This window comes from Gordonia sp. YC-XJ4 (genome assembly GCF_059511865.1).
Map to the genome: position 1 here is coordinate 4196969 of NZ_CM183447.1, position 56169 is coordinate 4253137.

Consider the following 56169-nt stretch of genomic DNA (forward strand, 5'->3'; position numbering starts at 1 on the left):
CATCCGGGCGACCGAGTCGGGACGGTAACCCAACTCCTCGGCGACGGCGAGCACGCGCAGCTGCGTCTCCTCCCCCGCACCAGGCTTGCCGGCCAGGATGAACGAGACCAAAGTGCGCGACACGCCGGCGCGTTCGGCCACGTCGGCCATGGTCGGTCGCCGACGCCGGGACCCTGCAGTGGTCGTCATGACTAACCCCGTTTCCGAGTGACGCTTGACACAATCGCTTTGTCAGGACATAGTACTACTCACACGCGTTAGTAACGCGCGTTAGTTCCCCAGGAAATCGAGGTTTCCATGTCTACGACGACATCAGCCGCTTCCAACAGGCGGTTTCTCACCAAGCTCACCGTCATCGCCACTCTCGGCGGACTGCTCTTCGGCTACGACACCGGAGTGATCTCCGGTGCGCTGCTCTACATGAAAGACGATCTCCACCTCTCGGCCTTCGGCGAAGCCACCGTCGTCAGCGCCCTACTCTTCCCCGGCGCCGCCTTCGGCGCACTGTTCGGCGGCCGCGTGGCCGACCGGCTCGGGCGCAAGCGCACGCTGCTGCTGTGCGGCCTGGTCTTCCTGGTCGGCGCCGTCGGCTGCGCCCTCGCCCCGAATGTGGCGATCATGGTCATCGCCCGCATCATCCTCGGCCTCGGCGTCGGCGCCGCGGCGGTCACCGGCCCCTCTATCTGGCCGAGATGGCGCCCGCCGAGCGTCGTGGCCGGATGGTCACCATCAACGAGCTGATGATCGTCACCGGTCAGATGTTGGCCTTCGCCATGAACGCGCTGCTCGACCACATCGTCACCGACCCGCACGTGTGGCGCGTCATGCTCGCCGTCGCCGCGGTGCCCGCGGTCGCACTGTTGCTGGGCATGCTCGCCCTGCCCGACTCGCCGCGCTGGTACGCCCTCAAAGGACGCCTCGATGAGTCACGAAACGTCCTGGGCCGCAGCCGTACACCCGACGAGGCCGACGCCGAGTACGCGACCATCGTCGATCACATCACGCACATGCGCGGTGGCCGCACCCCGCTGTCGGTGGTGCGCGACGTGCCGTGGATTCGACGGATCGTGCTGATCGGTTGCGGGCTGGCCATCATCCAGCAGGCAACCGGCATCAACACCGTGAACTACTACGCACCGACGATCCTCGAGCAGAGCGGACTGGGCGTCAGCGCCGCACTCATCGCGACCATCGCGGTCGGCGTCACCTCGGTGGTCACCACCATCATCGGCATCATCCTGCTGGGCTACATCGGCCGCCGCACCATGCTGCTGATCGGCTTCTCGGGCGTCGCGATCACCCAGGCCGCCCTCGCCCTGGCATTCCTGCTGCCGCAGACGACCTCACGCAGCTACATCATCCTCGCGTGCATGGTGGCCTTCGTCGCCTTCGTGCAGATGTTCATCGGCACCTGCGTGTGGCTGCTGCTCTCGGAGATCTTCCCGCTCAGCGTCCGCGGCTTTGCGATGGGCATCGCGGTCTTCGTCCTCTGGTGCACCAACGCGCTGATCTCGTTCCTGTTCCCGGTGCTCAACTCGGCACTCGGCTCGACCGGAACCTTCGGACTGTTCGTCTTGGTCAATCTCGCCTCGCTGGCCTTCGTGTACCGATCGGTGCCGGAGACCAAGGGCATCACCCTCGAAGGCCTCGAGGAGCACCTCGAAGCCCATCACGACAGCCGCAGCCCGGCCGCGGTGACCGCAGCAGCCTGACCGCAGGCACGGCACGACAACCGAACACCGACGAACCCCGTGGGCGAGACCATTCGGTCTCGCCCACGGGGTTCGGTCGTCAGAGATGCAGGGTCGTCAGAGATGCAGGGTCGTCAGAGGTGTACGAGGACCCCTTCGTCGGCGCTGCGTCGTGCGGCGTCGAGCACCTCGAGCACCGCAATTCCCTCCGACGCCGGGACAGGCTGGGGCGCACCGTGATCCACCGCTGCGGCGAATCGCCGATAATACTCGTCGGCACGCCCCTGCGCCGACGGGACCGTCCGGGCGCCAGCGGCGGTGTGCAGCGTCCCGAGCCGGTCGGGACGTTCGAATCCCCACCCCGCCGGATCGTCGACCGGCCGCTTGCCCGCGAGGATCTGCTCGGTCTGCGCGTCGGTGCCGTCGCTGAGGTATGCGCCGAGCGAACCGTAAAGCCGCCACTGTCGCGACACGACGTGGTTGAGCTTGCTCGAGGTCACCGTGAAGAAGACGCCGCTGCGGTGGGTCATCGCCACGCTGAATCCACAGTCGGTCCGACCGGCCGGCAGATCCACCCGGTCGAGGTGGGCGTACACCGACTCGACCGGTCCCAGCAGGGTGAGCATCTGATCGACGAGGTGTGCGCCGATGTCGCGCAACAGTCCACCCGTGGGGCCTGCGTCGAGTCCGGCGGCCTCGTCGAGGTCGTAGCGCGACTCGACCCGCCAGAGGTCACCGAGTTCGGGCAGCACACCGGTGACGGTCGCGAAATCGGCGTCGAAGCGGCGATTGTGGAACACACTCAGCAGCACACCGGCTCTCGCCGCCGCCCGCTCCAGTTCCCGACCGCCGTCGACGTCCGGCGCGAAGGGCTTGTCGGCCACCACGTGCACGCCCCGCGACACCGCCTCGAGCACCAGGTCACGGCGCGTCTGCGGCGGCGTGGTGATGGTCACCGCGTCCACGCCGGCATCGAGCAGATCGCCGAGTGAGTCGAAGACCGCAACTCCCGGGAGGTCCGTCGCCACCTCGCGACGGCGGTCGGGGTTGCCGGTGACCACCCCGGCCAGCTCGATCTCCGGCACCGCCTGGATATAGGGCGCATGGAAGATCCGTCCACCCGCGCCGTAACCGACCAATCCCAGTCTCACCATCGTCTCCACTTCATTTGTCCGGACATTGGTACAAATGTAGCGTCAGGCGGTCCGCGTCGTCACCTCCCGGACGATGTCGAGGACCGCCCGGGCGGCCGTCGACGGCGAGCGCACCGAGGAGTGCGCGATCGAGACAACCCAGTCGAGATCACGGTCGGTGCAGGGCACCCCCACCGCTCCGGCGTGGTCGTGGGCGACGCTCCAGGGCACCAATGTCACCCCGAAATCGTTGAGCGCCAATCGGATACCGAACTCTTGATCGGCCACCTCGATCACCGATCGGCGATGCGGGAGCCACTTGTCGGTCACCGCGCGGGTGCCCCAGCCGGGCGGGTAGTCGATGGTGCGTTCGGCGGCGAGATCCGCGGCCGCGAAGCCGCCGGCCCGAACCAGCCGGTGGTCGGGGTGGGCCACGAGCACCAGAGGCTCTCGGGCCAGCCGGTACACGGTGATGCCGGGGATCTCCTGATCCGGACCGCCGAGCAGTGCCAGATCCAGCGTTCCGTCGCGCAGCCCGCGGATGTTGCCCTGACTGCCCTGCGGATTCTGCCGCATCGCGATCGCGACACCCGGATGCCGCCGATGCACCGCCCCGAACGCCTCCGCGAGATCGATGGTGACGATGTTGACCAAGGCACCCACCGCGACATCACCGCGGATGTCCCCGCGCAGCGCCGCGAGGGCGTCGACGATCTCGGCGCGCGCCCGGACCGCGGCTCGAGCGGGTTCGACGACGGCGCGCCCGGCCTCGGTGAGCACCAGCGTGGTCGGGGTGCGATCGAAGAGTTGCGCGCCGACCTCGCGCTCGAGTTTGGCCACCGACGTCGACACCGCCGACTGCACGACCTGCATCGACCGTGCCGCAGCGGTGAAGGTGCCATGCTCACAGCACGCGAGGAAGTAGTCGAGTTGCCGCAGTTCCATCGTGATCGCCCTCTCACTCCCCCGCCGACCTGGCCATCATCTTCCATGTAGATGTGGCCATCAGAATCTATCGCTTTTCTTCACGGCGACCGCGCCGCACCATGGACACATGGCTTCGACGACCTCCTCCCCGACCACCCGACTCAGCCGGGTGATCGTGCTGTTGTTCGCGGTGACCGCGGGGTCCTCGGCGGGCTGTCTCTACTACCTGCAGCCCCTGCTGCACGAGGTCGGCGGCGACCTCCACGTCTCGACGACGGCCGCGGGCCTGATCATCTCGGTGACCCAGGTCGGCTATCTGATCGGTCTGGCTCTGGTCGTACCACTGGGCGACTTCCTGGACCGCCGACGGCTCGTCGGCGGGCTGCTGGTCGTGTCGTGCATCGGTTTGGCGATCGCCGCGGCCGCACCCACCTACGCGGTCCTGATGATCATGGTGTTCGCGGTCGGGGTGTCGGCGTCGGCGGCGCAGGTGGTCGTGCCGTGGGCCGCGGCGGTGGCCGGGCCGAGTGAACGCGGCGCCGTCGTCGGCACGGTGATGAGCGGATTGCTCGTCGGCATCCTGTTCTCGCGCGTCCTGTCGGGTCTCATCGCGCAGGCGGGCGGCTGGCGCACCGTGCTCGTCGTCGCCGCGGTCATGCAGGTGATGATGGCCGCGGCCGTGTGGTGGCGGGCGCCGCACACCGCGGTCGAGCGCTCGAACAGCACCTCGTATCCGCGTGTGCTGGCCTCGATCGCGACGCTGATCCGGTCGGAGAACGTCCTGCGACACCGCATGGTGCTCGGCGGGCTGAACATGGCCGCCTTCTCCGCGATGTGGACGGCGATCGCGTTCCTGCTCGCCGGAGCGCACGGCTCGTCGTATCACTTCTCCGACGCCGAGATCGGGCTGTTCGGTCTGGCCGGGGTGGCCGGCGCACTGGCCGCCCCGCGGGTCGGCAGACTCGCCGACCGCGGCTATCTGCGCCACACCCAGTACGGCGTGTGGGTCGTCCAGCTTCTCAGCTGGGGGCTGCTGTGGGCGGGTGCGCATCAGGTGTTGGTGCTGATCCTGGCGCTGCTCGTCTTCGATTTCGGCGTACAGGGCGTGCAGATCGCCAACCAGGCCGCGGTGTACTCGCTCGACGGCGAGGCACGCTCTCGGCTGACGACCGCCTACATGGTGGCCTACTTCGCCGGTGGCGTCGCGGGTTCGGCGTTCGGCGGGTGGGCGTATCAGATCGGCGGCTGGAACCTGGTGTGCGCTGCGGGTGCGGCCACCGCAGTACTCGGCATCGTGCTGTGGGCGGCGTTCGCGATCGGTGAGCGCGAGCACTCGGTGCAAGGAGTCGCCGCGCAGCAACGGCTGCGCGGCGAAGTCCAGGCGGTCTAGGGCGTGTCTCCCGATTCCTCTGCGATGGATTTTGCGAGGTCGATGGTTTCCTGGCAAGGCGGAGGAGGCGCCGTCCTGAGGTGCGAGGCACGAGCCTCGAAGGGGAGCGATAGCGGAGCTGTCGTGACCGACGACAACGCCGCCAGGGGACCATCGAGCCGCAAAGACGCGCAAAGGGAATTGGGAGATATGCCCTAAGCCCGACTCAGCGCGCGCGACGGCGCAACCGCCGCCTGCGCCGGGCCTCGGCGATGGCCGAGCGCAGACCGAGCGCCTTGTCGATGCCCGCGAAGCGCCGTTCCGACGCCGTCTCGGGTGCATCGTCGGCGGTGTCGCGCAGGAACCGGTCCGGCAACGCGAGTTTGTTGATGGTGCGCAGCGTCTTGCCGTATTGCACCCACAGCGAGCCGGTCGTGTAGGGCAGATCGTATTTCTCACACAGTTCACGCACGCGCACCGAGATGTCGGCGAGCCGATTGCTCGGCAGATCGGGATAGAGATGGTGCTCGATCTGGTAGCAGAGGTTCCCCGACATGAACGCCATGGCCGGGCCTGCGTGAAAGTTGGCGCTGCCCAACATCTGTCGCAGATACCACTGACCCTGGGTCTCGTCCTCGAGGGTGTCGACGGTGAACTTCTCCGCGCCGTCCGGGAAATGACCGCAGAAGATGACCACGTACGCCCACAGGTTGCGGATCAGATTCGCCGTCAGATTCGCGGTCAGGGTGTGCCGGAAATTCGGGCCGGTCAGCGCCGGGAACAACACATAGTCCTTGGCGACCTGCTTGCCGATCTTGCGACCGAATTCCTTCATCTGCGGGATCGCGACCTCTTTGGGCTTCTCGCCCTGAATGACCTCTTTGAGCGCGAGGTCGTGCAGGCCGATGCCCCATTCGAAGGTGGCCGCCAGGATGACGTTGAACAGCGGCTGCAGCGCGCGTCGCGGTTCCCAGGGCTCGTCGCGGGTGACCCGCAGGATCTTGTAGCCGACGTCGTGATCCATGCCGACGACGTTGGTGTACTTGTGATGGATGTAGTTGTGGGAGTGCTTCCAGTGCGGCGACGCGCACACCATGTCCCATTCCCACGTCGTCGAGTGGACCTCGGGATCGTTCATCCAATCCCACTGCCCGTGCATCACGTTGTGCCCGAGCTCCATGTTCTCGATGATCTTGGCCACTGCGAGCGCGCCGCTGCCCAGCAGCCACAACGACCGCCGATGGCTGCCGAGCAGCGCGAGACGCCCGGCGACCTCGAGGACCCGGTGTGCGAGGATCGTGCGCCGCAGGTAGGTGACGTCGCGCACCCCGCGGTCGGCCTCGATCTCGCGACGCAGCGCGTCGAGTTCGGCCCCGAGCGCCTCGACGTCGGCGTCGGTCAGGTGTGCGTACTCATTGATGTCGGTGATTGCCATCGGTGTCCATTATGCGCTTGCGGCGCCGAGACGGGGAGCCCGCCTCATGCCGCGCGACGCTCCACCACCTGGGACGATCGTCCCACTCGGGTCCGCCGACGCTCGCGCAGGGACTTGATCGCCGAGCGCAGTCCGCGGCGCCGCCCGGTCAACGGGTCGACGGTCGCATGCAATCTGGTGCCCTCGGGCAGACCTTGCTTGAAACGACGTTCGGACGCGGTCTCGGGTGCGTCGTCGGCGGTGGCCGAGAGGTATTTGTTCGGCAGCGACAGCTTGGCGATGGTGCGCCACGACTTCGCGTACTGCAGCGGGAACGAGCCGGTGGTGTAGGGCAGGTCGTACTTCTCGCACAGCGCGCGCACCCGCACCGCGATCTCGGCGAGCCGATTGCTCGGCAGATCGGGGAAGATGTGGTGCTCGATCTGATAGGAGAGGTTGCCGCTCATGAATGCCAGCACCGGTCCGCACCGGAAGTTGGCGCTGCCCAACATCTGTCGCAGATACCACTCGGCCTGCGTCTCGGAGTCGACGTCCTGCTTGGTGAACTTCTCGGCGCCGTCCGGGAAGTGCCCGCAGAAGATGACGGCGTTGGTCCACAGGTTACGGATGACGTTGGCCATCGCGTCGGCGGTCGCCGCCTTGCGGAAAGCCGTTGCGGCATCCCGCTTGTCGCCACCCAACACCACCGCTGCGGCGGCGACCAGGGTCGGCTGCACGGCATAGTCCTTGGCGAGCTGCCTGCCCACCTTGCGGCCCACGTCGGCCAGATCCCGGCGGAACTGTTCCTTGGCCTCGGGGGTGCGGCGCTTCTTGCCGAGCTCGAGATGTTGTGCGGCAACGCCGTATTCGAACAACAGCGCGAGCAGCGTGTTGTACACCAGGTTGCCCAGGTAGAACGGCCGCCACCGCTGATCGCGCGTCACGCGCAGCAGCCCATAGCCCACGTCGTCATCCATGCCGAGCACGTTGGTGTACTTGTGATGGATGTAGTTGTGGGTGTGCTTCCAATGCGCCGAGGGGTCGGTGTTGTCCCACTCCCACGTGGTCGAGTGCACCTCGGGATCGTTCATCCAATCCCACTGCCCGTGCATCACGTTGTGCCCGAGCTCCATGTTCTCCACGATCTTGGCGACGCCGAGGGTGGCTGCACCCGCCCACCACAGCCCGCGATTGCGCGAGCCGGCGATCATCGTCCGACCGGCGAGCTCGAGTCCGCGTTGGAAGCGGATCGTGTTGCGGATGTAGCGGGCGTCACGCTCTCCGCGTGCCGCCTCGATGTCGGCCCGGATGGCATCGAGTTCGGCGCCGAGGGCCTCGACGTCGGACTCGGACAGGTGGGCGTATTCGGGGATGTCGGTGATCGCCATGGGTTCCTCTCACCTCACGCCGCGGCCGGGACAATCCGCTCCGGCCTACGGCTACGTTTCCGTAACTTACGATAGCGTAGGTTACTGGGCGCGAGCTGTCCAGCCTTGGTGAAACAGACATCGGTGCGACCTCGGTCGGGACCGCTCAGAGTGTGCAGTTCTCCCGCAGGAGCTCGTACCCGACGAGATCCTCGATGTGGCCGTCGGAACTCGCGGCCAGGGGCTGGGTGCCGAACTCGGTGAAACCGGCGTTGCGGGCGAGCGCCCTACTGCCCTCGTTGGAGGCGGCGGCGAACATCGTCAGCCGCCGGATGTCGAGGACATCGAAGATGTGGCGCACCGCCGCCGGGAATGCTTCTCCCAGAACACCTTTGCCGCGCGACGCCGGATGCGTGTAGAAGCCGATCTCGGCGCCGGTGACGTCGTCGATCGCGAAGATCGAGATGTCGCCCATGTATTCGTCGGTCTCCTGATCGGCGACCGCCCAGGTGCAGGTGTTCCCGCAAGCAGCGGTCCACCACTTACGGGTGCGTTCGAGTGCCGCATGTTCGACCGACAGCGGATCGGGGCGCTCGAAGAGGTATTTGCGCGAGATCGGGTCGTCGAGGGTCTCGCGGATCCGCTCGTCATCCTTCTCGGCCAGCGGGCGCAACCGGAATCGTTCGGTGTCGAAGGTGGTGGCATGCCACCGCGATTTCGGTGCGAAGTCGTCGCCGGCATGCCACTTGGCACACCACGCGTCGACAACGCGGCTGTTCATCTCGAGCCAGTCCGGCAGACGCGCGAGCAGGGTGAACCCGGCCGCGTGGGCGACCCGAAGGCTCGCCAGATTGCCCTCGGCGGCGTGGAACCGCACGACCTCCACGTCGCGTTCGGCGGCCGCGTACGTCATCGCGAGCACCACGGCGCGACGCGCGAGGCCCGCTCCCCGGGCGTCGGGGTGCAGGACGAATCCGACCTCGACGATCCGCCCGGCGCCCTGCAGTTCGACGCTGCCGACGAATCGGCCCTCGTGCTCGATCGCCCAGGTCATGGAGTCGCCGTCGTCCCACCCCCGCAGGGCCCCGTCGATGAATCGCTCGGCGTCGGAACGGCCGTAGGGCGAGGGCATGCGCGCCCAGCGCATGGTCAGCGGGTCGGTGGCATAACCGACCACGCGATCGATGTCGTCGCCCCGGTGTGCCCGCAGGGTGACCACCCCGTCGGAGCAGACCGGAACCTCGGTCGTTTCGGACAGTCGGGACACTTCGGCTCGCACGCGGATCTCCTCCGTGGTCGACAGCAGCCGTGTTCGAGCCTAACGGGTCTGCGGCGACGGGGCGATGTTTGCACCCGATCGATCGGGTCCGGGCACGGCGGCGGGGCGTCGCAGCGCGCTGTCAGACGTCGAGGGTGCAGTCCCCCGCCGCCGCGCTGACACAGGTCTGGATGCGTTCACCCTCGACGTGTTCGACGCCCGACCGCAGGTCGCGAACGCATCCGCGGTCGAGCATCACCACACAGCTCTGACAGATACCCATGCGGCACCCGAACGGCATCAGGACACCCGCCGACTCCCCCGCCTCGAGCAGAGTGGTGGCGCCGTCGACGTCCTGCGTGCGCCCGGAACGGCCGAACGTCACCGTCCCGCCCACCGCGCCCACCACGCCACGCTCGAGGGCGAACCGCTCGATGTGCAGTAGATCGGCATGACCGTCGGCGAACACACCGGAGACCATGTCGAGGAAGGCGCCCGGTCCGCACGCCCACGTCTGCCGCTGCGTCCAATCCGGGCACAGTGCGGTCAGCGAGTCCGGGGTCACCTTGCCGTCGGTCCGGGTGTATTGGATGTGCAGATCAATGACGCCGTCGGCGTGCAAGCGGGCCAGTTCGTCGCCGAAGAGCAGATCCGCGGGCGTCGGGGTGGAATGGATGAGCCGGATGTCGGTGCGCTGGTGGCGGTGAGCCATGGTGCGCAGCATCGAGATGATCGGCGTGATGCCACTGCCGGCCGTGACGAACAAGATCTTGTCCGGAAGTGGTTGCGGGAGCACGAATTCACCTTGCGGTGCGGCCAACCGCACGACGGTGCCCGGCGTCAGGCCGTTGACCAGATGCGAGGACAGGAAGCCCTCCGGCATCGCCTTGACGGTGATGGCGATGGTCCCCTCGTCGCGCGTCGTGTCGGGGACGGAGGTCAGCGAGTAGGAGCGCCAGGTCCACCGACCGTCGACGAGCACGCCGATGCCGATGTACTGACCGGGCACGTAGTCGAAGGAGAATCCCCACCCCGGGCGGATCCGAATGGTCGCCGAGTCCTCGGTCTCGGCGGTGACCGACACGATCTTGCCGCGCAGTTCGCGCGCCGACCACAGCGGATTGGCCAGATGCAGATAGTCGTCGGGCAGCAGCGGGGTGGTCACCCGGGCAACAGCAGCCCGAATCCACTGCCCGCCCCTGGTCCGGGCGGCGATCCCCGACACCGGTTCCTCGAATCGCTCCCGGATGTCCCGAATGCTGATTCCCCCAGCCCTGATCTTCATGGCGCCCATCCTCGAACTCGTCGATCCGCTCACCGGACCACCGTAACCTACGGGAGCGTAGGTTAGCGTGTCGGCGACCGGCCGTCAGCAGCTGTCGCCGGGGCGGTGTGGCGTCTCAGAGCAGTTCGAGGAGGAACGGCAGCTCTTGGGTGGCATACCACCCCAGGTCGTGATCCTCGACGTCGCCGACGGCCAGTTCGGCGTCCTCGTCACCGAGGTCGGCGGCGTCGATGACGACCACGGCGTTGCGCACCGCGGCCTCGGCGTCGGCCCCGTCGACGTGCACCGAGGCGACGGCCGAGCGCGGGATCGGTCCGGCGACACGGACCACGGCGTCGTCGAGTTCGGGATGCAGGGTGGGGTTCTCGACGTCGGCGGCCACGACGGCCCGACGCGGTGGCAGCTTCGGGGTGACACCGGGCTTGGTACCCGCCGCATCGGCGGCGAGTTCGGCATCGGCGTGGGCGTCACCGGGTGCGGGGGCTTCACCGGCGAGCAGCCGCAACGACGCCCGCGCGGCCTCACGCATCGCGACCTCGGCGAGTTCCTCGTCGTCGCCGGACAGGAACGATTCGCGCAGGGCCGGGGTCAGCGCGAATCCCGTTCCGCCGACCGGCCGGAACTCACCCGACTCGTCGAGTTCCATCAACATCGTCAACGTCGCCGGAAAGTACACCCTCATCGATGAGTCCTTCGCTTCTGCACGCGCTCACCCTACTGGCCGGCGGCGGTGGGCGTGACCACGCGATCGCTCCCAGTCATTGCGCCCCCAGTAATTCCTCGAACGACTCGGCGACATAACCCGCGAGGGCGGGCAGATCACCGATCACGCCGCGGTCGGCGGTGAACGCGAAGTTCAACCGGTCGAGATACTCCACCACCCCGATCGACAGCGCATGTCCGGCGATCAGGCCCGGCACCGCATGCAGAGCACTCACCTTGCGCCCCAAGACATATCGATCCGACACCGGCGAGCTGGTGATGGACAGGGGGATGTTGTAGCCCCGAGTGCCCAACGACCGGAAGGCCCACGAGCTGAATTCCGGGAACGGCACCATACCGAGTTCGGGAAGCAGCGGACGCGGACCGAGTGTCACCCGGCGCGACGATTGGGCGTACCGATCGGCGAGCGCGGCGACCTGCGAGAGTCGCACCTTCGGATTGTCCTCTCCCACGGGCAGATCCGTCACGAAGCCCGGGGTACCCACATCGATCCACGTGGCATCCCGCTCGGCGTCCGGTGCCACCCCCGGATCCCGGGTCGACAGCGGGATCTCGACGCGGACCGTGTCGGTGATGGGTGCGGCGACGTCGAAGGACAACAGCCATCGGCGCATCACGCCGCTGACGATCGCCAGCACCACATCGTTGACGGTGCAGCGGTGGTGCTCGGCGATCTTGGCGCAGTCACGACGGGGCACCGAGGACACCGCGAACATCTGCGAGGAACTGCCCGGCGAATTCAGCGGACTCTGCGGCGCCGAGTCGGTCACGTCCCCGATCAGATCGCCGATGCGACGCACCGTGGAGTCGACGACCGTGCGGACACCCCCGACGACGCCGTTGCCGGTGACGACCGAGTCGATGAACTCCCCCGGCCGCGACACCGCCTCGGCGAGTGCACCGATCGCCAGCGACGTCGCACCGGGTGGGTGTCCGGGCATCCACAGGTCGGGCTCGTACTGGACGACGTCGGCGGTCTCGTCGGTGATCACCTGACTGATCTCGGGTCCGGCGAAGTCGTCGACCAGACACCGATGGCTCTTGGTGAGCACCGCATATCCGTTGCCCTCGAGCCCCTCGATCAGATACATCTCCCACAGCGGCCGGGACCGATCCAGCGGGCGCGACATCACGCGCGCGATCAGATCGCCGAGCTCGGCCAGGGTGCCCGGGCGGGGCAGCCCGGAGCGGCGGATGTGGAAGTTGATGTCGAAGTCGTGATCGTCGACCCACACCGGCCGCGCCAGACCCATCGTCACCGGCAGGACGATCTGCCGGTAGCGCGGCGCGAGCTGTAACCGGTTCTCCACCAACGACACCAGCGAGGGGTAGTCGAGGACGTGCTGGGCCCCGTCGGGTGCGGCCCCGGCGGGCGGGCCGGCATCGTCGAAGATCAGCAGCGCCCCCAGATGGCTGGTCGCGCCCGCCGGATCCAGGAAGTAGTACATCGCCTCGCGCGGGGACAACCGATTGGCCACATCGACGATCGTAAGGCCTCGGGTGCAACCCCTCGGCAACTGTTGCCCGACCCGGGCGCTCGGTTCTTCACTCGATGCCAGAGTGCCCGGCGAGGAACCGACGACCACGACGGTGCGCCGGCACCGGAGAAGAACGGAGTTGATGATGCGCGCAGCACGCTATTACGACCGCGGGGACATCCGGATCGAGGACATCGACGAGCCCACCGTCGAGCCCGGAACGGTCGCCATCGACGTGGCGTGGTGTGGGATCTGCGGCACCGACCTGCACGAGTACGCCGACGGGCCCATCTTCATCCCGCCGTCGGGGCATCCGCAGCCGATCAGCGGCGAGAGCGCGCCGATCACGCTGGGACACGAGATGTCGGGCGTGGTCTCGGCGGTCGGCGACGGTGTCGAGGATCTCGCGCCGGGCGATCACGTCGTCGTGGAGCCCTACATCATCGCCGACGGCGTCGACACCGGCCCGGACAGCCACAACTATCACCTCTCGGCCGACATGAATTTCATCGGGCTCGGTGGTCGCGGCGGTGGTCTCGGCGAGAAGATCGTCGTCGAGCGACGCTGGGTCCACAAGGTGTCCAAGGACATTCCCCTCGACCAGGCGGCGTTGATCGAACCCCTGTCGGTGGGTTTCCATGCGGTGCAACGCAGTGGCGCCGGTGCCGGGGACGTCGCGTTGATCACCGGAGCCGGCCCGATCGGTCTGCTCACCGCAGCGGTGTGCAAGGCCGAAGGCATCACCACGATCGTCAGCGAACCGAGTCGGTTGCGCCGGGAGAAGGCACGTGACACCGGCGTCGGTGACCACATCGTCGACCCGTCGACGCAGGACGTGGTGCAGGTCGTCCGCGACCTCACCGACGGTCGCGGCGCCGACGTCGGCTTCGAATGCACCTCGGTGCAACCTGCCCTCGACACCCTCTTCGATGCACTCAAGCCGACGGGAGTCCTTGTGGTGGTGTCGATCTGGGGTCACCCCGGAACGCTCGACATGCAGAAGCTGGTGCTCAAGGAGATCGACATGCGCGGCACCATCGCCTATGTCAACAGTCATCCGGCGACCATCCGGCTCGTCGAGGAGGGCAAGGTCGATCTCGCACCCTTCATCACCGGGCGCATCGGACTCGACCAGCTTCTCGACGAGGGCTTCGACACGTTGTTGCACCACAACGAAACCGCGGTGAAGATCCTGGTGTCGCCGTCCGGTGCGGGCGTGCGCTGAGCGCCGGCTCAGCTCATCTCCAACGTCGCCAGCCGCCACCGGTATTCGACCCGAACCGGAAGGCTGGATCGGACCCGGCCGGCCTGGCGCACCCGGACCGGGACGCGTTCGATGCGTCCGGCGAAAGCGCGAACCCGGCGACCCCGCTCGAAACTGCCGAAGATCTCCGCCGTCGACGGATCACACATCTGGATGTGGATTCGTCGGATGCGGGCGCTCACGCCCACGGCGCGGTTCTCGGGCCGGGCGATGTCGGGGCGCAGCAGGGTGACGATGTGTTCGTAGAGCTGCGGGGAGACCGCGGTCTCCAGGTGTACCGCCGGACGCCGCCGATCGAGGACCTCGAGCAGTGCGGTGATGGTCCGCGCGGCAACGCGTCGTGCCTCGACCGTTCCCGCCGGTACCGCCACCGGCTCGGGTCGTCGCACCGGCGGCGTGCCGAGCGGCGCGGTCACCAGCGGCCCGTCGGTCGCCCGGCTCGGCTCCCCGACCGGCTCGTAGGCGGGTGCGGCAACGACGCGCAGATGATCGACGGGGGCATCGGCCACCGCGTGAACGGGAGCATGAGCCCCTGCGCGAGCGGGAGCGTCGGCGGGAACGGTGGCGGTGAGGGTTGTGGTCATGGAAATCGGACGCACCGCAGGGCGCTCCGGTTCCACTTTGTCCGAAGTTTTTTTCGGCGACCGCGCTACCGACGCTTCTTCTTGGCCTTCGGTGGTCGGGAGGTCTTGGTCTGCGCACGGGCCGCGGCGCGGCGTTCACGCCGGGACGCCGACACGACCGCCGGATCCTCTAGCTCCTCGGCCTCACTGTGGCTGACCTCGCCACCACCCTCGTCTGGTCCGGAGAACGTCATCGCCGAGACATCGGGGCCACCGTCGTCGGGCGCGCCGTCACCGACCGCCCGCAGTGCAGGCGGCGCCTGGCTCGACGCACCGGTCGCGGCACCGGCCAGCGCGGGTGCCGGCTGTCGCAGTGAGGCCGCGGCGGGCGCGGGAACGGGCGGGGCCTCGGTCTGGACCTGCACGTTGAACAGGAACTGCAGGGTCTCTTCCTTCAGGCCCTCGAGCATGCCGCTGAACATGTCGAAACCCTCGCGCTGATACTCCACGACCGGGTCACGCTGGGCCATCGACCGCAGGTGGATGCCCTCACGCAGGTAGTCCATCTCGTAGAGGTGGTCGCGCCACTTGCGGTCGAGCACCGACAGCAGGATCGTCCGCTCGAGCTGACGCATCGCGCCCTCGCCGGCGACCTCGGTGATCTGCGCCTCCCGCTTCTCGTAGGCGGCCTGCGCGTCGGCGATGAGGATCTCCTTGAGCTCCTCGGCGGAGATGTCGTCACGCTCGCCGTACTCGTTCTCGCCGACGACCTCCTTGGGATCGAGCTCGATCGGGTAGAGCGCACGGCACGCCGACCACAGTTCGTCGAGATCCCAGTCCTCGGCATAGCCCTCGGCAGTCGCTCCGTCGACATACGCGCCGACGACCTCGGCAACCATCTCCAGGATCTGCTCCCGGTGGTCGGAGCCCTCGAGGATGGTGCGGCGCTCGGCGTAGATGACCTTGCGCTGCTCGTTCATCACCTCGTCGTACTTGAGGACGTTCTTGCGGACCTCGAAGTTCTGCTGCTCGACCTGGGTCTGCGCGCTGCGGATGGCCTTGGTGACCATCTTCGCCTCGATGGGCACGTCGTCGGGCAGGTTCACCCGGTTCATGATCGACTCGAGGGCCGCGCCGTTGAATCGGCGCATCAGCTCGTCGCCGAGCGAGAGGTAGAACCGGGACTCCCCCGGATCGCCCTGACGACCGGAACGGCCGCGCAACTGGTTGTCGATGCGACGCGACTCATGGCGTTCGGTACCGAGCACGTACAGACCGCCGGCCGCACGGACCTGCTCGGCCTCCTCGGCCGCGGCCGCCCGCGCGGTCTCGATCGCCTCTTCCCACGCGGCCTCGTACTCGTCGGGAGTCGACACCGGGTCGAGGCCCGCCTTGCGCAGCCGCGTGTCGGCGATGATGTCGGGGTTGCCGCCGAGCACGACGTCGGTACCGCGACCGGCCATGTTCGTGGCGACGGTGACCGCACCGATACGACCGGCCTCGGCGACGATCTGGGCTTCCTGCTCGTGGAACTTCGCGTTCAGCACGGTGTGCGGGATGTCGCGTTTGGTGAGCTGGCGCGACAAATACTCCGAGCGCTCGACGCTGGTGGTACCGATCAACACCGGCTGGCCGATCTCGTGGCGTTCGGTGATGTCGTCGACCACCGCGGAGAACTTGGCCTCCTCGGTCTTGTAGATCAGGTCGCCCTGGTCCTTGCGGATCATCGGCTTGTTGGTCGGGATCGGCAGTACGCCCAGCTTGTAGATCTGGTCGAACTCGGCGGCCTCGGTCTCGGCGGTACCCGTCATGCCGGCGAGCTTGTCGTACATGCGGAAGTAGTTCTGCAGCGTGATCGTGGCCAGCGTCTGGTTCTCGGCCTTGATCTCGACGCCTTCCTTGGCCTCGATCGCCTGGTGCAGCCCCTCGTTGAACCGGCGTCCGTCGAGCACACGACCGGTGAACTCGTCGACGATGAGGACCTCACCATTGCGGACGATGTAGTCCTTGTCGCGGTGGAACAGCTCCTTGACCTTGATGGCGTTGTTGAGATAACTCACCAGCGGTGAGTTGGCCGCCTCGTAGAGGTTGTCGATGCCCAACTGGTCCTCGACGAACTCCACGCCGGCCTCGTGCACGCCGATGGTCTTCTTCTTGATGTCGACCTCGTAGTGCTCGTCACGCTCGAGAAGCGGTGCGATGCGGGCGAATTCGACGTACCACTTACTCGATCCCTCGGTCGGCCCGGAGATGATCAGCGGGGTGCGCGCCTCGTCGATGAGGATCGAGTCGACCTCGTCGACGATCGCGAAGTTGTGGCCGCGCTGCACCAACTCCTCGAGGGAGTGCGCCATGTTGTCGCGCAGATAGTCGAAGCCGAATTCGTTGTTGGTGCCGTAAGTGATGTCGGCGGCGTAGGCCTCGCGGCGCTGATCCGGCGACATCCCGGTCAGGATGACCGCGGTCTCGAGGCCGAGGAACCGGTGCACCCGGCCCATCCACTCGGCGTCGCGCTTGGCGAGATAGTCGTTGACGGTGACGACGTGGACGCCGTCACCGGAGATCGCATTGAGGTAGGCCGGCAGCACACAGGTGAGGGTCTTGCCCTCACCGGTCTTCATCTCGGCGATGTTGCCGTAGTGCAGCGCCGCGCCGCCCATGATCTGGACGTGGAAGTGTTTCTGGTCGAGAACGCGCCAGGCGGCCTCGCGGGCCACCGCGAACGCCTCGGGCAACAGTTCCTCGAGCGTCTCGCCCTCGGCGTAGCGCTCCTTGAACTCGTCGGTCTTGGCCCGCAGATCGTCGTCGCCGAGCGCCTCGACCTCGTCGGACAATGTCTCGACGTGCGATGCGATGGCATCGAGTCGCTTGACCATCCGGCCTTCGCCGATGCGCAGCAGCTTGTTCAGCACCGTTGATCGAGTCCCTTACTCATGTCGACGTCCAACCACGGCCCGTGCAGCGCACAGGCCGCCGTCCATCGTACCGAGGCCGCCTGAAGAAGATCTGATCGGCCGCATCGGGGGTCGGGGATCGATGCGCCTACCGACGCACGGCAGGGCGGTCCGGACGATATGTCCGCACCGCCCCGCCGACGTGCTCGACAGGTTCGCCGGTCAGGCGAGCCGGATCAGCCCGTAGTCGAAGGCGTGGCGTCGGTAGACCACCGACGGCTTGTCGGTCTCCTTGTCGTGGAACAGGAAGAAGTCGTGCCCGACGAGTTCCATCTCGTAGAGCGCGTCGTCGACGGTCATCGGCACCGCGGGATGCTCCTTGACACGGACCACCTGACCGGGCGTGCGTTCGGCGACACCGTCATCCCACTGCTGTTCGGCCGACTGTTCGGCACCCTCGGGCGAGGGGCCCGCATCGACCGACAGCTGGTTGTCACGCAGGCGGGGCGCCCCGACCTCGGTGGCCTCGGCCACCGACAGCGGTCGGCGGTTGCCGTAGTGCACCTTGCGGCGGTCCTTGACCCGACGCAGTCGCGACTCGATCTTGTCCAGTGCCGACTCGAGTGCCGAGTAGAAATTCTCGCCACACGCCTGTGCGCGTACCACCGGGCCCTTGCCCATCGCGGTGAGTTCCACCTGCTGACAGACCTTGGACTGGCGGCGGTTGCGTTCGTGGTTCAGCTCGACGTCGAAGCGGAAAATGGTCGGATCGTAGCGTTCGAGTCGGGCGAGCTTGTCGCCGACGAAGATCCGGTAATGCTCGGGTATTTCGACGTTGCGGCCGCTGAACGCCACCTTGGCGTTGGGCTCGGCGGGTTCGTCGGACTCCACCGTTCCCGGTGGGATGACGAACGCGGACTGGTTGTCGATGTCGTCGACCGCGGCGACCTTGGATTCGCGCTGGCCCTTGCGGTGGATGACAGATGACATGGAACTACCTCCTGGAAAGTGCTATTCGACCTCGAGGTGCCGAGCACGGGGTCCACCAATCACATGCGCCCAAGAGGACTGTCAAAGAAGTTGGCGCTCAATGATTTCGGATGGATCCTTCAATGTCGACTCAAGAATCGCAGAGCAGGAACCGAGTCAGTACCGACCGACGGTCGGCACCCATGTGCACTGGCCTCACCTCCCGGCGCGGAGCGGTGTGTGCTCCTCCGCGATGACCAATCAACCTCTTGTACCTCTGACCGTAGTCGGATGTTCGCAGCGCGGCCACGTTTCTGATCAGTGCGTCACGTCGTGGTCACCGAAGTCGGGACCAACGGCCCACCATCCGAGCGCAACGACCGGCGATACACAGACCCGGACCGGTCCACGGCGGTGACGCCCTCACGCCTGCGCAGCCGGATATCGCTGGCGTCTGATGCCACGCTCGTCGGGTGACTTCGTCCCCGCCCCGCTCCTTTGGCTCTTTCATGTCGGTCCTCGCCGTGGGGATGGGCCGAGTCGGCGTCGAGGGCGCCGACCTCGTCCTGCCCCGCACGTGCGGTGGATGCGGCCGCCCCGGGTGCGACTGGTGTCCCGACTGTGCGGCGAGGATCGCCGACGCGCCCCTCGAACTGCATCCCCGGGTGGCGATCGACATCCCGGTGTGGTCGGTGGGACGTTATCGGGGACCGCTGCGCGCCTCGATCATCGCGATGAAGGAGCACGGAAGACGTGACCTCGTCACACCTCTCGGACGGGCGCTGGCCGACACGCTGATCACGCTGGCCCGCTGGGGCGAGCTGCCCGACGCCGCGCGGCTGCATCTGATCCCGGCGCCGACCCGCCCGCTTGCGGCCCGGCGTCGTGGCGGTGACCCGGTGACGGCAATCGCCGGCGTCGCGGCCGGACGACTGGGTCCACGGGCCCGGGTGCGGCCGCTGTTGACCACGGCGATGACCACCCGCGACTCGTCGGGTCTCGACGCGCGCGAGCGGCGCGCGAACCTGCGTGGCAGCGTCCGTATCCGCGCCGGCGCACGCTGTCCTCCGGGTGCGGCGATCCTCGTCGACGACGTGCTCACCACCGGCGCGACGGCTGCCGAATCGGTGCGGGTGTGCCGCGCACACGGCATCGGGATCGGTGCGGTCGTCGTCCTCGCCGGGGCCTGAATTGCCCGGCGCCACAACCGAGTTGTCGTCAGGGGATGACCGGGATGGTCCCCGGTGTCATCGCCGGTTCGACCTCGGTCCAGTATTCGTCGGCCTGACCGTTGGTGCTGCCGAGACGCAACACACCACGCTGGTCGGCGATGTAGACGGTCGTCGGGTTGGCAACGACCGCGGTGACCGGCGGCGAGACGTTGCCACTGAGCAGGCCGACGGCCGGGGTGCCGCTGATCGACACCTGCACCACGGGCGAGTCGGTGGCGTCACGGGCGACCATCACGGTGGTCGGCGACGCCCAGTCCAGCGACACCGCGCGATTGCCGATGTTGTAGGCGGCGATCATCGGCTGCGCGAGGGTGAGTTGCCCGTCGGCGTTGGTCGCGAGCACCGCGAACACCACCTGGCCGGACACGATCATCGCGACCCGCACCCCGTCGGGGGCGACCTGCATCTCGGTGATCGGACCGCGCACCAGCGCGGCGACCTGCCCGGCGTCGATCTCGGCGACGCGGGCACCGCCGGGGTCGTTGCCGATCCACTCGACGGGCCGGCCGTCGACGACGGCCCAGACCAGGTCGTTCTCGGGACCGAAGGAGGGCCGGGTGATCGACGTGCCGGAGGCGATCGTCGTCGGCGCCCCACCGTAGTCGCCGACCGCCAGATTCAGCCGGGGGTCGGGGCCGTCGGCGGCGAGGACGGCGGCCACATGCGATCCGTCCGGAGAGATCGACGCCGACCGTACCGAGGTCCCGGCGCCGAGCGGACCCGGCACCAGCACGGTGCCGTCGTCGATGACCTTGGACATCGCTCCGTTGCGAATGATGTTGAGCCCCACCGCCGATGTCGGCGGCACGTTCGGGTCGAAGGCCCGCACGTCGGTCGTCTGCCATCCCGCGGCCCGGTCGCCGACGAGTGGTGCACCGTCGGCGTTGATGACGTACGGACCGCCGATGTCGGCTCCGCTGAGGGTCCAGATGATCTGTGCGGCGAGCAGCGTGCGATCCCGGGTGGACGGACTGCCGATACCGGTCAGGTCGACGCGCACCCCGCCGCCGGCCACCGGAGTGACCGGACCCCGCATCGCGGCCCCACTCGGAAACGCGGAATCGACCGCGGTGGCCAGATCGTCGGCCGGCCCGTCGATCAACGTGTTCACCAGCGTCGTCGGGTCCGAATCGGTACCGCCGTAGAGCCACCTCGGGTCCGGCACGAGGTGCGATCGCGTCCGGTCGGTGTAGTACACCGAGACCGAGCGGTAGCTGACCTCGAACTGGTTGCGGTCGATCATCGTGCGGTCGGGCAGGGTGCCGTCGATGCGCCACTGATTGCCCACCCGCGCCAGCGTCAGGGTGGTCTCCACCTGTCCGGTCGCCGGCAGCAGTTGACCGTCGGGTTTGAGGACGCCCACGTTGTCGCCGACGAGGCGCATCCGAACGGCGGTCGGGCTGCGCTGATCGACGTAGGTGTTGATGTCATCGAGGATGATCGCGTCACCGCGCTCGTCCCATTGCGCCGCGGTCACCGGGGCGAGGAACTTGCGGGCCGCGGCGTGCGCGTCGGTGGGTGCCGCGGTGGCCTTGAGGTATGCGCGGACCAGCGCCTCGGGGTCCATGTCCGGCTGGGGCGCCGGCACCGCGTTGGTCGGGCCCTCGCGGGCGAAGGAGCTGATGGGTTGCGGCAGCGAATCGTCGGGGATACCGCCGCAGGCCGCGACCAGCGCCGCGACGACACACAGCAGCGGTACCAGCAGGCGCCATCTCGCCCCGACCGACCTCGTCGCGGCCGACCGATGTTCACTCGCCACCGACGGCTCCCTCGACGCGGGCGGGTTTGGCGACGCTCTTGACCTTGCTCGCGCCGACCGGCTTCAGCGGCAGCGGAGAGCCGAGCACCTTGTGTCCGCGTACCAGGGGCAGGGTCAGTCGGAAGCAGGCACCTTGACCGGGTTCGCCCCAAGCTTCCAGCCGGCCCTGATGCAGCCGGGCGTCCTCGATGCTGATCGCCAGGCCCAGCCCGGTGCCGCCGGATCGGCGGAACCTCGACGGATCGGAGCGCCAGAAGCGGTTGAACACCAACTTCTCCTCACCCGGACGAAGACCGATGCCCTGATCGCGGACGGTGATCGCCACGGCGTCGCCGTCGGAACGCATCGACAACGTCACGGGTTTGCGCTCCCCGTGGTCGATCGCGTTGGCCAGCAAATTGCGCAGGATTCGCTCGACCCGGCGCGGGTCGATCTCGGCGAGGACCGGCTCGGCCGGGAGATCGAGGATCAATTCGGTACCGGTCTCCTCGGCCAGGCGCGACACCGTCGAGAGCGCAGCGTCGATCGGGATCGCCATGTCCATCCGTTCGGCGGCCAGCTCGGCCATACCCGCATCGTGTCGGGAGATCTCCAGCAGTTCGTTGAGCAGCGTCTCGAACCGGTCGAGTTCCTTGTCCAACAATTCCACGGATCGGCGGCGCACCGGGTCGAGTTCGTCGCGGCCCTCATAGAGCACGTCGCTGGCCATCCGGACGGTGGTCAGCGGCGTCCGCAACTCGTGACTGACGTCGGAGGTGAACTGCCGTTGCAGCCCACCGAACTCCTCGAGGTGGGTGATCTGCTTGGACAGGCTCTCGGCCATGTCGTTGAACGACATGGCCAGCCGTGCCATGTCGTCCTCGCCGCGGACCGGCATGCGTTCCTTGAGTCGGCCGTCGGCGAATCGGACGGCGATCCTCGACGCCGAGCGCACCGGGATGACCACCTGTCTCGACACCAGCCAGGCGATTGCCGCCAGGAGACCGAGCAACACCACACCACCGGTCAGCAACGTGCCCCGGACCAGGTCGACGGTGCTGTTCTCGGTGGTCAACGGGAAGACGAGGTACAACTCCAGCCCGGGCACCGAGGCGTTGGTGGGTGAGCCGATGATGAGTGCGGGTTCCTGGCCGCCGGTCGAGTTGGCCACCGACGAATACTGGTAGGCGATCTGACCGCCCTGCACCATGTCGCGCAGGTTCCGGGGGATCTCCGACACCGGTCCGACGCCGGTCGCACTGCCGTCGGCGCCGGTACCGGGCACCAGCAGCACCGTGTCGAACGTGCCGACGTTGCCCGACGACTGTCCGCTGTCGATGTCCCGGTCGGTGAGCAGCGACCGTGTCTGGCGCAGCCGGTTCTGCACCGACATGTTGCCGTCACCGCTGGCGAGATCGCGTTCCACCGACACCCGGGCGCGCTCGACCTCCTCGGTCGCCGCAGTGAGTTTGACGTCGAGCAGCCGGTCGGTGATCTGACTCATCAGGACGAACCCGAGGATCAGCAGCACGACGAAAGACAGCACCAACGTCGAGACCACAACCCGCAACTGCAGTGAGCGTCGCCAGATCCGGCCGAAGACCGAGGCGATCGCGCTCGCCGTGCGGGTGAGCCGTCCGAAGGTGCTGTTGACGCGTCGTCTGTTGCGACCGATCACGGCGGGCCGGCCTTGTAGCCGACCCCCCTCACCGTCAGAACGACCTCAGGGTTCTCCGGGTCGGTCTCGACCTTCGCGCGTAACCGCTGAACATGCACGTTGACGAGTCTAGTGTCGGCCGGATGCCGATAACCCCACACCTGCTCGAGCAGGACGTCGCGGGTGAACACCTGTCGGGGTTTGCGGGCCAACGCCACGAGCAGGTCGAATTCGAGCGGCGTCAAGGAGATCGGGACGCCGTCGCGGGTCACCTTGTGTGCGGGAACGTCGATCTCCACCGGCCCGATCGACAGCAGTTCCGCGGGCTCCTCGTCGGTGCGGCGCAGCCGCGCGCGCACGCGGGCGACGAGTTCCTTGGGTTTGAACGGTTTGACCATGTAGTCGTCGGCGCCCGACTCCAGGCCGAGCACCACATCGACGGTGTCGGACTTGGCGGTCAGCATCACGATCGGCACCCCGGAGTCGGCGCGCAGCACCCGGCAGACGTCGATGCCGTTCATTCCCGGCAACATCAGGTCGAGCAACACCAGATCGGGGCGGATCTCGCGAACAGCGGTCAGCGCCTGGGTCCCATCACCCACCACGAACGGCTCGAACCCCTCGCCGCGCAACACGATCGTGAGCATCTCGGCGAGCGCGGCATCATCATCGACGACGAGGATCCGTGGCTTCATGCTGACAATGGTGACACTGTTGTGACCATCCGGCCGTGATCGACGCGCCGCGCGTTCGTGACGCCCGGACGCCGGTGGCCGCCGCCGTCCGGGCAGAGTGGTCACGCGGACACAACCGCACAGGCAACCGGTCAATCACACAGGAGCACAAGGTGGGTCGACTCATCGCCGTCGAGGGACTCGACGGCGCCGGTAAGAACACGCTGGTCACCGGCCTGGTTCGGCGATGGCGGGAGCGGGGTGTCGCCGTGGCCACGGTCACCTTCCCGCGGTATCACCAGTCGCTGTTCGCCGACGTCGCGGCCGAGGCGCTCCACGGCGAGCACGGGGACCTACGCGAGAGCGTGTACGCGATGGCCCTGTTGTTCGCGCTCGACCGATCGGCGGCGGCCCCGGAGATCCGGGCCGCGCTCGAGAGCAATGACGTCGTCGTCGCCGACCGCTATGTCGCGTCGAACGCCGCCTACAGTGCCGCGCGTCTCGCCCAATCCGCCGACGGTGAGGTCGTGCGATGGGTGCACGACCTGGAATTCGGGCGGCTGGATCTCCCCCGACCCGACCACACCCTGTTCCTCGCCGTGTCGGCGGACGTCGCGATGAGTCGAGCGCAGGCACGATCCGCCGGCGACCCGACGCGACCCCGCGATCACTATGAGCGCGACGCGGATCTGCAACGCCGTGTCGATGCGACGTATCGCGAGCTGGCCCGGTCCGGGTGGGCCTCGCCGTGGACGGAGGTGGCCGACGCGGCACCGGAGACACTGATCGACCTACTCGGCGCCGGGGTCGACGACCCGAATGACGCGCGCTGACGCCGCCGCACGCGGTCCGATAGCCTGGCTGGACCCACGTCGCGAGGAAGACTTATGACCTATCCGCCGCCCCATGGTGGCGATGCACCGCGGGAGCCCGCACAGTCGGCACCCACGCCCGAGGAGGTCGCCGACCCGGTGACCCCCGGTGCGGGACCGACCCCGACGCCCGCGCAGATGCCGACCCGCACGATGACGACCTGGACTGCCGAGGGACAGGCTCCGCCACCGCAGGCGCCTTCGCCGCAGGGTCCCGCGCCCGGCCTGGCCGCCTTCCCGCCACCGACACCGGTGTCGCAACCCGTTGCCGCCCAACCCTTTTCATCACCGGTGCCGCCGTCGTACCAGCAGCCGCCCCTGTACCAGCAGCCGCCGTCTCAGCCGGCGCCCGGGTCGTTCGGTCTGCCGGCGACTCCTGGATTCCCGGCGGGCGGCGTGCCGGGAGGTGGCTTCGGGCCCGGCGGCCCGACCGGTCCCGGCATGCCCGGGGGCGGGCAACGTCCGCCGGGCGGCCCGCGTAACACCGGCGCGCTCGTTGCCATCGGCGCGGGCGTGCTCACGGTCGTCGTGATCGTGGCACTCGCGGTGACGTTGATCGTGGTCAACACCGGCAGCAGCACCGACACCACGGTCGCGACCGGTGCGCCGTCGACCGCTCCGTCCACACCCGGCGGTGGTGGCGCGAGCACCGCACCCGACACCGACACCCCGACCCAGTCCGCCCCGGACACCGACGGTACGTCCGCGGTGGACCCGGCGACCACATACGCCATCGCCGACGCGATGCAGCGCTACATCGCCGCGGCCAATGCCCGCGACGTCGCCCGGATGCAGGCCACGGTCTGTAGCGCGGCGCGATCGTCGGTGCAGGCGCCAACACAGCAGGGCAACCTGGTGCTCGAACAACTGCGGGTGAACTCCATCAACGGCGACACCGCACAGTCGACGATCCAGACCCACCTGGAGCTGGGATCGCAACGCAGCAGCAGCCAGGAGGACACGGTGAGTTTCGAACGCGAGAACTCGTCCTGGTACTACTGCCCGGGCGCCGAGCCCGCCATCACCGCCTGAGGACACCGAGAACCCGGTACTGACGAATAGCGAAAAACGCTGCCCCGCTCGAGGTGTCGAGCGGGGCAGCGTTTTCGAGATGGGTGCGCCTCAGTAACGGTAGTGCTCGGGCTTGTAGGGTCCCTCGACGTCGACGTTGATGTACTCGGCCTGCTCCTTGGTGAGCTTGGTCAGCGTGCCGCCGAGCGCCTCGACGTGGATCTTGGCGACCTTCTCATCGAGATGCTTGGGCAGCCGGTAGACCTCGTTGTCGTACTCGTCGTTCTTGGTCCACAGTTCGATCTGTGCGATGACCTGGTTGGAGAAGCTGTTGCTCATCACGAACGACGGATGACCGGTCGCGTTGCCGAGATTGAGCAGCCGGCCCTCGCTCAGCACGATGATCGAGTGGCCGTCGTCGAAGATCCACTGATCGACCTGCGGCTTGACGTTGATCCGCTTGGCGCCGGAACGCTCGAGACCCGCCATGTCGATCTCGTTGTCGAAGTGCCCGATGTTGCCCAGGATCGCCTGGTTCTTCATCTGCTTCATGTGCTCGAGCAGGATGATGTCCTTGTTACCGGTCGAGGTGATGACGATGTCGGCCCCGGAGATCGCATCCTCGACGGTGACCACGTCGAATCCGTCCATCAGTGCCTGCAGGGCGTTGATCGGGTCGATCTCGGTGACCTGGACGCGTGCGCCCTGACCGGCCAGCGATTCCGCACAGCCCTTGCCGACGTCGCCGTACCCGCAGATCAGGACCTTCTTGCCGCCGATGAGGACGTCGGTGCCGCGGTTGATGCCGTCGATGAGCGAGTGGCGGGTGCCGTATTTGTTGTCGAACTTGGACTTGGTGACCGAGTCGTTGACGTTGATGGCCGGGAACGCCAGGTCGCCGGCAGCGGCGAACTGATAGAGCCGCAGCACACCGGTGGTCGTCTCCTCGGTGACGCCCTTGACCGACTCGGCGACCTTCGACCACTTGGTCTTGTCGGCCTCGAAGCTCGACCGCAGCAGATCCAGGAAGACCTTGTACTCGGCGGAGTCGTTCTCATCGGCGGGCGGAACGACACCGGCCTTCTCGAACTCGGCGCCGCGCAGCACCAGCATGGTGGCATCGCCGCCGTCGTCGAGGATCATGTTGGCGGGCTCGTCGGGGTTGGGCCAGGTGAGCATCTGCTCGGCGGCCCACCAGTACTCCTCGAGCGTTTCGCCCTTCCACGCGAACACCGGGACGCCCTTGGGCTCGTCGGGCGTGCCGTGCGGGCCGACGACGACTGCGGCGGCGGCGTGGTCCTGGGTGGAGAAGATGTTGCACGAGGCCCACCGGACCTGCGCACCGAGCGACACGAGCGTCTCGATGAGCACCGCGGTCTGGATGGTCATGTGCAGCGACCCCGAGATCCGTGCGCCCTTGAGCGGGGCGACCTCGGCGTATTCGCGCCGCAGCGACATCAGGCCGGGCATCTCGTGTTCGGCGAGTTCGATCTCCTTGCGGCCGAAGTCGGCCAGCGAGAGATCGGCAACCTTGAAGTCGATGCCGTTGATGGAGTCTGCCTGCGGTGCGTCGTTCTGCACCATGGTCATCTGGTCCCCTTCGGAGTCGGTGTGGCTCCTCGCGTGACACCGGTGAGCGCAGGGTGCGCCCACCGGGGACACGACGAAGAGATCTGAGGACCAGGCTATCCGACGCCGTCAGCGGGCCGCGGGGCGTGGGGCGTGGGCGCCGAGCGGGACGCCACCGGGCGCGCCGCTCCAGGGCGGATCACTCCTTGGACAGGTCGGGGCCTCCGGACGCGGCGGCACCCGCGCTGACGGTGTCGACGCCCTCGACCTCGCCGCGCTCACGCTTGCCGACCATCGAGTGGCGCATGCCGTACAGGAAGTAGACGGCCACACCGATCACCATCCAGATGACGAAGCGAATCCAGGTCAGCGCCGACAGATTGAGCATCAGCCAGATGCAGGCCAGGATGGCCAGGACCGGGATGATCGGTCCGCCGGGAACGGTGAAGCCGCGGTCGAGATCCGGCCGGGTGCGGCGCAGGATCATCACACCCGCCGCCACGACGATGAACGCGAACAGCGTCCCGACGTTGACCATCTCCTCCAGTTTGTCGATCGGGAAGAAGCCGGCGACGATGAACACCACCAGTCCGATCAGCAGGGTGAGCCGGGCCGGGGTACCGAAACGCGGGTGCGTCTTGGCCAGACCGCGTGGCAGCAATCCGTCGCGGCACATGGCGAACAACACCCGCGACTGGCCGAGCATCAGGACCATCACGACGGTCGTCAGACCGGCGAGGGCACCGATGGCAATGGTTTTCTCCGCCCAGGTGACCCCGTTGAGCGCGAATGCGGTGGCCAGATTCTTGGGTTCGCCGTTGCCTGCGCTGGTGGCCAGCTGTGTGTAGCTGACCATTCCGGTCACCACGATGGTCACCAGGACGTAGAGGACGGTGACGATCGCCAGCGATCCGAGGATTCCGCGGGGGACGTCCCGACGCGGGTTCCGGGTTTCCTCGGCGGTGGTGGCGACCACGTCGAATCCGATGAACGCGAAGAAGACGATCGACGCCGCCGCCAACACGCCGTACCAGCCGTAGGAGCTCTCGCCGCCACCGGTGATCAATGAGAACAGTGACGAGTCGACCGACTTCTCGGCGCCCGCACCGCTTTCGCCGGGCGGGATGAACGGGCTGAAGTTGGCGGCCTTGACGTAGAAGAACCCGACGACGATCACCAGCAGCACCACGGCCACCTTGATGGCCGTGATGACGGCACTGACGCGCGAGGACAGTTTGGTGCCGAGTACCAGCAGCGTGGTCACCACGGCGACGATGATCATCGCCCCCCAGTCGATTGTCACCGACCCCACATCGACTGTGCCGCCGGAGAATCCGAACACACTGCCGAGATAGGACGACCACCCCTTGGACACCACCGAGGCGCCCACGGCGAACTCCAGGATCAGATCCCACCCGAGAATCCACGCGAGGAACTCGCCGAAGGTCGCGTAACCGAAGGTGTACGCCGATCCGGCGACCGGCACGGTCGAGGCGAATTCGGCGTAACACAGCGCCGCCAGGGCACAGGCGATGGCGGCCATGATGAACGACAGCGAGATGGCCGGGCCGGCCTTGTTACCCGCGGTGGTCGCGGTGATGGTGAAAATACCTGCGCCGATGACCACCGACACCCCGAAGACCATCAGATCCCACGAAGTCAGGTTCTTGCGCAGTTGGTGTCCGGGCTCATCGGTGTCGGCCATCGATTGCTCGACGGACTTGACCCGGGTCAGCGGGTTGGCCATTCGCCTCGACCTCTCTTGTTGGTGCAGCCGTGTGCGGTTCGAGCCGATCGGCGAGAACGACCACCACGGTGCCGACTGGTTGCGGTGGGCTAGACGCTAATCGACGCGATCACGACTTACCCGGATTTCGGTGCGGATCGGGCCGACGGATCGCTGCGGTCGATATCGGGTTCGAGGTAGATGATGCGGGCCTGCGGTACCGCCGCACGCACCCTGGTCTCGGCGGCGTCGATGGTATGGGCCACGGTCTGCAGGTCGGCGTTCGGTGGCATCGCGATCTTCGCGGCCACCAGCATCTCCTCCGGGCCGAGGTACTGGGTCTTGATGTGGATGACGCGGTCGACGCCGTCGGCGGCGAGCGCTGTCATGATCGCGGCCTCCTCGGATTCGGTGGCGCCCTCCCCGATCAACAGGCTCTTCATCTCCACGATGAGCACGATCGCGATGACCCCCAGCAACACCCCGATGCAGACCGTCCCGATGCCGTCCCAGATCGCATCGCCGGTCGCCATCGTCAAGCCCACGCCGCCGAGGGCGAGGACGAGACCGATGAGGGCTCCGCTGTCCTCGAGCAGGACGACGGGCAGTTCGGGGTTGCGAGAGTTGCGGATGAACCGCCACCAGCTCGCCGACCCCTTCAACGGCCGCGACTCGCGAAATGCGGTGGCGAAGCTGTAGCTCTCCAGGCAGATCGCGACGAGCAGGATGACGACCGCGACGAGCGGCGACTCAAGCCCGTGGTCGTGGGCGTGAATGATCTTCTCGACTCCCTCGTAGAGCGCGAAAAGCGAACCGAGAGCGAAGATCACGAGTGCGACGATGAACGAGTAGAAATACCGGTCGCGCCCATACCCGAAGGGATGCAGCCGATCGGCCCGGCGGGCCGATCGTTGTTGCCCGAGCAGCAGTAGGCCCTGGTTGGCGGTGTCGGCGACCGAGTGCACGCCCTCGGCGAGCATCGACGACGAGCCGGTGACGGCGAACCCGACGAACTTGGCGATCGCGATACCGGCATTGGCGGTCAGGGCGGCGACGATCGCCTTCTTGGAACCTTCGGCGGACACGAGCTGATCCTCCCATTCGCCGGGAACCCGGCATGACGGCGCAACATCGCGAACTCTAGGGCATCACCGCGCGCCGGGACACCACCATCGGCACCGGCGCGAGCACCGCCACCGAGCCCTCACCGGCGGATCGGGTGACGAGCCGATGCCCACACCTTCGGTGCCGGAGCCCCCGCGGCGCCGAAGGTGTGGGGTGTGGGCCGGGCCCGTTGCGGCGGACCTAGACGAGCCCGCCGAAGCCGCGTGCGATCGAGGTATCGGTCTCGTTCATCACCGTCCGCGCATTGGTGACGCCGCGCTGGATGCCGAGCAACTGCTCGCGGGCCTGCATGAACACGCGGTCCCAGTTCTGCTGGGCGGCGTCGTAGGCCTGCTTCGCGCCGGGCGAGCGCCAATTGCCGTCGAGTGCGGCGACTTGAGATTTCAGCTGCGACGCCAGGTCTTCGAGGCGGCCGAACTGGGCGTTCAGTCCCCCTTCGAGGTCGCCGAGGGCGGCGAAGTCGTACTTGATTCTCCCGGACATGGGAAGTCCTTTCGGTCAGATGTGGTCATGGCCAGAGTTGATCGAGCTCGGTGGTGATTCGAGCTCGGTGGTGGTCGAGCTCGGTGGTGGTCGAGCTCGGTGGTGATTCGAGGTCAGTGGTGAGGTGCGCCAGTCGGGCCGGGGCCCACAGACACGGTGGTCTACAGCGGCAGCGGTCTACAGGCGCAGCGGCCCCTCGGCGCCGAAGCCGCCCGCGGCCTGCGAATCCTGGTCGTCGTAGCCGCTGAAACCAGCGGTCAACTGGTTCCGGATGTCGTCGAGAGCGGCGTTGAGCGCCGTCGCCGACGAGTTCCAGTCGGTGTGGGTGTTGTCGAATGCGTTGGACGCCCGGCCGTTCCAGCTGGACACGCCCGTCGACGCCGCGGTGGCGATCTGCCGGATCACCGCCTGCATGTCGTCGACGATCTGCGAGACCGATTGCGCTGTGGCCAAGCCTGATTCGACGTCGACGTCAACTGCTCCATCGAGATTCATGGTGCTCCTCCTCATAGATGTCGGCACCGTCGTCGCGATGCCCCCGAAGCGCTGTCCGTGCGGACAGGCGCTGATGTCCCCCGGCGAAGATCTCGATGGGGAAATCCCGTCGACTCATGGGAACCACCGTCGTCCGGGCAGGGTGTCGATCAGCCGGTCCACGGCCGCACCGATCCGATGCCCCGTTCCCGGGGTGATGGTGGTCCACAATCTGTCATCGGGAGATCTGCTGAGGCCCATCAGAATTCGACCCGCACGCGAGTCGATGATCCCGATGGCCCCAGAAGTCTGGGTGAAGGCGCCGTCGGCACGCGAGGTGGCCACGATCTCCCACCGCACGTCGCAGGACAGCAACGCGTCGGCCACACGGATCGCATCGGCAGCCGTGGCGCCCCATGCACGCAGTGCCGCAACAACACCGGCGGTGTCGGCACAGTGGCCGAACCTCTCGGTCAGTTCGCGGGTGGGGACGCTGGTCTCGGTGAAGTCCAGTGCGTCGTGCGGGCCGCACGTCGCGCGAACGACGCCGGCCAGGGCGTTGGTGTCACGCACGTCGAGGAGGGCGAGGTCGAGGTGATCGCCTCGCCGCACCGCGAGAACGTGGTCGTGACCGCGCCGGGCCACGCAGGCGCGAACCGTCGAATCGGTGGCGAAACCCCGGATCTCGAGTTCCCGGTCGGGGTGGGCGAGCACCCCGAGCACCAGGTCGGCCCACAGCGTGGGGCCGCTGCTGTCGACGAGTCCCGCCTCCGTGATGGCACGGTCCAGAGTGGCATCGTCGTGATCGGCAGGGCCTCGGGTGTCGGCTCCTGTCTCGCTGTGTGCACCGTCGGCCGCCGGCGTCCAGAGGTCGAGGACCACCGGCCAGGTGGTGACCCCACATCGTTGCCCGAGTCGGCGCAATACCGCGATCTCGAGGCGGCAGGAATCGGTGGAGGTCACGATCACGGCGTCCTCCCCGTGTCCAGGATGAGGGTCTGCTCGACGTATCGGGGGTCGAGCGCCGTGCTCGACTGTGCGGCGACCTCGGCCCAGGTTTCCGGAGGGCGTGGGGACGCTTCGGCCTGCCCGATCTCGGCCTGTGCCTGGGTATCGACGCGGACCACGCGGTCGACCATCGATGCCGTCGAGGTCATCGGTGCCATGGGCGGAGGTAGCGCGGACGACGCTCCGGACGTCGTCGATCCCGCCTGACCCGCGCCGGCGGTGGTGACCGCCGTGGGTGACGCGGCGGGCGCCGAGGCCACCATCGTCGGCGTGTACGCACCCCGAGGAGTCGGCGCGGAGAGCATCATCGGCGCAACGATTCCCGTGCCCGCGCCCGACCCATGACCCGCGGCGGCGGGGACGACCGGCGTCTGCGGCGATCGGCTCGACGTGGTGACCGGCGGGGTGTCGGGCACCAGTTGTGGTGCGGAACAGGGAGCTCGCCAGGGCTGTGCCAGCGGCTCGGCGGCCGTTTCGTAGGCCTCCATCACCCGTGCCGCGCGCATCCGTTGATCGTGGACCGCGCGTTCGGCGTGCGCGGCCGCCCCGGTGGCGATCGGCGCGACCGAGGCGACGACCGCCGCACCATGCGCGAGCGTGTCGGCGAGATCGACCTCCGCGGTGCTCGGCATCGCCAGGCGCGCCACCGACACGGCGAGTGACTGCGCCTCGGTCATCGCCGCAGCTTCGGTGGCCTGCGCTGCCATGTCGGTCAACCATCCGAGGAGATCGTCGAGGCGGTCGAGGGCGTCGGTGGCTGCGCCGGACTCCCAGTCGGCCCGCAGTCGTGCGAGGACGGCTCCGTATTCGGCTGCTGCGCCGGTGAACTCACCGGCGAGTGCGCCCCAGGCGATCGCGGCGTCGGCGAACGCCGACGCTCCGGGTCCCTCGACGAGGTCGCTCGCGAGTCGGCGACTGGTACGGGTGTCCCAGAGGACTCCGGTGAATCCGGTCATGCCCACTCCTCTCGGCTGCTCGGTGGGTTGGTCGGGATGACGGTCTACGGACGGGGTTCAGGTGGTCATGCGGTCGTCGGCGCCTGGGGCCGTCGTCAGGTCCGCAGTCCGGTCGCGGCTTGATCGTCGGCGTCGGCGAGGTCGCCGGCGTGGGACCGCAGCATCGCCGCGATGTTGCGCAGTTGTTCGATGCCGGAGGTCGCGTCCTCGGCGAAGCGATCGGCCACCGCGGTGGCCGAGGCCGCCGTGGTCACCGATACCTCGTCTCGACCGGGCGCGGCGACTGCGGCCTCCGCGGCGAGTCGTCCGAGCGCTTCTTCCAGGGACAGCGCCAGACGTTCGAGATCGGCGCAGGCCCTGGACAACTCATGCGGATCGACGTCCACGTTGCCGGTGGTTGGTGACGGTGTCACGGGCTGACCTTTCTGATGGTGACGAGCACTGGACTCATCGGGGTGAGACCGGCCCGGCCGGACCGAGTCGTAATTCGATGTCGGGCGGGGTCTCCGGGTCGGCGTCGGCGCCGAGCACGGCGGGAGCGACGTCCGCGACGCCGCCGACCATCTGCTTTCCGTTGTCCTCGGTCACCAGATAATCGGGAACCTCGTGGGTGTCGTCGGACGCCCCGGCCCCGCGTGCAGCCCCGGCGGCGGCCATCGGCGCCATCGATGCCGGCATCGGTGTGGCGGTCCCAGAGGCCGCACGCGCCGGCGAGGCCGGGGTGTAGCTCGCCGGTTCGGTGGCACCGACGACGGGCATCCCGGAACGGGCCGCGCCCAGCGGCGCGGTGATCGCCGTACCACCGGCCCCACCACCGCCGCGGCCGGCACCACCGGCGCCCATCGGCATCGCACCCAGACCGGCCGGGCCGCCGCCGGGCCCGGAAGGCCCACCGGCGCCGTCCTTCGGCGCGACATATGCGGCCGGCCGGACCGCCGTATCGTCGGCGGCCAGCACCTGCTGCAGTGGTGCGGTGAGCATCGAGGGGATCTCGGTGGCCGTGGAGACCACCGGGGACACCGCGTCGAGGATCGTGCCGGCGAGGGCAAACGGTGACTGCGCAGCACCGGCTGCGCCGGTGGGCGCGTTGGTGACCGGCACCGGCGCCCCGTTCACGGTCATGTGGGTTGTGGGAGCCAGCAATTGGGCCCGCGTGGCAGCGACGGCGGCGGTCGCCTCGGACAGTCCGAGGCCGGCCAGGCTCACTGCGAGTGGCAGGGCCGCCGGCCCGGTGAACGAGACGGCCGCGGTGATCTTGGCGATGGTGGCGGCCAGGATGGCCTGCAGGGTTGCCACACCGGCGGCGACGATGCCCGCGGCGGCCTGGATGTCGAAGGACATGCCGCTGCCCTGCGCTGCAAGCTGCCCACTGTTGACGCTCGCCTCACCGGTTTTCGCAGCCGCCGACACCGCGCTCTGACCACCCCACACCTCGTCGGCGATCTTCAGGGCGGCCTGCGCCATCGACATCGACGACTCGAGCATCGTGGACAGCCCCTGGAAGATGACCGTCGGATCGAAGTCGGCCGCCGACAGGTCGCCGGTCCCGAAGCTGCCGAGCAGATCGGTGATCGGTTTGACGAGCAGACCGACGTCGATGACCGGTAGTGGCGGCAGCCCTGGAAGCGGTGGCAACGGCGGGAACTCGGGCAGCGGCGGAAGTCCCAACCCCGCCAGCACGTCGCCGACCGGCCGGTCGAGGATCGGTCCGAGCGGTGTCGCCGCGATCATGTCGTTGACCGACATCTCGGTGAGCGCCGGGAACTCGGGCGGCCCGGAGGTGTGCTGCCCGGAGACGGACGGTTGACTCACAGCACCGACCGCAGGGTTGCGGCGGAGGCGGCGTCGACGGCCTCGAATTCGGCGAGGCCGCCGAGTGCGCTCGCCGCAGTCGCCGCGTGGACGGCGGCCAGGTTGCCGACCGCGAACAGGTGATTGGCCTGTGCAGCAATGAATGCCGCGAGGAATTCTTGCCCGATCAGTCCGAACACGGGGATCATGACCGCCGTGTTCGCGGCGGCGTTGACCGACCCGGCCGCAGCCACCGCAGTACCGATCGCGGCGTTGGTCGCCGCGAAGCCCTCGAGGACCTCCGGTGTCACCGTCACATGATTCATGTTCTCCCCCTTGCCATGTCATCTACTGCCATGTCATCTACAGCCATGTCATCTACAGCCACGTCGTCGACTTCAGTCACGCTCGTCGATGTCACCGCGCGGTCGGTCACCGCGACCCGTCCGGCCGCGACTGCACCAACTCCGCGAATGACGCGGTGAAGTCTTCGGTCATCGCGGCTCGTCGGGCGAATGCTCGTTGGGCGGCGAGCATGGCCGTCGCCACGATCCCGGAGCCGAGGCGGGCGCCACCGAGCTCGCCGGCCCCATCGGCGAGCCACAACCCCGTCATCGCCCCGGAACCGTCGACCTCCACGGTGATCAGATCGTCGGGGGAGCTCTCCCGGACCCGAATCCGCGCCAGCTCGTCGGAGAAGTCGTGTAGACGGCCCAGTTGGGTGGTCGCGCGGGATTCGAGTTCGTCCATCGCCGGGTTCATCGCACTCACACCGACCTGAGCCAGGACGCGGGTGCGTCGGCCTCGTCGTCGTCGCGCAGCTCGGCGCCGGCCAGATCGTCGGGCCTGGGCAGACCGAGCGACTCGACCACCTCCGATGGCGTCCCGGACTCGAGCAGCCGAGCACGCAGCCGGATCGCCGAAGCCATCGCCGACTGTTGGCACAATCGAAGAACGTCGTCGGCCACGGCCTGGGGATGTTTGCGCAGCTGGGTGTCGTCGATACGCACCGCCAGCGGCAGGCCCGCCGGCGTCGTGATCACCGAGATCGCCCCATCCCGCGATCGCGCCGAGGATGTCTCCTCGACCCCACCACCGAGATCCTCGCCGGTCATTGGCCCTCCCCCACGTCGATTACTCCCTGTACCGCAGCGGCGTCCGCGCCGCCGCTGATGTGCGATGTCCTGGTTGGACGCAGCGGGAGCGGTCAGGGTTCCCACTCGACCGGAACTTTTTCGACCGTTGCCGATGACCTCCGCTGACGGTGTTGAGATGATGCCACAGATCACATGCGGTGTCCGGTTTGCGCGTGATGTCTGGGGATAACCCCGGAGTCGTCGGAGCCCTCTTGCTGTCACGGGCCTCTTACGACGCCCCGTCGTCACCGCCCCCGACCCGGATCGTTGCTCGGCGTGACGCTCACCATTCACGATCCGACACCCATGGGTACACTCCCCAGCGTGGTGACGTCCGTCCCGCCGAGCGGGCGGACCCATGTCACCGGGAATCACCTTGCAGGGGGAAGCGATGACGCACGAGAACAACGGACATCCATCGGCGATGATGCCCGCAACCCCACCATGGTTGCAGTTCGCACCTCCCGAGGACGCGTCACGAACCGGCGATGCACCGACCGAACCCGCACACGGAACCGAAGCACCGGGCGAGGCCGTTGCCGGCTTCGGCGTCGACCGACAACCGTTTCCCCCGTCCCCAACGGAATCCCCGGCCCCTGGCACACCGACCGACGAAGCACCCGCCAGCGCAGCACCCGCCGGTCCGGTCCCCGCCGATGCAGCACCGGAGCACCCGGCACCGGCGAGCTCTTCCACTCCTGCGGCGCCGGCACAGCCGCCGCAGTCGCACCACGCACCGTTCCCCCCGGCCAACGGATACCAGGCACCTCACGAGGCACCCCAGCACCCTCAGCACAACCAGCCCGCACCGGGATACCCGTACGCGCCCAACGGGTTCGACCCCTCGGCGCAGGGGTACACGCCCGGCCCCATGCCCACCGGACCCACCCCGCCCGGACCCGTGCCCTCGGGTCCGGCCCCCGGCGCACCGACGCCCCCGCACATGCCGCCCGCGCCGGCCGGCTACGCACCGCCGCCGGACATCGGCTACGCCCAGCCGATGGGATTCGGGTCGCCGATGCCGCAACAGGGACCGGCTCTCGACGAGGTCGCCCTGCTGCGCAAGGCTCGCCGAGCCCCCGCCCGCGGCTGGCGGCGGGCGGTGCACACGATCTCGGCCGGCACCATCAATCCCGGCGACTCCGCCACCGAGATCCGGTACCAGCAACTACTCGAGCGGCTGCGTCGACCGGTTCGCGGTGATTACCGCATCGCGGTGCTCTCCCTGAAGGGTGGTGTCGGAAAGACCACCACGACAGTCGGTTTGGGCTCGACCTTCGCCTCCCTGCGCGGCGACCGGGTGATCGCCGTCGACGCCAACCCCGACCTGGGAACACTGGCTCAGCGGGTCCCGCAGCAGACGGCGTCGACCGTGCGTAATCTGCTCTCCGACGACAACGTCTACCGCTACAGCGATGTGCGCGCCCACACCTCACAGGCACCGTCGCGTCTGGAAGTACTTGCCTCCGAACGGGACCCGGCCATGGCCGAAGCATTCAGCGAGGACGAGTACCGCGGCGTGGTCACCATCCTCCAACGCTTCTACAACATCATCATCACCGACTGCGGAACCGGCCTGAGCCACTCGGCGATGAACGGCGTGCTCGACCTGGCGAACGCCATCATCCTGGTCTCGTCGCCGGCGCTGGACGGCGCCCGTAGCGCCTCGGCCACACTCGATTGGCTCGAGGCCCACGGATACGGTCACCTGGTGTCGCGCGCGGTCGTCGTACTCAGCTCGTCGCGCCCGGGGTCATCGACCATCGACACCGACCAATTGGGTCAGCACTTTCTGACACGATGCCGTGCGGTACAGACGATTCCGTTCGACGATCATCTCGCCGAGGGCGCCGACGTCGATCTCGAGCTCGTCGGCAAGCCCACCCGTTTGGCGTTCGTCGAGCTCGCCGCGACCATCGCCGACGAGTTCGCGCCGACGGTTCGCCGCGAGGAACCGTTCTACGGCTGAACCGGGCCGGACACGCCCCGGGCGCCAGGAAGGCGACGATCAGTCGGTGTCGGGGTCGACGGCGGCAAGCGTCTCTGCTCGCTCGCGGCGGTGCGCCAGCCAGCGTCGGGTGATCCCGACGGCCATCGGGATCACGACGGTGAGCATCGAGGCGATGATGAACACCTCGAGGTGGTCGCGGATCAACGGCACCTGCCCGAGGAAGTAGCCGAGCAGGATCAGTCCGGACGCCCACACCACGCTGCCGAGCAACGAGAACAGCGTGAACACCCGATGCGGCATGCCGCTGAATCCGGCGACCAACGGAGTCAGCGTCCGAACCACTCCGATGAATCGGCCGAAGAACACCGTCAGCGGGCCGTAGCGCTGGAAATAGCGATGGGTGCGCTCGACGTACTCGGGTCCCACCGCGCGCATCATCCGGCCCTCGATCACCGACCGGCCCAGACGCCGACCGAGGAAATAGCCACATTGATCACCGGCCGCCGCCGCCAGCGGCACCACGAGACATAGCCACCACAGCTTCGCGAACGGATTCGGCTGCGCAGCAAGCACTCCCGCGGTGAACAATACCGAATCGCCCGGGAAGAGGAACCCGATCAGGATGCCGGTTTCGACGAACATGAGGACGCACAGGCCGATCACGCCGCCGGTGGCGAGGAACGAGTCGACATCGAAGGGGTTCATCATGGTCCACCCTAGGTGCTGCGAGCACCACCGGCCCCGGCCCGCCGGGGTGTCGATGCCCACGTTAACTCGATGCAACATGCTGGGCAGAGCGTGCCCATGTGGGGTTTACTCGGTCGTAAACATGCGGCGCGAATCCACCGCGCACGACCCCAGCCCGCCGACTCTCACGACGACGTGACCTCAAGGAGCCGACCGTGTCCACCACCCAGCCTCCCCCGACCTCCGGCCGGACGAAGACGGCGGGTTCGTCCACGCCGAATCTGCGGCCCGTCTCCGACACCGAGGTTCGGATCGAATACCACACGATCCACGGCTATCGCCGCGCGTACCGCATCGCCGGAAGCGGACCGGCACTCCTGCTGATCCACGGCATCGGGGACAACTCCTCGACCTGGGACGAGGTCATCCCGATGCTCGCCCAGCACTACACCGTCATCGCGCCCGACCTCCTCGGCCACGGCCGCTCGGACAAACCCCGCGCGGACTACTCGGTACCGGCATTCGCCAACGGGATGCGTGATCTGCTCGTCGTCCTCGGTGTCACGAAGGTGACCGTCGTCGGCCATTCCCTCGGCGGCGGCGTCGCGATGCAGTTCTGCTACCAGTTCCCGCGATTCGTCGAGCGGTTGGTGTTGGTGGCCGCCGGCGGTGTGACCCGCGAGGTCAATCCGGCATTGCGGCTGGTGACACTTCCGGTGGTCAACGAGGTCCTGACGCTGCTGCGGATACCCGGGGTGATGCCCGCGCTGCAGGGCGCGGCCAAGGCCCTGGTCAGCCTGCCCCACCTTCCCGGTGTACCGCAGGAGATCTCACCGCGCCGGACGCTCAACGACCACGAGGATCTCTTGCGCGTACTCGGCGATCTCGCCGATCCGCACGCGCAGGCGGCGTTCCTGCGCACCCTGCGCGCGGTGGTCGACTGGCGTGGTCAGGCGGTGACGATGCTCGACCGCTGCTACCTGACCGAACGCCTTCCGGTGCTGTTCGTCTGGGGCGAACTCGACACCGTCATCCCGTACGAGCATGCGCTGATCGGGCATTCTGCGATCCCGCATTCGGAATTGGCGACGTTCCCCGGCGCCGGTCACTTCCCTTTCCACGACGATCCCGAGCGTTTCGTGCAGGTGATCACCAGCTTCCTCGAGCGCACGCAACCGGTGGACTTCGATCCGCAGAACTGGCGGCATCTGATGTCCACCGGCGGTGCCCGGCCGGAGGAGTTCGTCGGCGACGAGGACACCGTCGAGGCGGTGCTCGATGCGATCGAGGACGAGCGCAGCGCAACCTGACCTGCGGGCGGGGGACGAGGTGTCGATCGGGTGGCCTACGCTCGACTCCCCTGCCGCCGATCCCCGTGAGAACATGGTCGCCATGAGCTATCAGCAGTATCCGGGAAACAGCGGTCAGGGCCAGGCGTACGGCGCAGGCCAGCCGGGCTATGGTTCCCAGCCCGGGTACGGGTCCCAACCAGGTTATGGATCTCAGCCGGGCTTCGGATCGCAGCCGGGCTACGGCGCCCAGCCGTACGGCGTTGCCCCCGGCCAGTCCCCGTATCCCGCCTACGGTGGGGTGCCCGGATACGGCGACTTCAACGTCGACCCGGCGACCGGTGAACCGTTGTCGGACAAGAGCAAGCTGACCGCAGGCCTGCTGCAGCTGTTCCTCGGGGGCTTCGCCGCCGGTCGTTTCTACATCGGCGACATGAAGTTGGCTGTGATCCAGTTGAGCGGCCACATCGTCGGCTGGCTCCTGGTGATCGTGGGTTTCGTCGTCGTTGCCGCCGGGGCCAACAGCAATTCCACCGGCGGAGCGGCATTCGGCGGAATCATGCTGCTCGTCGGCTGGCTGGTGATCCTCGGCTTCGGCATCTGGGTCCTCGTCGACGCGATCATGATGTTCGCCGGCAGCGTCCGCGACCCGCAGGGACGCAAGCTCCGCAGCTGAGCGGCGAGCACACACGCGACAGACCGGTTCAGGCGTCGAAGGCGAGCGCCGCGGCCACCCGCACCGGCGAGTTGGCCTCTCCGTACCCGCGGTATCCCCCGCGACGGCAGACCACCTCGAAGAACAGGTCGTCGGCGATGGTCGGGGTGAAGAAGTGGAAGAACTCTCCGCCGGTCTCGTCGGCGTCGTAGAGGATGTCGTAGCGGCGTAGCGCATCGATCCGATCGGCATCGAGGTCGAAGCGCGCCCGCAGGTCGTCGTAGTAGTTCTCCGGGATCGGCAGTGTGATCAGCCCTCGGGAGCGGCATGCGCGGGCGGTGGCGATGATGTCGTCGCAGGCGAATGCCGCATGGGTCAGTCCGCCACGCCGGCGCAGCGGGCCGTGACCGTCGAGTCGCGACGGCACCAGGGACGCGACGAGTCGGATCGGCTCACCGCTCTCGGTTGCCGATGTCAGTGCCTGCGAGCGCATCGTTCCGACCGCGTCGGGCACGTCGAGCCCCTCCTCGACGGACATGCCGAATACCGAGCGCAGCAACAACATTGCCGCCTCCCAGTCCGCGGGGCTCATGCCGATGCCGATGTGGTCGACCCCGGTGTAGAGCGAGGTGACCGCGGCGGGCTCGCGCGGCACCAGATCGAAATGGCGCTGCCAGGTCCCCGCCGACAAGGCGGGACGCAGGTCGACGGCGAGGGTGTCGGTGACGTCGAGTCGCACGACCTCCACCGCCGCCTCGGGCTTCGACGACGGCCCGGGTGCCGCGATCGATGCAACCGGTACGTCGAACTCCGCGGCACGTGCCGCCCACGCCTCCGGATCGGCACTGCGCAAACCGATTTGCGCGATGGTCGGCATGTCGGCCGGCGCTCCCGGCGACGTCCAGACGGTGCCGACGGTCGGATCGACGACGACGGCCAACTCGGCATCACGGTAGAGCTGCAGACCGGTGGAGCTGTCGACGCCGCTCAGATCGAAGCCGATGGCGCCGAGAACCTCGCCGAGTTGGGGAGCCGAGGTCGGGCCGGCCGCGACCCGGATCGACACGACACCGCCGGTGACGGGCCACCGTTGCTCATCGTTCGCCGAACTCCCCTGCAACACAATGGTTTCGGATGATTCGGGACGGTCGGCGCCGACCAGTTCCGCGAGATATCGTAGCGAGCGGTGCGCATCACGTGCGGTACGTACCGGATCCGCATGGCGGAAGACATCGCTGAACACCTCCAACGACCACGGGCCCCGATAGCCCGCCGCAAGAACGTGGTCGGTGAACGATGCGAGATCGAAGTTGCCCTGCCCCGGCAGGCATCGATGATGGCGACTCCACTGCAGCAGGTCCATCGCCATCCGCGGGGCATCGGCGAGCTGCAGGAAGAAGATCGAGTCGCCGGGCAGGTCGGCGATACCGGACGGGTCATCACCCCGCGAGAGGATGTGAAAGCTGTCCAGGCAGGTACCGAGTGCCGGATCATCCACGGCGGCAACGATGGCGGCCGCGTGGCGGTAGTCGTTGACGTGATGCCCCCAGGCGAGCGCCTCGTAGGCCAGTCGCTTTCCACGCGCCGCGGCGAGCTGCGCCGCGGTCGCGAGTTGTTCGGTGAGTAGTCCGTCATCGCACGCCGCGGACGCCAGCGGCGACGAGCACACCAGCAATAGGTCGCAACCCAGGTCGTCCATCACGTCGAATTTGCGCTCGAGGCGAATGAGGTTGCGCCGGAATCGGTCCGGATCGTGGGAGTCGAGATCGCGGAACGGCTGATAGAGGTCGATGGCCAGTCCGCGATCGGCCGTGGCGCGCGCCAGCTCGGCAGGCCGACCGGGGGCGGCGATCAGATCGGGTTCGAAGATCTCCACCCCGTCGAAGCCGGCGTGGGCGATGGCGTCGAGTTTGTCGCCGAGAGTTCCCGACAGACAGACCGTCGCGATCGACGTTCGGGCGCCGAGCGGCAGCGCCGATCCAGGGGCACCCGAAGCGGTCTGCGCGGTGCGGGTCAGCGACATGAGATGGCCTCCTGTGATCCGGGACACGATGAGAAAAATGTACCAGATGGTTCATTGAGTCGCCCTGGAACGCTGATATGTGTGCAGTTTTCCAAGGCTGCCACCTGCGCATATTGAGATATTTATGAACGTTCTGGTTAGTTGTCTTGACCGGGACGAAGGTCCTTTGTATTGTCAGTCACACGCCCGACACCCTGTGTTGGCGAGCACAACTTGGAGGACCGATGACCGCACCCACTTCCGATCTGCCGGCAGCCCAGCCGCGCAAGGCCGCGTTGGCCAGCTTCATGGGCAGCCTGGTGGAGTACTACGACTTCTTCATCTTCGGCACCGCCTCGGCGCTGGTGTTCAACAAGATCTTCTTCCCCGACATCAGCCCCACGGCAGGGACCCTGGCCAGCTTCGCCACATTCGGCGTCGCCTACATCGCCCGCCCGGTCGGCGCGGTGGTCCTCGGCCACTTCGGTGACCGCATCGGCCGTCAGCGGGTCCTGGTGTTCACCCTCATCCTGATGGGCCTGGCCACCTTCGCGATCGGATGCCTGCCCGACTACCACTCGATCGGCATGGCCGCACCGATTGCTCTCGTCGCTCTTCGCCTGCTGCAAGGACTTTCGGCGGCAGGCGAGCAATCGGGCGCCAGTTCGCTCACGGTCGAACACGCCGACCAGGGCAAGCGCGCGTTCTACGCCAGCTGGACGCTCAACGGCACCCAGGCCGGGCTGCTCGTCGGCACCCTCGCCTTCATCCCCGTCGCCGCGCTCCCCGAGGACACCCTGCTCAGTTGGGGCTGGCGTGTCCCGTTCTGGTTCAGTGCCGTGGTCATGTTCGTCGCATACCTGATCCGCCGCACGATGCCCAAGACCCCCGTCTTCGAGAAGATCAAGGACTCGACCGAAGGCGTCTCCGACATCCCGCTGCTGGTGCTGCTGCGCTTCCACTGGCGGGCCCTGGTCCGGGTGATCGCCTGCTCGACGATCTCGGTCATGAGCACCCTGTTCTCGACCTTCGCCCTCAAATACGCGACCACCGACTTCGCCGTCTCGAAGAGTTCGATGTTGCTCGTCAGCGTCATCGCCAACCTCGTCATGCTGCTCAGCCAGCCGCTGTGGGGCCTGGCCGCCGACCGTATCGGGCGCAAGCCGATCTTCATCGGCGGAGCACTGGGCTGCGCCGTACTCGCATTCCCCTACCTGCTGATCATCACCACCGGTTCCTTCTGGGCGATCCTCGTGGCCACCCTGATCATCCAGACCGTCGTCTACGCCGCCGCCAACGCCGTCTGGCCGTCGTTCTACTCCGAGATGTTCCCGGCCAAGGTCCGGTACTCGGGCGTGGCCATCGGCACCCAGATCGGCTTCATGGCCAGCGGTTTCCTGCCCCTGATCGCCGCCGCGATCCTCGGCGAGGGCCGGATGGGTTGGGTCCCGGTCGCCGTGGTCGTCGCCGCGTTCGCCGTGGTTGCCGCACTCGCTGCCGCCACCGCGGTCGAGACGCACAAGACCGACACGATGCGACTCGGGGAGGAACCCGTCAAAGGAGCCGACACCATGACCGCGTCGGCACCGGCCTCGCCGTCGATGGCCTGACACCGCTCGCCCACACCCGGCACCGGGACGATTCCCGGCCCGATCATCAAAGGACACACCAATGTTCGACATCGAATTCGCCACCGCAGCCCGCCGCGCATCCGGCGGTGCCGTGGTCGCCGCCCTGATCGGGCAGGGGATCTCCCGGTCGCTCACGCCCGCCATGCACGAGCGCGAGGCCGCCCACCACGGACTGGACTACACCTATCTGACCCTCGACGTCCCGGCGTCGGCCGCGGCCACCGTCGACCTCGCGGCGCTGCTGGCCCGCGCCGCCGACGCCGGGCTCGTCGGGCTCAACGTCACCCATCCGTTCAAGCAACGGATAGTGGCCCATCTCGACGATCTCTCGCCCGACGCAGCCCGTCTCGGTGCGGTCAACACCGTCGTCTTCGACGGCGGTCGCGCGATCGGCCACAACACCGACTGGTCGGGGTTCGCGCGCAGCTTCGACCGAGGCCTCGGCGCCGGTCTCGGCGCAGCGGCCGCCCCCCGGAAGTCGGTGGTGCAGATCGGCGCCGGCGGAGCAGGTGCTGCCGTCGCCTATGCCGTACTCACCACCGGGGTCGCCCACTTCCACCTCGTCGACACCGACACCACCCGGGCCGCCGGACTCGCCGCTACCCTGCGCGCCATGTTCGATGCCGAGATCACCTCCGGTGGAGTCGATTCCGTTGCCGCCGCGCTGGCCGGCGCGGACGGACTGGTGCACGCCACCCCGATCGGGATGGCCCATCACCCCGGCATCGCGGTGGACCCGGCGCTGCTGCGCGCCGACCTCTGGGTCGCCGACGTCGTCTACCGTCCGGCCGTCACCGAGTTGATCGCGTCGGCCCGTGCGGTCGGCGCCCGCACCCTGCCGGGCGACGGGATGGCGGTCGGGCAGGCCGTCGACGCGCTGCGGCTGTTCACCGGCATCGAGCCGGACGCCGACCGGATGGCCGCCCACATCGCCGAACTCATCGCCGCCGAGGACCTCGCCGAACGCCGGACCGCCTGAGGACGCCCGTCACAACGCCGAGGGCGCCCGCCAGTTCACCGACAGCGCTCAGCTCAGTCCCGACAGCGCTCGATGAGGCGCTGTCGGCGCCGGGAAGAGCGCTGTCGGCGTCGGGAAGAGCGCCCTCGGCACAGTGAACGAACGATAGAGTTCATGGCGTGACCGATCCCGCACCCCGACGCCGCGACAGCGAACGCACCAAGGCCGACATCGTGAAGGTCGCGACGAAAGAGTTCGCCGACAAGGGGTTTGCGGGTGCGCGGGTCGACGAGATCGCCGCCAAGACCCACACCACCAAGCGGATGATCTACTACTACTACGGCGACAAGGACGGTCTGTACCAAGCCGTCCTCGAGGCGTCCTACGGACGTATCCGGCGCCTCGAGCAGAAGGTCACCCACATCGCCGACGACCCGGTTGCCGCGTTGCGCCACGTCGCCGAGATCACCTTCGACCATCACGACCGCAACCCCGACTTCATCCGCATCGTCGCGGGTGAGAACATCCTGCGGGCGGCGCACCTCAAACATGCGGCAGGCGTTGGGCGGCTGGGTAATCCGGCGCTCGACGTGCTGTCGCGAATCCTCGAGTCGGGTCGTGAGAAAGGGGTGTTCCGCACCGACGTCGATGCCCTCGACGTCCATCTCGCGATCAGCAGTTTCTGCTTCTTCCGGGTGGCCAACCGGTTCTCATGGAAGACCCTGTTCGACCGCGATCTCGCCGCCACCGACCAACGCGTCCATCAACGACGCATGATCGGCGACATGATCGTCGCCTATCTCACCGACACGTCCACCCCGGACTGAACGGCCTCAATCCCCGCAGCATCCGCCGGAAACCGGCGGCACCGCGTCGCGGACATCACGCGTGACGGCGTTGCGCGCGGACAACTCGTCGGCCGCCGGGTAGTCGACACCCACCAGACAGAGACCACGCGCCTGGGCGACCGGGACCTCGCTGCTGCGCGCGCGCTGCGCCAACAACCCACGGCACCATTCGACATCGCGACGGCCGTCGCCGACGCAGGCGACCGCACCGACGAGCGAGCGCACCATCGACCAGCAGAACGCATCGGCGCTCACCCCGCCGATCAGCACCCCCTCGTCGTCACGGCGCCACGCGAAGCGTTGGAGATCGCGGACCGTGGTGGCGCCTTCCCGGCGACGGCAGAAGGCCGCGAAATCGTTGAGCCCCAGCAGCGTCGAGGACGCTGCGTTCATCGCCTCGACGTCGAGTGGGCGACGCCACGTCGCGGTGGTCCGCGCCCGGGTGGGTTCGGCACCGAAGACCGCATCGGTGAGCCGATACCGGTAGTGGCGACGCAGCGCCGAGAACCGGGCGTCGAAGTGTTCGCTCACCGGGGTGACGGCCTTGACGCGCACATCGTCGGGCAGCATCTTGGCCAGCCGACCGACGAGCAACGCAGGACCGCCGGCCAGACTGCGCGTTTCCAGCGCCGAGGCCGGGATGTCGGCGTGACAGACCTGACCGGTCGCGTGCACGCCCGCGTCGGTGCGTCCGGCGACGGTCAGGCGGATCGGTACGCGTAGCACCGTGGCGAGGGTGTCCTCGAGTACCCCGCACACGCTGCGCTGCCCGACCTGACGTGCCCAGCCGGCGAAATCGGTTCCGTCATAACCGATGTCGAAGCGCAGACGAACGAACCCGCCGCCCCCGGAATCGGTGGCGGCGGGTTCGTGCGGCACTGTCCGGCTCAGTCGTCCGACTTCTTCTCGGTCGAGCTGTCGACGTCGGCACCCTGCTCGTCTGCCTCGACGGCGGTCGCGGCGGTCGACTCGTCGTCGACGGCCTCGGCCACAGCCTCGGCGTTGGCCTTCGCGGCGTCGTCGGCGTCGGCCTCCACGGCCTCGACGACGTTGTCGCCCGCAGGCTCGGCAACCGCGGCCTCGGTCTCGTCGAGCTTGGCCTCGGCGGCCTTGCGGGACGCGGCGACGCGGGTGGCGCGGTCGGCCTCGCTGGACGCGGTCGACCCGGTGACGAGTTCGATCACGGCCATCGGGGCGTTGTCACCCTTGCGCGGCAGCGTCTTGATGATGCGGGTGTAGCCGCCGTTGCGATCGGCAAAGCTCGGACCGATCTCTTCGAACAGGACATGCACGATGTCCTTGTCGCGGATCACCTTGAGCACCTCACGACGGTTGGCCAGCTTGCCGGCCTTGGCGTGGGTGATCAGCTTCTCCGCGTACGGCCGCAGGCGCTTGGCCTTGGCCTCGGTGGTGGTGATGCGGCCGTGCTCGAAGAGCGAGGTGGCGAGGTTCGCCAGGATCGCCTTCTGGTGGCTCGCCGACCCGCCGAGGCGGGCACCCTTGGTGGGCTTGGGCATTGTCTTCTCCTAGACGGACTCCCCCATCGCTGAATGGGGGAAGTCAGGGTTGGCGTGCAGCGGCTACAGCTGCTCGGTCTCTGCGAAATCCTCACCGGAGTCACCGTCGAACGACACGTCGTCCGACCACGTTCCGGTCGCCGGGTCGTAACCGGCCACCTGCGACGGATCGAAGCTCGCCGGGCTGTCCTTGAGAGCCAGACCCAGGGCGTGCAGCTTCACCTTCACCTCGTCGATCGACTTCTGCCCGAAGTTGCGGATGTCGAGCAGATCCGACTCGGTCCGTGCCACGAGCTCACCGACGGTGTGTACACCCTCGCGCTTGAGGCAGTTGTAGGACCGGACGGTCAGGTCGAGATCCTCGATCGGCAGGCTGAACGAGGCGATGTGATCGGCCTCGGCCGGGCTCGGCCCGATCTCGATGCCCTCGGCCTCGACGTTGAGCTCCCGGGCGAGCCCGAACAGCTCCACCAGGGTCTTGCCCGCCGACGCCAACGCATCACGCGCGCTGATCGAGTTCTTGGTCTCCACATCGAGCACGAGCCGATCGAAGTCGGTGCGCTGCTCGACACGGGTGGCCTCGACCTTGTAGGTGACCTTGAGCACCGGCGAGTAGATCGAGTCGACCGGGATGCGGCCGATCTCGGCACCCGACGCCTTGTTCTGCACGGCCGGCACGTATCCGCGGCCCCGCTCGACGACGAGCTCGATCTCGAGCTTGCCCTTGTCGTTCAGGGTGGCGATGTGCAGATCGGGGTTGTGCACGGTGACACCGGCCGGGGGGACGATGTCGGCGCCGGTGACGGTGCCCGGACCCTGCTTGCGCACGTACATCGTGACCGGCTCGTCCTCTTCGGAGCTGACCACGAGGCCCTTGAGGTTCAGGATGATGTCGGTGACGTCTTCCTTCACCCCGGGGACGGTGGTGAACTCGTGGAGCACACCGTCGATGCGGATGCTGGTGATCGCAGCACCCGGGATCGAGCTGAGCAGGGTACGACGCAGCGAGTTGCCGAGGGTGTAGCCGAAGCCGGGCTCGAGCGGTTCGATGACGAACTTCGACCGGTTGTCGGCGAGGATCTCCTCGGTCAGGGTGGGTCGCTGTGAGATGAGCATTCTGAGATTTCTCCTTGTGGCCGACCGCTATATGACGGCCTAGAAGTGAACCGAACAGCTTGTGCTGCTTGGCAATTACTGATTCGACGGACTACTTGCTGTAGAACTCGACGATGAGCTGTTCCTGCAGCGGGACCTCGATCTGGGCGCGCTCGGGCACGTTGTGCACGAGGATGCGCAGGGTCGAGGGAACCACCTGCAGCCAACCCGGGACCGGACGATCGCCGACGAGCTCCTTGGCGATCTGGAACGGAGTGGTCTGCAGCGACTTCGGCCGGACGTCGATGATGTCGTACTGGCTGACGCGGTAGCTGGGCACATCGACCTTCACACCGTTGACGGTGAAGTGGCCGTGGCTGACCATCTGCCGGGCCTGACGACGCGTGCGGGCGATGCCGGCACGGTAGACGACGTTGTCCAGGCGGGTCTCGAGGAGCTTGAGCAACTCGTCACCGGTCTTACCGGTACGACGGTTGGCTTCCTCGTAGTAGCGACGGAACTGCTTCTCGAGCACGCCGTAGGTGAAGCGAGCCTTCTGCTTCTCCTGCAGCTGCAGGAGGTATTCGCTCTCCTTGATCCGCGAACGGCCGTGCTGGCCGGGCGGATAGGGGCGACGCTCGAACGCCTGGTCGCCTCCGATGAGGTCGACGCGAAGACGACGGGACTTCTTTGTGGCGGGGCCGGTATAACGAGCCATTGTCTATTCTTTCCTTTCCCGCTAGACCCGACGCCGCTTGGGCGGACGGCAACCGTTGTGCGGCTGCGGGGTGACATCGGAGATGGTGCCGACCTCGAGGCCGGCGGCCTGCAGCGATCGGATCGCGGTCTCGCGACCCGAACCCGGTCCCTTGACGAACACGTCGACCTTCTTGACGCCGTGCTCCTGGGCCTTGCGCGCGGCGTTCTCGGCCGCGAGCTGAGCCGCGAACGGGGTGCTCTTGCGCGAGCCCTTGAACCCGACGTGGCCCGACGACGCCCAGCTGATGACGTTGCCGTTGGGGTCGGTGATCGACACGATGGTGTTGTTGAACGTCGACTTGATGTGTGCGTTGCCGTGCGGGACGTTCTTCTTATCGCGACGGCGTGCGCCCTTCTTCGGGCCTGCGCTTCGTGACTTAGGAGGCATTACTTCTTCTTCCCGGCGATGGTCTTCTTCGGGCCCTTGCGAGTACGGGCATTGGTCTTGGTGCGCTGTCCACGGACGGGCAGGCCACGACGGTGACGCAGACCCTGGTAGCAGCCGATCTCGATCTTGCGACGGATGTCGGCCTGGACCTCGCGGCGCAGGTCACCCTCGACCTTCACCGAGGCTTCGATGTATTCACGCAGCTTCGCGACGTCTGCGTCGGTGAGATCCTTGGCGCGCAGGTCCGGGCTGAGCCCGGTTCCGGCCAGGATCTCCTTGGAGGTGGTACGCCCAACTCCATAGATGTAGGTCAGTGCGATCTCCAGCCGCTTCTCGCGGGGGAGATCCACACCAGCAACACGTGCCATGTGGCGGGATTCCTTCACTTCTCAGAGGTCTGCTCCTGGTCCGTCCCGGACTCTTGCCGGGCTCCGGCCTCTGAACCGGAGGTGGGCGCCGACCCGTGTGTCGACGCTGGTGCCAAGAGGGCTTCACAAATCCTGTTCAGCTCTTCTGGTGTATTCAGTTGTCTCTCAAGCGACCCGGAGGGTGGCGAGTGATGATCAGCCCTGACGCTGCTTGTGACGCAGGTTCTCGCAGATCACCATGACCCGACCGTTACGGCGGATCACCTTGCACTTCTCACAGATCGGCTTGACGCTCGGCTGAACCTTCACGTCAATCTCTCCTGTTACTCGCCCGCCGGGCACGGCCGATGGCCGCACCGATGGCGGGTGTGGTTACCCCGGGCCGCCCCGGCCCGGGAGGTCTTACTTGTAGCGGTAGACGATGCGCCCACGACCGAGGTCGTAGGGCGAAAGTTCCACGACGACCCGGTCCTCGGGCAGGATGCGGATGTAGTGCTGCCGCATCTTGCCGCTGATGTGGGCGAGCACCTTGTGACCGTTCTCCAGCTCGATGCGAAACATCGCATTCGGCAGGGGTTCGATCACCCGACCCTCGACCTCGATGGCCCCGTCTTTCTTCGCCATGTCCTCCGCGATCCTGTCGCGCGCCCTCATCAGGCGCGTAACCCGGTTGAATTCGTTCCGATCCGTTACTGTGTGGGCACCCCGGGACAGCGTCACCAGGTGCCCGTTCCGGTGCTGACCGGAACTCGATACCTCACGCCCCGGCCCGTGCAACCACCTGCGGAGAGACTCCTACGGTGGACACACGAATGCCGGCACGCTTTGCGCACCGCCGTCCTATGCTACGCGAACTGCGGGAACACTCCAAACCGTCGAGAAACCCGGAACCATGGCCGCACGAATCCGGCATCTCGCGCCGACGATGGCACACTATTTGCCATGCGTGCCTTCTTGATCCAGAGCGCTCTCAGCGGCGTCGCCCTGTGGGTGGCGACACTGATCGTGCCCGGCCTGGACTTCGTGTTCCCCGACAATGCGGGCTTCGGCGTCAAACTGGGGATCGTCGTGTTGGTCGCGCTGATCTTCGGCGTGATCAACGCGTTCATCAAACCGATCGTGCAGATCTTCGCGATCCCGCTCTACATCCTCACCCTCGGCCTGATCCACATCGTGATCAATGCGTTCATGCTCGAGATCACCTCATGGATCACCCACAACACCACCACGTGGGGCCTGCAGGTGGATCACTTCTTCTGGTCGGCGGTACTCGGCGCACTGGTCATCTCGGTGGTGAGCTGGCTGATCTCGATGGTGCTCAAGGAGCCCGTCCGCTAACCCTCCTCCACCCGGTGTCACCGGCCGGCGACGTCAGGCCCCGGCAGAGATGATCGCCGTCAACTGGTCGATCGGCGAACCATCGCCGAGCACCTGGATGGCGACGTGGTCGGCACCGGCGGCGAGGTGCTCGTCGACCTGCTTGCGGATCGAGGCCGCATCGCCGTGGGCGACCAGCGCGTCGATCAGGGCGTCGGAGCCACCGTTGGCGATGTCGTCGTCGGTCCATCCGAGTCGCTTCAGATTCGACGTGTAGTTGCGCAGGTGCAGGTACGGCTGGTCGACCGGCGGGCGTCCGACGGCTCGCGCCGCCTGCGGGTCGGTGTCGAGCACCACCTTGTGCTCGGGAGCCAGCAACACGTCCTCGCCCAGGGTTTCGCGGGCGATCGCGGTGTGTGCGGGAGGTGTCAGATACGGGTGCGCCCCGAGCGCGCGGTCGGCGGACAGGCGCAACATCTTCGGCCCCAGCGCGGCCAGCACACGACGCTCGGTGGGCACGTTCTTCTCGTCGAGGACGTCGAGATATTCCCCGACCGCCTCGTACGGCTTCCTGTACTCGGCGGTCGCCTCCGGGTGGCCGGCACCGATGCCGAGATAGAAGCGGCCCGGGAAGTCCCGGTCGAGTTCGTGGAATTCGTCGGCGATCGCGGCGGCGTCGGTGTTCCAGATGTTGACGATGCCGGTGGCCACCGTGATGTTCTCGGTTGCGTCGAGGACCTTGCGGATCGGACCGAGATGCTTCGGGGATCCGCCCAGCCAGATGGTGCCGTACCCGAGACGTTCGATCTCGCGCGCCTCATCCGGTGAGAACCGGCCGAACCAGCCCCATACCCCGTGCCGTCCGAATCGTTGGATGTGCGCGGTCTTCCCCGAGTCAGTCATGTTCTCCGAGTCAGTCATGCCCTCCGCAACCGCAGACGGCGAACGGCTATTCCGATCGCCCCGACTTTCCGCCGGCCCGACTCCCGTCCGATGCGGGGTACCATTCCGAATACTCACCGGAAAGGAGTTCCCTGGTGAAGAGTTTCTGGTGTGGGGCCGTGATTCCCGACTGCGATACGCGTTTCGTCGGCAGAGACGAACCCGACGTGCTCCGGCAGGTGGCCGAACATGCCGCCGGTGTGCACGGACTCGACGATCTGCCCGCCGCCACCGTCGACCGGGTCCGCCGGTTGATCTCAGACGTATCCGAGTGATCGGGCGACGGGCGCAGACCGGCGGACGCGGAAAGCGATTGGTGGGATGCACCACCCTGCGGTGAGCGAGCCGATCGACGAGCTGGATGCAGCCGTCACCGAGTTGCTCGACGCCGGCCGCGCACCGCGATTGGTCTATCAGCCCATCGTCGACATCGCACGCCTGCGTGTCGTCGGATACGAGGCACTCAGCCGTTTTCCGGGTCCCCTGCAGGCCAGCCCGGACCGGTGGTTCGCGGCGGCGGTACGCATCGGTCGGGCCATCGAGCTGGAAGCGATGGTCGTCGAGAAAGCACTCGCCGCGCGAGTGCACTTGCCCGCCAACTGTTTTCTGACGATCAACGTGGCGCCCGAGGCACTCGTCTCCGCGCCCATCCAGCAATTGTTGCAGCACACCGACCTGACGCGGGTGGTCGTCGAACTCACCGAACACTCCGCGGTCTCCGATTACGATGTCGTCGGCCGGGCGGTGGCCCAGGTACGCGACCGCGGCGGTTTCATCGGTGTCGACGACGTCGGCGCCGGATATGCAAGCCTGCACCGGATCCTGGCCATCCGGCCGGACTTCGTGAAACTCGACCGTGAATTGATCACCGGCCTCCACAACGACGAGGCCAAGGCCGCGCTCGTCGAGATGTTCGGCGGTTTCACCAGCCGGATGGATTCGTGGGTCGTCGCCGAAGGGATCGAGCAGCGCGACGAGTTGCATCGGTTGGTGCAGCTCGGCGTCCCCCTGGGTCAGGGGTACCTCCTCGGGCGACCCGCACCCGAGATGGGTTCTCTCGACCTCGATCCGAGCACCCTCGCCCCGACCCTCGCCACGACGGTGACGGCGGCACCGCAGTCCACGGTGGCCCGTCTCGCGCACCCCTGCCTGACCGCACCTCTGGACTCCCCCGACGGCACGCTGCGCACCGCGCTCTCGGACGGTTCGACTCTTCCGCTGGTCATTCTGCTCGACTCCGGTGGTCGCCCAACACAACTGGCGCAACAGAGCGACCCGACGACGATCGAGCGGCGCGACGTGCTGCGGATCCTCGACTCCACCGACCAGCGAGAAGCGTTGCGGCGTGCGATGACACGACCGCGGCCGACCCGGTTCGATCCCCTCGCGTGCTGCGACATGTCCGGAGCGTTCCTCGGCGTCGTGCCGATCGAGCGGCTGATCGAGGCCCTGATCGTGGTCTGAGTGGGTCCTGCGGCGGCGAGATCTCGCCGGCCGGGGAGAGGAGCTGCTACATACCGGCGAGCGTGTCGTCGCGCCGCTCGATGATCGACGCCCGCATCTGTGAGGTCAGCAGCGTCGGGGTGCCCAGTGCCATCATGTGGCCGCTGTCGTGCGGATTCACGCCGTTGGCCCGCAGAAACGGCTCGGCCCGTTGCGACACACTGCCTTTCACGCCGAACCAGTCGAGAAACTCGGCAACGGTCGTCGTCAGGAAATCCCCGCCGAGGGTGTCGTTGGCGCGCCCGATGATCCAGCCGATGGCGGCCGCCGCCCGATCGGTCGACGCTTTCCGACGAAAGATCGCAGGATCGCGGCGCGCCGCCCGGGCCAGCAATCGCCGCATGGCCGTGCGGTGTTCGACGTCGAAGAAGACCTCCGCGCTCGCATCGCAGCGCTGCCGGATCACCTCGACCACGGGCAGGATGTCCTCGGCAATTCCCGTGACGTCGAACGGTTCGTCGGGCAGCGGCTCGGCGTCGAGGCTCAGCAGCGTCGGGCGTCCGCCGACCCGTTGGTCCAACTGGCGCAGAATGAACTCTTCGAGAGATGACCCACTGGAATCGAAACCCGGTGGACAATCGGACAACCCGTCGAGGATCGAGGCATCCTCCCCGAGCGCCGACGCCCGGGCGAGCTGCGCCAGCATTATGGCGTTGGATGGCCGGTCACGCCGGATCTCCTCCCGGAACTCTGCTTCGCATTCGTCGATCGCGGCGAGGGTGTCGGCGGTGGCGGCCCGGCTGATCCCGCGCTCACCGTGGCAGTAGCGAACGAAGCGGCGCATCAGCTCCGGGTACCGCTGAAGCGATTCGACGTCGTCGATGATCTTGCGCGGGATGCGATCGAGCAACATGATCTCGACGACCACCGGGCTCCACCGCATGGGATCCGGTGCGGCCATCCACATCAACGGTTCGAGAGCGCTACGGTTCTCGGCATCGTCGAGGGGCCGACCGTGGGGCGAGGCGAAGAACGCGTCGGCGAGTTCGGAGTACTCGGCGTCGGTCCACTCGCGCGGTGACGGCGCAGCACCGGCCTCAGGTAACAGCCGCAGCGCCCACTCGACCAGCGGACGGCACATCGGCCACGAGTCGGATTCGACCGGCGGGAAGGTCATCCGACCGATCTTCATCGCCTCCTCGAGGGTCGCGCGAGCGGTACCCGCGTCGACGGGATCGCACACCACCGTGGTCATCGACGAGGATGCGCTCTCCCGGAAATGCGCGAGCAAGTCTTCCACCGACGCCGGAACGACGAAGGCATCCTTCACGATCGAACCCATGTTGTGGTCGACGTACACCAGGAACGAGAGCTCGTACGCCGGCGACCACCCGATCGTGAAGATGTAGGACTCCCCGTCGCTCAGTTCGTCGCCGACGACATAGACCTCGGAGACCACGCGCGCCTCGCCGAACGTGTCGAGCCACGTCGGCATGGGTTGGCGACGACCGGCCAGCGTGCGCGTGATGCGCGCCGCGAGGAGCTCGTCGGCCTCGAGTTCATCGGCAAGTAGTTCCCGGAAAACCGCCAGAGCGGCCGTCGTCTCGGCGAAGGAGATCTCCACGAACGACTCGATCAGCGTGTCGCGCGTGGCCCGATCCTCCCGATCGGCGAGCGGATGCGGTTCGGGATCGGTGGCCTCGAGCAGCGTGCTGAGGGTGACCAGCAGGTCGATCGGTTCACCGGTCCGCAGCGCGAGGCGGATGCTCTGGATGAGCGGCTGCTCGTCTGCCCCCGGCAGCGGTCCACCGCCGCGTCCACCGCCCGTTGCCGAACGCACCGGCTGCAGATGCCTGCGCTTGGGATCTTTCTTGCCTCGCGATCGCTTACCCATCACGAGGCAGCGTACTGGCAAGCGGTCGGCGTCGTCAGGTACTGGTGGCGTGAGGTCGGCCGGGGCGCAGTCGACCGCAGAGCATCGGCGATGGCAGGCTGGTCTCCATGCGTGCTGTCATCCAGCGGGTCACCGAGGCCTCGGTCGTCGTCGACGGGAACGTCGTGGGACAACTCGACATCACACCCGGTGGCCACGGTTTGGTGGCCATGATCGGCGTCACCCACGACGACACCGATGCCGACGCCACCAAGCTCGCCGACAAGATCTGGCGTCTGCGGATTCTCGACGGCGAGGCCACGGGCGGATCGCCGGCGGAGGTGTCGGCTGCCGACGTCGACGCACCGATCCTGGTGATCAGCCAGTTCACGCTGTACGCCAACACCGCCAAGGGTCGACGCCCCTCATGGAACGCGGCGGCGCCGGGGGCGGTCGCCGAGCCCCTCGTCGATGCGGTCGTCGACGCCCTGCGGGCCGCAGGGGCGACGGTGGCCACCGGGCGTTTCGGCGCGCACATGAGCGTGCGCCTGGTCAACGATGGGCCGGTCACCATCATCGTGGAGACGTGACACCGGTAGCTTCGAGGTCATGGGACGTATCACCGCACGTCGCCGGGTGATCCGCGTCCGGCGCGGCGA

The 56169-nt window shown here is 67.6% G+C and carries 56 protein-coding genes and 1 pseudogene (2 of these 57 only partly in view); 17 read left to right on the plus strand and 40 right to left on the minus strand.

All coding sequences use genetic code 11. The features are described 5' to 3' along the window. Positions 1–189, minus strand: partial view of a LacI family DNA-binding transcriptional regulator gene (locus AC5ZH6_RS18800; RefSeq protein WP_020170499.1) — the 5' end (the start) only. It extends 852 nt beyond the left edge of the window; 189 of the gene's 1041 nt are visible here — the first part of the coding sequence; it begins with the start codon at positions 187–189; its stop codon lies off the left edge, out of view. A 108-nt stretch (positions 190–297) separates the two neighbouring features. Here AC5ZH6_RS18800 and AC5ZH6_RS18805 point away from each other — a divergent pair. Beyond that, positions 298–1712, plus strand: a pseudogene (locus tag AC5ZH6_RS18805) (sugar porter family MFS transporter). 113 nt (positions 1713–1825) lie between these two features. On the opposite strand, the gene AC5ZH6_RS18810 reads toward AC5ZH6_RS18805, so the two are convergent. Continuing rightward, the gene (locus AC5ZH6_RS18810) at positions 1826–2845 is read right to left on the minus strand and encodes a Gfo/Idh/MocA family protein (RefSeq protein WP_496167644.1); all 1020 of its coding nucleotides are present in this window, start codon (positions 2843–2845) and stop codon (positions 1826–1828) included. A gap of 42 nt (positions 2846–2887) precedes the next feature. Continuing rightward, positions 2888–3769 (minus strand): LysR family transcriptional regulator, encoded by an 882-nt coding sequence (locus AC5ZH6_RS18815; protein WP_014360912.1) that lies wholly within the window; start codon positions 3767–3769, stop codon positions 2888–2890. A 109-nt stretch (positions 3770–3878) separates the two neighbouring features. Between AC5ZH6_RS18815 and AC5ZH6_RS18820 the strand changes: the two genes are divergently transcribed. Further along, positions 3879–5141: an MFS transporter gene (locus AC5ZH6_RS18820; RefSeq protein WP_014360913.1), complete on the plus strand. Its 1263-nt coding sequence runs from the start codon at positions 3879–3881 to the stop codon at positions 5139–5141. Between the two features lie 205 nt (positions 5142–5346). Here the strand turns inward: AC5ZH6_RS18820 and AC5ZH6_RS18825 are convergent, their stop codons facing one another. The 6 genes from AC5ZH6_RS18825 to AC5ZH6_RS18850 all read right to left on the minus strand — a co-directional run bounded on the left by AC5ZH6_RS18825 (position 5347) and on the right by AC5ZH6_RS18850 (position 12645). Then, a complete protein-coding gene (locus AC5ZH6_RS18825; protein WP_288337202.1) occupies positions 5347–6555 on the minus strand; it encodes a fatty acid desaturase family protein in 1209 nt (402 codons plus the stop codon). 44 nt (positions 6556–6599) lie between these two features. Beyond that, positions 6600–7922 carry a fatty acid desaturase family protein gene (locus AC5ZH6_RS18830; protein ID WP_006370351.1) on the minus strand — a complete coding sequence of 441 codons (1323 nt, stop codon included), beginning with the start codon at positions 7920–7922 and terminating at the stop codon, positions 6600–6602. A 145-nt stretch (positions 7923–8067) separates the two neighbouring features. Continuing rightward, complete coding sequence (locus tag AC5ZH6_RS18835; RefSeq protein ID WP_006370352.1) at positions 8068–9180, minus strand: GNAT family N-acetyltransferase; 1113 nt, start codon at positions 9178–9180, stop codon at positions 8068–8070. Positions 9181–9301: 121 nt separating this feature from the next. Next, positions 9302–10444 carry a ferredoxin reductase gene (locus AC5ZH6_RS18840; RefSeq protein WP_050955267.1) on the minus strand — a complete coding sequence of 381 codons (1143 nt, stop codon included), beginning with the start codon at positions 10442–10444 and terminating at the stop codon, positions 9302–9304. Positions 10445–10559: 115 nt separating this feature from the next. Next, positions 10560–11126, minus strand: coding sequence for a DUF6912 family protein (locus AC5ZH6_RS18845; RefSeq protein ID WP_006370354.1), 567 nt, complete (start codon positions 11124–11126; stop codon positions 10560–10562). Positions 11127–11202: 76 nt separating this feature from the next. After that, positions 11203–12645, minus strand: a complete 1443-nt coding sequence (locus AC5ZH6_RS18850) for a wax ester/triacylglycerol synthase domain-containing protein (protein WP_006370355.1) — start codon at positions 12643–12645, stop codon at positions 11203–11205. A gap of 145 nt (positions 12646–12790) precedes the next feature. On the opposite strand from AC5ZH6_RS18850, the gene AC5ZH6_RS18855 reads away from it, so the two are divergent. Continuing rightward, the gene (locus tag AC5ZH6_RS18855; RefSeq protein WP_006370356.1) at positions 12791–13870 is read left to right on the plus strand and encodes a 2,3-butanediol dehydrogenase; all 1080 of its coding nucleotides are present in this window, start codon (positions 12791–12793) and stop codon (positions 13868–13870) included. A gap of 8 nt (positions 13871–13878) precedes the next feature. On the opposite strand, the gene AC5ZH6_RS18860 is transcribed toward AC5ZH6_RS18855, so the two are convergent. From AC5ZH6_RS18860 to hpf, 3 genes are all read right to left on the minus strand, one after another. Beyond that, on the minus strand, positions 13879–14493 hold the full coding sequence (locus AC5ZH6_RS18860; protein ID WP_014360918.1) for an Rv3235 family protein: 615 nt from the start codon (positions 14491–14493) through the stop codon (positions 13879–13881). Between the two features lie 65 nt (positions 14494–14558). Then, on the minus strand, positions 14559–17384 hold the full coding sequence (gene secA / locus AC5ZH6_RS18865; protein WP_014360919.1) for a preprotein translocase subunit SecA: 2826 nt from the start codon (positions 17382–17384) through the stop codon (positions 14559–14561). Positions 17385–17588: 204 nt separating this feature from the next. Continuing rightward, on the minus strand, positions 17589–18356 hold the full coding sequence (gene hpf, locus AC5ZH6_RS18870; protein WP_265076803.1) for a ribosome hibernation-promoting factor, HPF/YfiA family: 768 nt from the start codon (positions 18354–18356) through the stop codon (positions 17589–17591). Positions 18357–18844: 488 nt separating this feature from the next. Here hpf and AC5ZH6_RS18875 point away from each other — a divergent pair, with 488 nt between their 5' ends. Then, entirely contained in the window at positions 18845–19525 is a 681-nt protein-coding gene (locus AC5ZH6_RS18875; RefSeq protein ID WP_014360920.1) for a ComF family protein, read from the plus strand. Positions 19526–19553: 28 nt separating this feature from the next. Here AC5ZH6_RS18875 and lpqB read toward each other — a convergent pair whose 3' ends face one another. Genes lpqB through mtrA form a run of 3 tightly spaced genes read right to left on the minus strand, consistent with a single transcriptional unit; the run spans position 19554 to position 23657 of the window. After that, complete coding sequence (gene lpqB, locus AC5ZH6_RS18880; RefSeq protein WP_496167649.1) at positions 19554–21326, minus strand: MtrAB system accessory lipoprotein LpqB; 1773 nt, start codon at positions 21324–21326, stop codon at positions 19554–19556. Continuing rightward, positions 21316–22983 carry an MtrAB system histidine kinase MtrB gene (mtrB, locus tag AC5ZH6_RS18885; protein ID WP_006370362.1) on the minus strand — a complete coding sequence of 556 codons (1668 nt, stop codon included), beginning with the start codon at positions 22981–22983 and terminating at the stop codon, positions 21316–21318. Before mtrB ends, lpqB begins: the two co-directional genes overlap by 11 nt. Next, positions 22980–23657 (minus strand): MtrAB system response regulator MtrA, encoded by a 678-nt coding sequence (mtrA, locus tag AC5ZH6_RS18890; protein ID WP_004023513.1) that lies wholly within the window; start codon positions 23655–23657, stop codon positions 22980–22982. The genes mtrB and mtrA overlap by 4 nt, the downstream gene beginning before the upstream one ends. Before the next feature lie 152 nt (positions 23658–23809). Here mtrA and AC5ZH6_RS18895 point away from each other — a divergent pair, with 152 nt between their 5' ends. Next, positions 23810–24469 carry a dTMP kinase gene (locus AC5ZH6_RS18895; RefSeq protein ID WP_006370363.1) on the plus strand — a complete coding sequence of 220 codons (660 nt, stop codon included), beginning with the start codon at positions 23810–23812 and terminating at the stop codon, positions 24467–24469. 54 nt (positions 24470–24523) lie between these two features. After that, the gene (locus tag AC5ZH6_RS18900) at positions 24524–25540 is read left to right on the plus strand and encodes a hypothetical protein (protein WP_094600868.1); all 1017 of its coding nucleotides are present in this window, start codon (positions 24524–24526) and stop codon (positions 25538–25540) included. Between the two features lie 90 nt (positions 25541–25630). Here AC5ZH6_RS18900 and ahcY read toward each other — a convergent pair whose 3' ends face one another. From ahcY to AC5ZH6_RS18965, 13 genes are all read right to left on the minus strand, one after another. Next, on the minus strand, positions 25631–27109 hold the full coding sequence (gene ahcY, locus AC5ZH6_RS18905; RefSeq protein ID WP_006370365.1) for an adenosylhomocysteinase: 1479 nt from the start codon (positions 27107–27109) through the stop codon (positions 25631–25633). A gap of 178 nt (positions 27110–27287) precedes the next feature. Further along, complete coding sequence (locus AC5ZH6_RS18910; protein ID WP_006370366.1) at positions 27288–28835, minus strand: amino acid permease; 1548 nt, start codon at positions 28833–28835, stop codon at positions 27288–27290. 116 nt (positions 28836–28951) lie between these two features. Then, positions 28952–29899, minus strand: coding sequence for a cation diffusion facilitator family transporter (locus AC5ZH6_RS18915; RefSeq protein WP_006370367.1), 948 nt, complete (start codon positions 29897–29899; stop codon positions 28952–28954). A gap of 220 nt (positions 29900–30119) precedes the next feature. Then, positions 30120–30422, minus strand: a complete 303-nt coding sequence (locus AC5ZH6_RS18920; protein WP_006370368.1) for a WXG100 family type VII secretion target — start codon at positions 30420–30422, stop codon at positions 30120–30122. A 177-nt stretch (positions 30423–30599) separates the two neighbouring features. Next, positions 30600–30917: a WXG100 family type VII secretion target gene (locus AC5ZH6_RS18925; protein WP_006370369.1), complete on the minus strand. Its 318-nt coding sequence runs from the start codon at positions 30915–30917 to the stop codon at positions 30600–30602. Then, positions 30895–31035 (minus strand): hypothetical protein, encoded by a 141-nt coding sequence (locus AC5ZH6_RS18930; protein WP_496167653.1) that lies wholly within the window; start codon positions 31033–31035, stop codon positions 30895–30897. Before AC5ZH6_RS18930 ends, AC5ZH6_RS18925 begins: the two co-directional genes overlap by 23 nt. Beyond that, positions 31032–31859, minus strand: a complete 828-nt coding sequence (locus AC5ZH6_RS18935; RefSeq protein ID WP_238534736.1) for an ESX secretion-associated protein EspG — start codon at positions 31857–31859, stop codon at positions 31032–31034. Before AC5ZH6_RS18935 ends, AC5ZH6_RS18930 begins: the two co-directional genes overlap by 4 nt. Before the next feature lie 2 nt (positions 31860–31861). Next, the gene (locus AC5ZH6_RS18940; RefSeq protein WP_014360925.1) at positions 31862–32860 is read right to left on the minus strand and encodes a PPE domain-containing protein; all 999 of its coding nucleotides are present in this window, start codon (positions 32858–32860) and stop codon (positions 31862–31864) included. A gap of 95 nt (positions 32861–32955) precedes the next feature. After that, on the minus strand, positions 32956–33273 hold the full coding sequence (locus AC5ZH6_RS18945) for a PE domain-containing protein (protein ID WP_020170488.1): 318 nt from the start codon (positions 33271–33273) through the stop codon (positions 32956–32958). 34 nt (positions 33274–33307) lie between these two features. Beyond that, complete coding sequence (locus AC5ZH6_RS18950) at positions 33308–34672, minus strand: hypothetical protein (protein WP_014360927.1); 1365 nt, start codon at positions 34670–34672, stop codon at positions 33308–33310. Further along, positions 34669–34977, minus strand: a complete 309-nt coding sequence (locus tag AC5ZH6_RS18955) for a type VII secretion target (RefSeq protein WP_006370374.1) — start codon at positions 34975–34977, stop codon at positions 34669–34671. Before AC5ZH6_RS18955 ends, AC5ZH6_RS18950 begins: the two co-directional genes overlap by 4 nt. A 106-nt stretch (positions 34978–35083) precedes the next feature. Next, positions 35084–35413, minus strand: coding sequence for a hypothetical protein (locus tag AC5ZH6_RS18960; protein WP_014360928.1), 330 nt, complete (start codon positions 35411–35413; stop codon positions 35084–35086). A gap of 5 nt (positions 35414–35418) precedes the next feature. After that, the gene (locus AC5ZH6_RS18965) at positions 35419–35766 is read right to left on the minus strand and encodes a hypothetical protein (protein ID WP_006370376.1); all 348 of its coding nucleotides are present in this window, start codon (positions 35764–35766) and stop codon (positions 35419–35421) included. Between the two features lie 412 nt (positions 35767–36178). On the opposite strand from AC5ZH6_RS18965, the gene AC5ZH6_RS18970 reads away from it, so the two are divergent. Beyond that, positions 36179–37756 carry a MinD/ParA family ATP-binding protein gene (locus tag AC5ZH6_RS18970; RefSeq protein ID WP_496167656.1) on the plus strand — a complete coding sequence of 526 codons (1578 nt, stop codon included), beginning with the start codon at positions 36179–36181 and terminating at the stop codon, positions 37754–37756. A gap of 39 nt (positions 37757–37795) precedes the next feature. On the opposite strand, the gene AC5ZH6_RS18975 is transcribed toward AC5ZH6_RS18970, so the two are convergent. Continuing rightward, complete coding sequence (locus tag AC5ZH6_RS18975) at positions 37796–38443, minus strand: DedA family protein (protein ID WP_014360930.1); 648 nt, start codon at positions 38441–38443, stop codon at positions 37796–37798. Between the two features lie 197 nt (positions 38444–38640). Between AC5ZH6_RS18975 and AC5ZH6_RS18980 the strand changes: the two genes are divergently transcribed. Both AC5ZH6_RS18980 and AC5ZH6_RS18985 read left to right on the plus strand, forming a co-directional pair. Next, the gene (locus tag AC5ZH6_RS18980; RefSeq protein WP_014360931.1) at positions 38641–39735 is read left to right on the plus strand and encodes an alpha/beta fold hydrolase; all 1095 of its coding nucleotides are present in this window, start codon (positions 38641–38643) and stop codon (positions 39733–39735) included. A gap of 73 nt (positions 39736–39808) precedes the next feature. Next, positions 39809–40390 (plus strand): NINE protein, encoded by a 582-nt coding sequence (locus tag AC5ZH6_RS18985; RefSeq protein ID WP_079930625.1) that lies wholly within the window; start codon positions 39809–39811, stop codon positions 40388–40390. A 28-nt stretch (positions 40391–40418) separates the two neighbouring features. Here AC5ZH6_RS18985 and AC5ZH6_RS18990 read toward each other — a convergent pair whose 3' ends face one another. Continuing rightward, a complete protein-coding gene (locus tag AC5ZH6_RS18990; protein WP_020170481.1) occupies positions 40419–42392 on the minus strand; it encodes a sugar phosphate isomerase/epimerase and 4-hydroxyphenylpyruvate domain-containing protein in 1974 nt (657 codons plus the stop codon). A gap of 224 nt (positions 42393–42616) precedes the next feature. On the opposite strand from AC5ZH6_RS18990, the gene AC5ZH6_RS18995 reads away from it, so the two are divergent. The 3 genes from AC5ZH6_RS18995 (at position 42617) to AC5ZH6_RS19005 (ending at position 45787) form a co-directional block, all read left to right on the plus strand. Continuing rightward, positions 42617–43981 (plus strand): MFS transporter, encoded by a 1365-nt coding sequence (locus tag AC5ZH6_RS18995; protein WP_094600869.1) that lies wholly within the window; start codon positions 42617–42619, stop codon positions 43979–43981. Positions 43982–44042: 61 nt separating this feature from the next. Further along, on the plus strand, positions 44043–44981 hold the full coding sequence (locus AC5ZH6_RS19000; RefSeq protein WP_020170480.1) for a shikimate dehydrogenase: 939 nt from the start codon (positions 44043–44045) through the stop codon (positions 44979–44981). 158 nt (positions 44982–45139) lie between these two features. Further along, entirely contained in the window at positions 45140–45787 is a 648-nt protein-coding gene (locus tag AC5ZH6_RS19005; protein ID WP_014360933.1) for a TetR/AcrR family transcriptional regulator, read from the plus strand. 6 nt (positions 45788–45793) lie between these two features. Here AC5ZH6_RS19005 and truA read toward each other — a convergent pair whose 3' ends face one another. The 8 genes from truA to infA form a co-directional block, all read right to left on the minus strand. Continuing rightward, a complete protein-coding gene (gene truA, locus AC5ZH6_RS19010; RefSeq protein WP_014360934.1) occupies positions 45794–46687 on the minus strand; it encodes a tRNA pseudouridine(38-40) synthase TruA in 894 nt (297 codons plus the stop codon). Positions 46688–46695: 8 nt separating this feature from the next. Beyond that, positions 46696–47325, minus strand: coding sequence for a 50S ribosomal protein L17 (rplQ, locus tag AC5ZH6_RS19015; RefSeq protein WP_006370386.1), 630 nt, complete (start codon positions 47323–47325; stop codon positions 46696–46698). A gap of 63 nt (positions 47326–47388) precedes the next feature. Further along, positions 47389–48441: a DNA-directed RNA polymerase subunit alpha gene (locus tag AC5ZH6_RS19020; protein WP_006370387.1), complete on the minus strand. Its 1053-nt coding sequence runs from the start codon at positions 48439–48441 to the stop codon at positions 47389–47391. A 91-nt stretch (positions 48442–48532) separates the two neighbouring features. Continuing rightward, positions 48533–49138 (minus strand): 30S ribosomal protein S4, encoded by a 606-nt coding sequence (rpsD, locus tag AC5ZH6_RS19025; protein WP_006370388.1) that lies wholly within the window; start codon positions 49136–49138, stop codon positions 48533–48535. Positions 49139–49159: 21 nt separating this feature from the next. Then, the gene (gene rpsK / locus AC5ZH6_RS19030) at positions 49160–49567 is read right to left on the minus strand and encodes a 30S ribosomal protein S11 (protein ID WP_005207980.1); all 408 of its coding nucleotides are present in this window, start codon (positions 49565–49567) and stop codon (positions 49160–49162) included. Next, on the minus strand, positions 49567–49935 hold the full coding sequence (rpsM, locus tag AC5ZH6_RS19035) for a 30S ribosomal protein S13 (protein WP_005170495.1): 369 nt from the start codon (positions 49933–49935) through the stop codon (positions 49567–49569). The genes rpsK and rpsM overlap by 1 nt, the downstream gene beginning before the upstream one ends. A gap of 195 nt (positions 49936–50130) precedes the next feature. Continuing rightward, positions 50131–50244, minus strand: a complete 114-nt coding sequence (rpmJ, locus tag AC5ZH6_RS19040) for a 50S ribosomal protein L36 (RefSeq protein WP_005207978.1) — start codon at positions 50242–50244, stop codon at positions 50131–50133. Between the two features lie 93 nt (positions 50245–50337). After that, complete coding sequence (infA, locus tag AC5ZH6_RS19045; protein WP_005170487.1) at positions 50338–50559, minus strand: translation initiation factor IF-1; 222 nt, start codon at positions 50557–50559, stop codon at positions 50338–50340. 318 nt (positions 50560–50877) lie between these two features. Here infA and AC5ZH6_RS19050 point away from each other — a divergent pair, with 318 nt between their 5' ends. Beyond that, the gene (locus AC5ZH6_RS19050) at positions 50878–51273 is read left to right on the plus strand and encodes a phage holin family protein (RefSeq protein WP_014360935.1); all 396 of its coding nucleotides are present in this window, start codon (positions 50878–50880) and stop codon (positions 51271–51273) included. Between the two features lie 33 nt (positions 51274–51306). Here AC5ZH6_RS19050 and AC5ZH6_RS19055 read toward each other — a convergent pair whose 3' ends face one another. Beyond that, positions 51307–52173: an LLM class F420-dependent oxidoreductase gene (locus AC5ZH6_RS19055; protein ID WP_020170478.1), complete on the minus strand. Its 867-nt coding sequence runs from the start codon at positions 52171–52173 to the stop codon at positions 51307–51309. Positions 52174–52289: 116 nt separating this feature from the next. Between AC5ZH6_RS19055 and AC5ZH6_RS19060 the strand changes: the two genes are divergently transcribed. Further along, complete coding sequence (locus tag AC5ZH6_RS19060) at positions 52290–52469, plus strand: DUF1059 domain-containing protein (protein ID WP_014360937.1); 180 nt, start codon at positions 52290–52292, stop codon at positions 52467–52469. Between the two features lie 61 nt (positions 52470–52530). Next, entirely contained in the window at positions 52531–53658 is a 1128-nt protein-coding gene (locus AC5ZH6_RS19065) for an EAL domain-containing protein (protein WP_231386621.1), read from the plus strand. 46 nt (positions 53659–53704) lie between these two features. Here the strand turns inward: AC5ZH6_RS19065 and AC5ZH6_RS19070 are convergent, their stop codons facing one another. After that, positions 53705–55531, minus strand: coding sequence for a hypothetical protein (locus AC5ZH6_RS19070; protein ID WP_020170477.1), 1827 nt, complete (start codon positions 55529–55531; stop codon positions 53705–53707). A gap of 107 nt (positions 55532–55638) precedes the next feature. Here AC5ZH6_RS19070 and dtd point away from each other — a divergent pair, with 107 nt between their 5' ends. Together dtd and fdhD are read left to right on the plus strand one after the other, a co-directional pair. Beyond that, positions 55639–56100, plus strand: coding sequence for a D-aminoacyl-tRNA deacylase (gene dtd, locus AC5ZH6_RS19075; protein WP_014360940.1), 462 nt, complete (start codon positions 55639–55641; stop codon positions 56098–56100). Positions 56101–56119: 19 nt separating this feature from the next. Then, a protein-coding gene (gene fdhD, locus AC5ZH6_RS19080) for a formate dehydrogenase accessory sulfurtransferase FdhD (RefSeq protein ID WP_014360941.1) crosses the window boundary here: on the plus strand, positions 56120–56169 show its 5' end (the start). It continues 793 nt past the right edge of the window; the window shows 50 of its 843 coding nt (coding positions 1–50); its start codon is at positions 56120–56122; its stop codon lies beyond the right edge, outside the window.

Excerpts from the sequence above, each read along its gene's own strand:
- AC5ZH6_RS18810 (WP_496167644.1), bottom strand. The coding sequence starts at position 2,845 with ATGGTGAGACTGGGATTGGTCGGTTACGGCGCGGGTGGACGGATCTTC.
- AC5ZH6_RS18815 (WP_014360912.1), bottom strand. The coding sequence starts at position 3,769 with ATGGAACTGCGGCAACTCGACTACTTCCTCGCGTGCTGTGAGCATGGC.
- AC5ZH6_RS18820 (WP_014360913.1), top strand. The coding sequence starts at position 3,879 with ATGGCTTCGACGACCTCCTCCCCGACCACCCGACTCAGCCGGGTGATC.
- AC5ZH6_RS18825 (WP_288337202.1), bottom strand. The coding sequence starts at position 6,555 with ATGGCAATCACCGACATCAATGAGTACGCACACCTGACCGACGCCGAC.
- AC5ZH6_RS18830 (WP_006370351.1), bottom strand. The coding sequence starts at position 7,922 with ATGGCGATCACCGACATCCCCGAATACGCCCACCTGTCCGAGTCCGAC.
- AC5ZH6_RS18840 (WP_050955267.1), bottom strand. The coding sequence starts at position 10,444 with ATGAAGATCAGGGCTGGGGGAATCAGCATTCGGGACATCCGGGAGCGA.
- AC5ZH6_RS18845 (WP_006370354.1), bottom strand. The coding sequence starts at position 11,126 with ATGAGGGTGTACTTTCCGGCGACGTTGACGATGTTGATGGAACTCGAC.
- AC5ZH6_RS18855 (WP_006370356.1), top strand. The coding sequence starts at position 12,791 with ATGCGCGCAGCACGCTATTACGACCGCGGGGACATCCGGATCGAGGAC.
- AC5ZH6_RS18860 (WP_014360918.1), bottom strand. The coding sequence starts at position 14,493 with ATGACCACAACCCTCACCGCCACCGTTCCCGCCGACGCTCCCGCTCGC.
- hpf (WP_265076803.1), bottom strand. The coding sequence starts at position 18,356 with ATGTCATCTGTCATCCACCGCAAGGGCCAGCGCGAATCCAAGGTCGCC.
- AC5ZH6_RS18875 (WP_014360920.1), top strand. The coding sequence starts at position 18,845 with ATGTCGGTCCTCGCCGTGGGGATGGGCCGAGTCGGCGTCGAGGGCGCC.
- mtrA (WP_004023513.1), bottom strand. The coding sequence starts at position 23,657 with ATGAAGCCACGGATCCTCGTCGTCGATGATGATGCCGCGCTCGCCGAG.
- AC5ZH6_RS18900 (WP_094600868.1), top strand. The coding sequence starts at position 24,524 with ATGACCTATCCGCCGCCCCATGGTGGCGATGCACCGCGGGAGCCCGCA.
- ahcY (WP_006370365.1), bottom strand. The coding sequence starts at position 27,109 with ATGACCATGGTGCAGAACGACGCACCGCAGGCAGACTCCATCAACGGC.
- AC5ZH6_RS18910 (WP_006370366.1), bottom strand. The coding sequence starts at position 28,835 with ATGGCCAACCCGCTGACCCGGGTCAAGTCCGTCGAGCAATCGATGGCC.
- AC5ZH6_RS18920 (WP_006370368.1), bottom strand. The coding sequence starts at position 30,422 with ATGTCCGGGAGAATCAAGTACGACTTCGCCGCCCTCGGCGACCTCGAA.
- AC5ZH6_RS18925 (WP_006370369.1), bottom strand. The coding sequence starts at position 30,917 with ATGAATCTCGATGGAGCAGTTGACGTCGACGTCGAATCAGGCTTGGCC.
- AC5ZH6_RS18930 (WP_496167653.1), bottom strand. The coding sequence starts at position 31,035 with ATGAGTCGACGGGATTTCCCCATCGAGATCTTCGCCGGGGGACATCAG.
- AC5ZH6_RS18940 (WP_014360925.1), bottom strand. The coding sequence starts at position 32,860 with ATGACCGGATTCACCGGAGTCCTCTGGGACACCCGTACCAGTCGCCGA.
- AC5ZH6_RS18955 (WP_006370374.1), bottom strand. The coding sequence starts at position 34,977 with ATGAATCATGTGACGGTGACACCGGAGGTCCTCGAGGGCTTCGCGGCG.
- AC5ZH6_RS18960 (WP_014360928.1), bottom strand. The coding sequence starts at position 35,413 with ATGAACCCGGCGATGGACGAACTCGAATCCCGCGCGACCACCCAACTG.
- AC5ZH6_RS18965 (WP_006370376.1), bottom strand. The coding sequence starts at position 35,766 with ATGACCGGCGAGGATCTCGGTGGTGGGGTCGAGGAGACATCCTCGGCG.
- AC5ZH6_RS18970 (WP_496167656.1), top strand. The coding sequence starts at position 36,179 with ATGACGCACGAGAACAACGGACATCCATCGGCGATGATGCCCGCAACC.
- AC5ZH6_RS18975 (WP_014360930.1), bottom strand. The coding sequence starts at position 38,443 with ATGAACCCCTTCGATGTCGACTCGTTCCTCGCCACCGGCGGCGTGATC.
- AC5ZH6_RS18985 (WP_079930625.1), top strand. The coding sequence starts at position 39,809 with ATGGTCGCCATGAGCTATCAGCAGTATCCGGGAAACAGCGGTCAGGGC.
- AC5ZH6_RS18990 (WP_020170481.1), bottom strand. The coding sequence starts at position 42,392 with ATGTCGCTGACCCGCACCGCGCAGACCGCTTCGGGTGCCCCTGGATCG.
- AC5ZH6_RS18995 (WP_094600869.1), top strand. The coding sequence starts at position 42,617 with ATGACCGCACCCACTTCCGATCTGCCGGCAGCCCAGCCGCGCAAGGCC.
- AC5ZH6_RS19000 (WP_020170480.1), top strand. The coding sequence starts at position 44,043 with ATGTTCGACATCGAATTCGCCACCGCAGCCCGCCGCGCATCCGGCGGT.
- rplQ (WP_006370386.1), bottom strand. The coding sequence starts at position 47,325 with ATGCCCAAGCCCACCAAGGGTGCCCGCCTCGGCGGGTCGGCGAGCCAC.
- AC5ZH6_RS19020 (WP_006370387.1), bottom strand. The coding sequence starts at position 48,441 with ATGCTCATCTCACAGCGACCCACCCTGACCGAGGAGATCCTCGCCGAC.
- rpsD (WP_006370388.1), bottom strand. The coding sequence starts at position 49,138 with ATGGCTCGTTATACCGGCCCCGCCACAAAGAAGTCCCGTCGTCTTCGC.
- rpsK (WP_005207980.1), bottom strand. The coding sequence starts at position 49,567 with ATGCCTCCTAAGTCACGAAGCGCAGGCCCGAAGAAGGGCGCACGCCGT.
- rpsM (WP_005170495.1), bottom strand. The coding sequence starts at position 49,935 with ATGGCACGTGTTGCTGGTGTGGATCTCCCCCGCGAGAAGCGGCTGGAG.
- infA (WP_005170487.1), bottom strand. The coding sequence starts at position 50,559 with ATGGCGAAGAAAGACGGGGCCATCGAGGTCGAGGGTCGGGTGATCGAA.
- AC5ZH6_RS19050 (WP_014360935.1), top strand. The coding sequence starts at position 50,878 with ATGCGTGCCTTCTTGATCCAGAGCGCTCTCAGCGGCGTCGCCCTGTGG.
- AC5ZH6_RS19055 (WP_020170478.1), bottom strand. The coding sequence starts at position 52,173 with ATGACTGACTCGGAGAACATGACTGACTCGGGGAAGACCGCGCACATC.
- AC5ZH6_RS19070 (WP_020170477.1), bottom strand. The coding sequence starts at position 55,531 with ATGGGTAAGCGATCGCGAGGCAAGAAAGATCCCAAGCGCAGGCATCTG.
- dtd (WP_014360940.1), top strand. The coding sequence starts at position 55,639 with ATGCGTGCTGTCATCCAGCGGGTCACCGAGGCCTCGGTCGTCGTCGAC.